56 protein-coding genes (2 of these 56 only partly in view) are annotated in these 55,800 nt (G+C 70.7%); 31 read left to right on the top strand and 25 right to left on the bottom strand.

Annotated elements, in window-relative coordinates:
* Together J2Y46_RS03215 and J2Y46_RS03210 are read right to left on the bottom strand one after the other, a co-directional pair.
* Positions 1-667: the 5' portion of a semialdehyde dehydrogenase gene (locus J2Y46_RS03215; protein WP_310240175.1), read on the bottom strand. Its footprint begins 395 nt before the window's first position; the window shows 667 of its 1,062 coding nt (coding positions 1-667); it begins with the start codon at positions 665-667; the stop codon falls past the left edge of the window.
* Positions 668-758: 91 nt separating this feature from the next.
* Complete coding sequence (locus tag J2Y46_RS03210) at positions 759-2,078, bottom strand: MATE family efflux transporter (protein WP_045299266.1); 1,320 nt, start codon at positions 2,076-2,078, stop codon at positions 759-761.
* A gap of 220 nt (positions 2,079-2,298) precedes the next feature.
* Here J2Y46_RS03210 and J2Y46_RS03205 point away from each other — a divergent pair, with 220 nt between their 5' ends.
* The 3 genes from J2Y46_RS03205 to J2Y46_RS03195 all read left to right on the top strand — a co-directional run bounded on the left by J2Y46_RS03205 (position 2,299) and on the right by J2Y46_RS03195 (position 6,488).
* Positions 2,299-4,263: a M13-type metalloendopeptidase gene (locus J2Y46_RS03205; RefSeq protein WP_310240173.1), complete on the top strand. Its 1,965-nt coding sequence runs from the start codon at positions 2,299-2,301 to the stop codon at positions 4,261-4,263.
* A 64-nt stretch (positions 4,264-4,327) separates the two neighbouring features.
* Entirely contained in the window at positions 4,328-5,239 is a 912-nt protein-coding gene (locus J2Y46_RS03200) for a serine hydrolase (RefSeq protein WP_045299264.1), read from the top strand.
* A gap of 136 nt (positions 5,240-5,375) precedes the next feature.
* Entirely contained in the window at positions 5,376-6,488 is a 1,113-nt protein-coding gene (locus J2Y46_RS03195) for a 5-methyltetrahydropteroyltriglutamate--homocysteine S-methyltransferase (protein ID WP_045299263.1), read from the top strand.
* A gap of 140 nt (positions 6,489-6,628) precedes the next feature.
* Here the strand turns inward: J2Y46_RS03195 and J2Y46_RS03190 are convergent, their stop codons facing one another.
* Genes J2Y46_RS03190 through J2Y46_RS03175 form a run of 4 tightly spaced genes read right to left on the bottom strand, consistent with a single transcriptional unit; the run spans position 6,629 to position 10,171 of the window.
* A complete protein-coding gene (locus J2Y46_RS03190) occupies positions 6,629-7,594 on the bottom strand; it encodes a VOC family protein (protein ID WP_310240170.1) in 966 nt (321 codons plus the stop codon).
* Positions 7,595-7,616: 22 nt separating this feature from the next.
* Positions 7,617-8,696: a 4-oxalomesaconate tautomerase gene (locus J2Y46_RS03185; RefSeq protein WP_310240169.1), complete on the bottom strand. Its 1,080-nt coding sequence runs from the start codon at positions 8,694-8,696 to the stop codon at positions 7,617-7,619.
* Positions 8,683-9,396 carry a 4-carboxy-4-hydroxy-2-oxoadipate aldolase/oxaloacetate decarboxylase gene (locus J2Y46_RS03180; RefSeq protein ID WP_045299257.1) on the bottom strand — a complete coding sequence of 238 codons (714 nt, stop codon included), beginning with the start codon at positions 9,394-9,396 and terminating at the stop codon, positions 8,683-8,685. Before J2Y46_RS03180 ends, J2Y46_RS03185 begins: the two co-directional genes overlap by 14 nt.
* 16 nt (positions 9,397-9,412) lie before the next feature.
* A complete protein-coding gene (locus J2Y46_RS03175; RefSeq protein ID WP_045299255.1) occupies positions 9,413-10,171 on the bottom strand; it encodes a PIG-L deacetylase family protein in 759 nt (252 codons plus the stop codon).
* 149 nt (positions 10,172-10,320) lie between these two features.
* Between J2Y46_RS03175 and J2Y46_RS03170 the strand changes: the two genes are divergently transcribed.
* Positions 10,321-11,739, top strand: a complete 1,419-nt coding sequence (locus J2Y46_RS03170; protein WP_310240168.1) for an aminomethyl transferase family protein — start codon at positions 10,321-10,323, stop codon at positions 11,737-11,739.
* Positions 11,740-11,791: 52 nt separating this feature from the next.
* Positions 11,792-12,655 carry an IclR family transcriptional regulator gene (locus J2Y46_RS03165; RefSeq protein WP_310240167.1) on the top strand — a complete coding sequence of 288 codons (864 nt, stop codon included), beginning with the start codon at positions 11,792-11,794 and terminating at the stop codon, positions 12,653-12,655.
* A gap of 161 nt (positions 12,656-12,816) precedes the next feature.
* Here J2Y46_RS03165 and J2Y46_RS03160 read toward each other — a convergent pair whose 3' ends face one another.
* From J2Y46_RS03160 to J2Y46_RS03150, 3 genes are read right to left on the bottom strand one after another with little or no spacing between them, the layout of a single operon-like run.
* The gene (locus tag J2Y46_RS03160) at positions 12,817-13,596 is read right to left on the bottom strand and encodes an NAD(P)-dependent oxidoreductase (protein ID WP_045299592.1); all 780 of its coding nucleotides are present in this window, start codon (positions 13,594-13,596) and stop codon (positions 12,817-12,819) included.
* Between the two features lie 10 nt (positions 13,597-13,606).
* On the bottom strand, positions 13,607-14,503 hold the full coding sequence (locus J2Y46_RS03155; RefSeq protein WP_310240158.1) for an IclR family transcriptional regulator: 897 nt from the start codon (positions 14,501-14,503) through the stop codon (positions 13,607-13,609).
* A gap of 37 nt (positions 14,504-14,540) precedes the next feature.
* Complete coding sequence (locus tag J2Y46_RS03150; RefSeq protein ID WP_045299250.1) at positions 14,541-15,926, bottom strand: aminomethyltransferase family protein; 1,386 nt, start codon at positions 15,924-15,926, stop codon at positions 14,541-14,543.
* A 261-nt stretch (positions 15,927-16,187) separates the two neighbouring features.
* On the opposite strand from J2Y46_RS03150, the gene J2Y46_RS03145 reads away from it, so the two are divergent.
* Genes J2Y46_RS03145 through J2Y46_RS03125 form a run of 5 tightly spaced genes read left to right on the top strand, consistent with a single transcriptional unit; the run spans position 16,188 to position 20,947 of the window.
* Positions 16,188-16,967 (top strand): ABC transporter ATP-binding protein, encoded by a 780-nt coding sequence (locus J2Y46_RS03145; RefSeq protein WP_310240156.1) that lies wholly within the window; start codon positions 16,188-16,190, stop codon positions 16,965-16,967.
* Complete coding sequence (locus J2Y46_RS03140; RefSeq protein WP_310240155.1) at positions 16,954-17,664, top strand: ABC transporter ATP-binding protein; 711 nt, start codon at positions 16,954-16,956, stop codon at positions 17,662-17,664. Before J2Y46_RS03145 ends, J2Y46_RS03140 begins: the two co-directional genes overlap by 14 nt.
* A gap of 2 nt (positions 17,665-17,666) precedes the next feature.
* Positions 17,667-18,548 (top strand): branched-chain amino acid ABC transporter permease, encoded by an 882-nt coding sequence (locus J2Y46_RS03135; protein WP_045299244.1) that lies wholly within the window; start codon positions 17,667-17,669, stop codon positions 18,546-18,548.
* Positions 18,548-19,657, top strand: a complete 1,110-nt coding sequence (locus J2Y46_RS03130) for a branched-chain amino acid ABC transporter permease (RefSeq protein ID WP_310240154.1) — start codon at positions 18,548-18,550, stop codon at positions 19,655-19,657. The genes J2Y46_RS03135 and J2Y46_RS03130 overlap by 1 nt, the downstream gene beginning before the upstream one ends.
* A gap of 21 nt (positions 19,658-19,678) precedes the next feature.
* Positions 19,679-20,947, top strand: coding sequence for an ABC transporter substrate-binding protein (locus J2Y46_RS03125; protein WP_045299242.1), 1,269 nt, complete (start codon positions 19,679-19,681; stop codon positions 20,945-20,947).
* A gap of 146 nt (positions 20,948-21,093) precedes the next feature.
* On the opposite strand, the gene J2Y46_RS03120 is transcribed toward J2Y46_RS03125, so the two are convergent.
* Complete coding sequence (locus tag J2Y46_RS03120; RefSeq protein ID WP_310240152.1) at positions 21,094-21,753, bottom strand: GntR family transcriptional regulator; 660 nt, start codon at positions 21,751-21,753, stop codon at positions 21,094-21,096.
* A 207-nt stretch (positions 21,754-21,960) separates the two neighbouring features.
* Here J2Y46_RS03120 and J2Y46_RS03115 point away from each other — a divergent pair, with 207 nt between their 5' ends.
* Positions 21,961-23,457, top strand: a complete 1,497-nt coding sequence (locus J2Y46_RS03115) for an aldehyde dehydrogenase family protein (RefSeq protein ID WP_310240150.1) — start codon at positions 21,961-21,963, stop codon at positions 23,455-23,457.
* 145 nt (positions 23,458-23,602) lie between these two features.
* Here the strand turns inward: J2Y46_RS03115 and J2Y46_RS03110 are convergent, their stop codons facing one another.
* The 4 genes from J2Y46_RS03110 to J2Y46_RS03095 all read right to left on the bottom strand — a co-directional run bounded on the left by J2Y46_RS03110 (position 23,603) and on the right by J2Y46_RS03095 (position 27,640).
* Positions 23,603-24,211 carry a PadR family transcriptional regulator gene (locus tag J2Y46_RS03110; protein ID WP_310240148.1) on the bottom strand — a complete coding sequence of 203 codons (609 nt, stop codon included), beginning with the start codon at positions 24,209-24,211 and terminating at the stop codon, positions 23,603-23,605.
* A 259-nt stretch (positions 24,212-24,470) separates the two neighbouring features.
* Entirely contained in the window at positions 24,471-25,877 is a 1,407-nt protein-coding gene (locus J2Y46_RS03105) for an aminomethyl transferase family protein (protein ID WP_310240147.1), read from the bottom strand.
* A gap of 69 nt (positions 25,878-25,946) precedes the next feature.
* Positions 25,947-26,822, bottom strand: coding sequence for a formyltetrahydrofolate deformylase (gene purU, locus J2Y46_RS03100; RefSeq protein WP_310240145.1), 876 nt, complete (start codon positions 26,820-26,822; stop codon positions 25,947-25,949).
* Positions 26,819-27,640, bottom strand: coding sequence for a methylenetetrahydrofolate reductase (locus J2Y46_RS03095; RefSeq protein WP_396653148.1), 822 nt, complete (start codon positions 27,638-27,640; stop codon positions 26,819-26,821). Before J2Y46_RS03095 ends, purU (J2Y46_RS03100) begins: the two co-directional genes overlap by 4 nt.
* 411 nt (positions 27,641-28,051) lie before the next feature.
* Between J2Y46_RS03095 and J2Y46_RS03090 the strand changes: the two genes are divergently transcribed.
* From J2Y46_RS03090 to J2Y46_RS03070, 5 genes are all read left to right on the top strand, one after another.
* Positions 28,052-29,035, top strand: coding sequence for an ABC transporter substrate-binding protein (locus tag J2Y46_RS03090; RefSeq protein ID WP_310240141.1), 984 nt, complete (start codon positions 28,052-28,054; stop codon positions 29,033-29,035).
* Positions 29,036-29,129: 94 nt separating this feature from the next.
* Entirely contained in the window at positions 29,130-29,957 is an 828-nt protein-coding gene (locus J2Y46_RS03085) for an ABC transporter permease (RefSeq protein WP_084695555.1), read from the top strand.
* On the top strand, positions 29,954-30,778 hold the full coding sequence (locus J2Y46_RS03080) for an ABC transporter permease (RefSeq protein ID WP_045298688.1): 825 nt from the start codon (positions 29,954-29,956) through the stop codon (positions 30,776-30,778). The genes J2Y46_RS03085 and J2Y46_RS03080 overlap by 4 nt, the downstream gene beginning before the upstream one ends.
* Positions 30,771-31,592, top strand: a complete 822-nt coding sequence (locus J2Y46_RS03075; RefSeq protein ID WP_045298686.1) for an ABC transporter ATP-binding protein — start codon at positions 30,771-30,773, stop codon at positions 31,590-31,592. Before J2Y46_RS03080 ends, J2Y46_RS03075 begins: the two co-directional genes overlap by 8 nt.
* A gap of 2 nt (positions 31,593-31,594) precedes the next feature.
* Positions 31,595-32,449 carry a PaaX family transcriptional regulator C-terminal domain-containing protein gene (locus J2Y46_RS03070; RefSeq protein WP_310240138.1) on the top strand — a complete coding sequence of 285 codons (855 nt, stop codon included), beginning with the start codon at positions 31,595-31,597 and terminating at the stop codon, positions 32,447-32,449.
* 12 nt (positions 32,450-32,461) lie between these two features.
* On the opposite strand, the gene J2Y46_RS03065 is transcribed toward J2Y46_RS03070, so the two are convergent.
* The 6 genes from J2Y46_RS03065 to J2Y46_RS03040 all read right to left on the bottom strand — a co-directional run bounded on the left by J2Y46_RS03065 (position 32,462) and on the right by J2Y46_RS03040 (position 38,004).
* Positions 32,462-32,923 (bottom strand): DUF3237 domain-containing protein, encoded by a 462-nt coding sequence (locus tag J2Y46_RS03065; protein ID WP_045298683.1) that lies wholly within the window; start codon positions 32,921-32,923, stop codon positions 32,462-32,464.
* Positions 32,920-34,443, bottom strand: a complete 1,524-nt coding sequence (locus J2Y46_RS03060; RefSeq protein WP_045298681.1) for a long-chain fatty acid--CoA ligase — start codon at positions 34,441-34,443, stop codon at positions 32,920-32,922. Before J2Y46_RS03060 ends, J2Y46_RS03065 begins: the two co-directional genes overlap by 4 nt.
* Before the next feature lie 85 nt (positions 34,444-34,528).
* Positions 34,529-34,981, bottom strand: a complete 453-nt coding sequence (locus J2Y46_RS03055) for a MaoC family dehydratase (RefSeq protein WP_045298679.1) — start codon at positions 34,979-34,981, stop codon at positions 34,529-34,531.
* Positions 34,982-35,001: 20 nt separating this feature from the next.
* A complete protein-coding gene (locus J2Y46_RS03050; RefSeq protein WP_045298677.1) occupies positions 35,002-36,192 on the bottom strand; it encodes an acyl-CoA dehydrogenase family protein in 1,191 nt (396 codons plus the stop codon).
* Between the two features lies 1 nt (position 36,193).
* On the bottom strand, positions 36,194-37,078 hold the full coding sequence (locus J2Y46_RS03045) for an amidohydrolase family protein (protein WP_045298675.1): 885 nt from the start codon (positions 37,076-37,078) through the stop codon (positions 36,194-36,196).
* Positions 37,075-38,004: an SDR family NAD(P)-dependent oxidoreductase gene (locus tag J2Y46_RS03040; protein WP_045298673.1), complete on the bottom strand. Its 930-nt coding sequence runs from the start codon at positions 38,002-38,004 to the stop codon at positions 37,075-37,077. The genes J2Y46_RS03045 and J2Y46_RS03040 overlap by 4 nt, the downstream gene beginning before the upstream one ends.
* A 93-nt stretch (positions 38,005-38,097) precedes the next feature.
* Between J2Y46_RS03040 and J2Y46_RS03035 the strand changes: the two genes are divergently transcribed.
* Complete coding sequence (locus J2Y46_RS03035) at positions 38,098-38,562, top strand: MarR family winged helix-turn-helix transcriptional regulator (RefSeq protein ID WP_045298671.1); 465 nt, start codon at positions 38,098-38,100, stop codon at positions 38,560-38,562.
* Between the two features lie 24 nt (positions 38,563-38,586).
* On the opposite strand, the gene J2Y46_RS03030 is transcribed toward J2Y46_RS03035, so the two are convergent.
* The 3 genes from J2Y46_RS03030 to J2Y46_RS03020 all read right to left on the bottom strand — a co-directional run bounded on the left by J2Y46_RS03030 (position 38,587) and on the right by J2Y46_RS03020 (position 42,074).
* On the bottom strand, positions 38,587-39,813 hold the full coding sequence (locus J2Y46_RS03030) for an MFS transporter (RefSeq protein ID WP_310240133.1): 1,227 nt from the start codon (positions 39,811-39,813) through the stop codon (positions 38,587-38,589).
* An 84-nt stretch (positions 39,814-39,897) separates the two neighbouring features.
* A complete protein-coding gene (locus J2Y46_RS03025; protein ID WP_310240131.1) occupies positions 39,898-41,082 on the bottom strand; it encodes a 4-hydroxybenzoate 3-monooxygenase in 1,185 nt (394 codons plus the stop codon).
* 239 nt (positions 41,083-41,321) lie between these two features.
* Complete coding sequence (locus J2Y46_RS03020; RefSeq protein WP_310240129.1) at positions 41,322-42,074, bottom strand: IclR family transcriptional regulator; 753 nt, start codon at positions 42,072-42,074, stop codon at positions 41,322-41,324.
* Positions 42,075-42,151: 77 nt separating this feature from the next.
* On the opposite strand from J2Y46_RS03020, the gene J2Y46_RS03015 reads away from it, so the two are divergent.
* From J2Y46_RS03015 to J2Y46_RS02960, 12 genes are all read left to right on the top strand, one after another.
* On the top strand, positions 42,152-42,910 hold the full coding sequence (locus tag J2Y46_RS03015; protein ID WP_310240127.1) for an IclR family transcriptional regulator: 759 nt from the start codon (positions 42,152-42,154) through the stop codon (positions 42,908-42,910).
* A gap of 72 nt (positions 42,911-42,982) precedes the next feature.
* Complete coding sequence (pcaH, locus tag J2Y46_RS03010) at positions 42,983-43,852, top strand: protocatechuate 3,4-dioxygenase subunit beta (protein WP_045298659.1); 870 nt, start codon at positions 42,983-42,985, stop codon at positions 43,850-43,852.
* A complete protein-coding gene (gene pcaG, locus J2Y46_RS03005; RefSeq protein WP_045298657.1) occupies positions 43,852-44,427 on the top strand; it encodes a protocatechuate 3,4-dioxygenase subunit alpha in 576 nt (191 codons plus the stop codon). Before pcaH ends, pcaG begins: the two co-directional genes overlap by 1 nt.
* Positions 44,417-45,817 carry a lyase family protein gene (locus J2Y46_RS03000; RefSeq protein ID WP_310240123.1) on the top strand — a complete coding sequence of 467 codons (1,401 nt, stop codon included), beginning with the start codon at positions 44,417-44,419 and terminating at the stop codon, positions 45,815-45,817. The genes pcaG and J2Y46_RS03000 overlap by 11 nt, the downstream gene beginning before the upstream one ends.
* The gene (locus J2Y46_RS02995; protein ID WP_310240121.1) at positions 45,814-46,593 is read left to right on the top strand and encodes an alpha/beta fold hydrolase; all 780 of its coding nucleotides are present in this window, start codon (positions 45,814-45,816) and stop codon (positions 46,591-46,593) included. The genes J2Y46_RS03000 and J2Y46_RS02995 overlap by 4 nt, the downstream gene beginning before the upstream one ends.
* Entirely contained in the window at positions 46,590-46,994 is a 405-nt protein-coding gene (pcaC, locus tag J2Y46_RS02990; protein ID WP_211255898.1) for a 4-carboxymuconolactone decarboxylase, read from the top strand. The genes J2Y46_RS02995 and pcaC overlap by 4 nt, the downstream gene beginning before the upstream one ends.
* Positions 46,995-47,092: 98 nt before the next feature.
* Positions 47,093-47,539: a MarR family transcriptional regulator gene (locus tag J2Y46_RS02985; protein WP_310240118.1), complete on the top strand. Its 447-nt coding sequence runs from the start codon at positions 47,093-47,095 to the stop codon at positions 47,537-47,539.
* A gap of 84 nt (positions 47,540-47,623) precedes the next feature.
* A complete protein-coding gene (locus J2Y46_RS02980) occupies positions 47,624-48,988 on the top strand; it encodes an alpha/beta hydrolase (RefSeq protein ID WP_310240117.1) in 1,365 nt (454 codons plus the stop codon).
* A 181-nt stretch (positions 48,989-49,169) separates the two neighbouring features.
* Positions 49,170-49,931, top strand: a complete 762-nt coding sequence (locus tag J2Y46_RS02975) for a 3-oxoacid CoA-transferase subunit A (RefSeq protein ID WP_045298649.1) — start codon at positions 49,170-49,172, stop codon at positions 49,929-49,931.
* Complete coding sequence (locus tag J2Y46_RS02970; protein ID WP_045298647.1) at positions 49,928-50,614, top strand: 3-oxoacid CoA-transferase subunit B; 687 nt, start codon at positions 49,928-49,930, stop codon at positions 50,612-50,614. The genes J2Y46_RS02975 and J2Y46_RS02970 overlap by 4 nt, the downstream gene beginning before the upstream one ends.
* A 1-nt stretch (position 50,615) precedes the next feature.
* On the top strand, positions 50,616-51,788 hold the full coding sequence (locus J2Y46_RS02965) for a thiolase family protein (protein WP_310240113.1): 1,173 nt from the start codon (positions 50,616-50,618) through the stop codon (positions 51,786-51,788).
* A 37-nt stretch (positions 51,789-51,825) separates the two neighbouring features.
* The gene (locus J2Y46_RS02960; RefSeq protein ID WP_310240111.1) at positions 51,826-52,617 is read left to right on the top strand and encodes an IclR family transcriptional regulator C-terminal domain-containing protein; all 792 of its coding nucleotides are present in this window, start codon (positions 51,826-51,828) and stop codon (positions 52,615-52,617) included.
* 27 nt (positions 52,618-52,644) lie between these two features.
* Here the strand turns inward: J2Y46_RS02960 and purU (J2Y46_RS02955) are convergent, their stop codons facing one another.
* A complete protein-coding gene (gene purU, locus J2Y46_RS02955) occupies positions 52,645-53,520 on the bottom strand; it encodes a formyltetrahydrofolate deformylase (protein ID WP_310240110.1) in 876 nt (291 codons plus the stop codon).
* A 98-nt stretch (positions 53,521-53,618) separates the two neighbouring features.
* Between purU (J2Y46_RS02955) and J2Y46_RS02950 the strand changes: the two genes are divergently transcribed.
* On the top strand, positions 53,619-54,623 hold the full coding sequence (locus J2Y46_RS02950; RefSeq protein WP_310240108.1) for a hotdog domain-containing protein: 1,005 nt from the start codon (positions 53,619-53,621) through the stop codon (positions 54,621-54,623).
* Positions 54,624-54,632: 9 nt separating this feature from the next.
* Here J2Y46_RS02950 and J2Y46_RS02945 read toward each other — a convergent pair whose 3' ends face one another.
* Complete coding sequence (locus J2Y46_RS02945; RefSeq protein WP_045298636.1) at positions 54,633-55,007, bottom strand: MerR family transcriptional regulator; 375 nt, start codon at positions 55,005-55,007, stop codon at positions 54,633-54,635.
* Positions 55,008-55,085: 78 nt separating this feature from the next.
* Here J2Y46_RS02945 and J2Y46_RS02940 point away from each other — a divergent pair, with 78 nt between their 5' ends.
* Positions 55,086-55,800, top strand: the 5' portion of a protein-coding gene (locus tag J2Y46_RS02940; protein WP_310240107.1) for an MFS transporter. 497 nt of this gene lie beyond the right edge of the window; only the first 715 of its 1,212 coding nucleotides appear in the window; the start codon lies at positions 55,086-55,088; its stop codon lies beyond the right edge, outside the window.

The following is a 55,800-nucleotide window of genomic DNA, read 5'->3' as shown; positions in this document are numbered from 1 at the left end:
CGGTGAGCAGCACGACCAGGTCGGCGTCGCGCACCGCATCGATCGAGAGCGCGACCGTCACGTCGACGTCGCCGGCGACCGACGCCGCGAGCGCCTCCAGGCGCGGTGCGGTGCGGGCGATCAGCGTCAGGCGTGCCTCCGCGGGGTCGCGGGCGAGCAGCTTCGTGACCGCGGTGCCCACGCTGCCGCTGGCGCCCACGATCGCGATGTGCGCACGTGTGGCGCGCGCCGAGACGTGGGGGAGCAGCATCCGGATCTGGTCCTCGACGATCGCCGCCGTGAACGCGTTGCCGTTCGTCACCCCGATGTCGGAGCGTCCGCGCAGGGTGGCTCCGCCGGCCGTCACCGTCGCCGTGAGTGCGCCGAGCCCCACGACGTCCGCGCCGAGTGCGGCGGCACGGTCGACCGCGCGGCTCACGCGCCGCCGGCCGCCCTCGATGTCGGACAGCAGGTGGCGTGCGCCGAAGGGCACCAGAACGATGTGGCCGACGCGCTCACCGCCGATCTGCACGCCGGCCATCGTGACCGGCGGCAGCGGCAGACGCCGCAGTGCGGCGTCGTAGACGGACTCGGGCACCAGCCCCAGCGGCCGCCACGCGCGCGCGAGGTCTTCGCGCAGGCGCGCACGGGGGTGGACGGTGAATCCGAATGTTCCGGTGCCGGACACGGGAGGCTCCTTCCGGCGGCCGCGGATGGACGCCATGTGACTCAGGAGCGGCCGGCGGCGGGCGTGATACCTCGGTGCGCGGAACCCGTCGTCACGCCTCGACGGACAGCCAGGCCGAGCCGCGCACGCGCCAGCCGAGGGTGGCGAGCCGGGCGAGCATGTAGACGCCGAAGAACGCGACGGCGAGCCACGCGAGCCCGGCCGCCCCGACGGGATGCAGCCACGCGACCAGCGCGAGCGCGGGGACGAAGGGCACGAGGTTCAGCACCCCGACGATCGCGAGGTACTTCGCGTCGCCGGCGCCGATGAGCACGCCGTCGAGCACGAACACCACGCCGCACACCGGCTGTGCGATCGCGAGCACGATGAGCGCGGGCTGGACGAGGGTGGCGATGCCAGCGTCGCCGGTGAAGGCCAGCCCGATGACGCCCGAGAGCGCCCCGATGATCGCGCCGGTGATGACGCCGAACCAGGCGCCCCACGCGACGGTGCGGCCGAGCACGCGGCGTACGAGAGGCGTGTCCTCGGCACCGAGGCCCTTGCCGATGAGCGCCTGCGCGGCGATCGCGAGCGCATCGAGCGCGAAGGCGGCCGTCGAGAAGATCGTGAAGGCGACCTGCCAGCCGGCGAGCTCCACCGTGCCGAGCCCGGTCGCGACGGCCACCGTCGCCAGCAGCGCGAACCGCAGCGACACTGTGCGCAGGAACAGCCAGCCCCCGGATCGCGCCGAGCCCCGCACGCCCTCGCGCTGGGGGCGGATGGATGCCTCGTGCCTCCGCGCGAGCCGTCCGACGACGACCGCGTACGCGGCGACCATGCCCCACTGCGCGACGACGGTGCCGATCGCGGAACCCGCGATGCCCCACCCGAAGCCGTAGATGAAGAGCCCGTTGAGCAGGGCGTTGGCGGCGAAGCCGAGTCCGGCGATCCACAGCGGCGTCACGGTGTCCTGCATTCCGCGCAGGAGGCCGGTCGCGGCGAAGACCACGAGCATCGCGGGAAGGCCCCACATCGAGATGCCGAGGTAGATCTCGGCCTGCTGGGCGACCTCCGGCGTCGCGCCGAACAGGCCGACGAGCAGTGGTGTCGCGACGTAGCCGACGAGCGCGAGCACCGCCCCGAGGCCGAGCGCGAGCCAGATGCCGTCGATGCCGACCGACACCGCACGAGACGGGTCGCCCGCGCCGAACCGGCGCGCGACGGCGGGCGTCGTCGAGTAGGCCAGGAACACCATGAGCCCGACGATCGTCTGCAGCACGGCCGACGCGATGCCGAGCCCGGCGAGCGGCTCGACGCCGAGATGGCCGACGAGCGCCGAGTCGACGATGAGGAACAGCGGCTCGGCGATCAGGGCGCCGAGCGCCGGCACCGCGAGCCGCAGGATGTCGCGGTTCAGGGTGTCGGTCGTCACCCTGCGAGCCTATGAGGCGCCGCCGACGCCGGGGCGCAGCATCCGTCAATCCTCAATTGAGGACGAGAGCCGGGATGCGGGCCGATCCTCGCCGTTGCATCCGCAACTCGGCAACAGCCCTCAACTGAGGAGCGAGCAGGCTTCATCACAATGTCGTCACGAGCGGCGATCCGGCCGCTCCCGAGAGTTGTCCAGGCTTCGGGCGACTACCCTGGAACGCATGACCGATGCCCCCCGCTCCGGTCTCGCGCTCGAGGAACTCAGCGCCGAGATCCGCCCCCAGGACGATCTGTTCCGCCACGTCAACGGCAGCTGGCTCGAGCGGACCGAGATCCCGGAGGACAAGGCGCGGTGGGGCTCGTTCCACCTCATCGCGGAGCAGGCCGAGAAGGACGTGCACGCGATCGTCGAGGAGTCGCAGCAGGCCGAGCCCGGCACCGAGGCGCGCAAGATCGGCGACCTCTACACGAGCTTCATGGACACCGAGCGCATCGAGGCGCAGGGCGCGACCCCTCTCGCCGAGTCGCTGGAGCGGGTCGAGGCGGTCGCCGACATCCCCGGGTTCCTCCGCACGATCGGCGAGTTCGAGCGCGACGGCATCGCCGCCCTCATCCACCTCTACTTCGAGCCCGACCCGGGCAATCCCGAGCGCTACGTGCCGTTCTTCATCCAGGGCGGCCTGTCGCTGCCGGATGAGAGCTACTACCGCCTCGACAACTTCCAGGAGACGCGCATCGCGTTCCGCACCCACGTGCAGCGCATCCTCGAGCTCGCGGGCGTGGCCGATGCCGAGGCATCCGCAGATCGCATCGTCGCGATAGAGACGGAGCTCGCCACCCACCACTGGGACAACGTCTCGAGCCGCGACGCGGTGAAGACCTACAACCTCAAGACGTGGGACGAGGTCCAGGAGCTCGTCGGCGTCGATCTGACCCCGTGGCGCGAGGGCGCGGCCCCCGGCCATGCCGACGCGTTCGCCGAGATCAACGTCTACCAGCCGAGCTTCTTCGAGGGCCTCGGCGTCCTGCTCGTGGAGGACCGACTCGAGGACTGGAAGGCGTGGCTGCGGTTCGCGGTCGTGCACTCGGCCGCCCCGTTCCTGTCGGAGGAGTTCGTCGCCGAGAACTTCGGGTTTTACGGCACGCAGCTCACCGGCGTCCCGGTGAACCGCGAGCGCTGGAAGCGCGGCGTCAGCCTCAGCGAGGCCGCCATGGGCGAGGCCATCGGCCGCGTCTACGTCGAGCGTCACTTCCCGCCCGCCGCCAAGGAGGCGATGGACGAGCTGGTCGCCAACCTCATCGAGGCCTACCGGCAGTCGATCGCGGAGCTCGAGTGGATGAGCCCCGAGACCCGGGAGCGGGCGCTCGCGAAGCTCGACGCGTTCACCCCGAAGATCGGGTACCCGGTGAAGTGGAAGGACTACTCCACCCTCGAGATCGCGAGCGATGACCTCATCGGCAACGTCCGCCGTGCCCACGTGTGGGAGCACGACCGCCAGCTCGCCAAGGTCGGCCAGCCCATCGACCGCGACGAGTGGTTCATGACGCCGCAGACCGTCAACGCGTACTACAACCCGCTGATGAACGAGATCGTGTTCCCGGCGGCGATCCTGCAGTACCCGTTCTTCGACGTCGAGCGCGACGCAGCCGCCAACTACGGCGGCATCGGCGCGGTCATCGGCCACGAGATCGGCCACGGCTTCGACGACCAGGGCAGCCGCTTCGACGGCGACGGGTCGCTGCGCGACTGGTGGACCGACGACGACCGCGCCGCGTTCGAGGAGCGCACCAAGAACCTCATCGCCCAGTACGACGCCCTCGTGCCGCGGGGGCTCGCCGACGAGCACCACGTCAACGGCGCGCTCACCATCGGCGAGAACATCGGCGACCTGGGCGGACTCGGCATCGCGATCAAGGCCTACGCCCTGTCGCTGGGCGATGCCGAAGCCCCGGAGCTCGACGGCTTCACGGGTATCCAGCGACTGCTGCTGAGCTGGGGACAGGTCTGGCAGCAGAAGGGACGGGATGCTGAGACCATCCGTCTGCTCACGATCGACCCGCACTCGCCCAACGAGTTCCGGTGCAACCAGATCGTGCGCAACATCGACGCGTTCTACGATGCGTTCGGTGTGACCGAGTCGGATGCTCTCTGGCTCGACGAGGATCAGCGCGTCACCATCTGGTGACGGCCGGGCCGCGTGCGGCCCGATCGCCCCGCAACAACGTCAAGGGGAGGGAAACTCCGTGGGCATGGAGCCCAGAAAGGATGCCGAGTCGCTGCGGGGGGCGCGACGGAGCACCGGTCGGCGGCTGCCGAAGAGGGCAGCGGCCGGTCGTCGATCGTTCACGTCGACGCTGAAGGCGCTCGACGATCTCGCCGCATCCGGGGCCAAGATCTCGGTGCGCATCACCGACCTCGACCGCGGCACGTCCGTCCTGTCGGGCGACGACTTCGTGACCCTGCCCGTCGCCGGGCTCGGCGTCGTGCCGCTGCTCATCGAGGTCGCGGCCGCGTTCGAGTCGGGGCGCCTCGAGCCGCTCGAGATCATCGACCGCGCGCACATCGAGCCTGTCGGGGTCGGGGGTGTGTGGCAGCATCTCAAGGCGCCCGCCCTTCCTCTCATCGACCTCGCGGTGCTCACCGCATCGACGGGCGACGCGCTTGCGGCGAATGCGCTGCTGAAGCGGGTCGGCCTGCCGGCGGTGCGCGCTCGCATCGAGGATCTCGGGCTCGCCCGATCGGCACTGCTCGACCGCTTCCGCGACGAGCGCGGCCCCGACGACGCACCGCACTTCGCTCTCGGCTCCGCGCGCGAGCTCGCCGAGGTGTTCGCGGCGCTGGTGAACTCGCAGGTCGTCTCGCCGAGCGTGAGCGCCCAGGTGGCGGAGTGGCTGAGCCTCAACCACGACCTGTCGCTCGTCGCATCCGCCACCGGACTCGACCCGTTCTCGCACGAGAACGACGAGCACGGGCTGCTCTTCATCAACAAGACCGGCCGGGATGCCGGCATCCGTGTCGAAGCGGGTGTGCTGGCGGGCCCGCGCGCCGGCGTGTCGTACGCGCTCATCGTGTGCTTCGACGACCTGTCGATCTCGCACCGCCTGCGCGCGCACGAGGCGTTCCGCATCCTCGGCACCGACCTCATGGAGTACGTGTTCTAGACCGGCGTGTCTCGCCGTCGGTGTCCGTCCGCCGAGTGTCGTCTCACGCGGCGCGGTGCGGTCGCGCGGCGGAGGGGGATGACGCCGGGTGACGAGCGAGTACCTATGCCGGGAGGGATCGGCTACGCTCGCGAGGGTGTCAACACCGCCGTTCCGCGCCGACATCGTCGGCAGCTTCCTCCGTCCCGCTGAGCTCGCCGAGGCCCGTCGCCGGTTCGCGTCCGGCCAGATCGACGCCGACGCGCTGCGCGTCGCGGAAGAGACGGCGATCGCCGAGCTCGTCGTGCGTGAGTCCGACGCCGGTCTGAAGCTCGCGACGGACGGCGAGTTCCGCCGCTCGTGGTGGCACTTCGACTTCTTCGGGCTGCTCGACGGTGTGGAGATCGTCGAGCTCGACCACGGCATCCAGTTCCAGGGCGTGCAGACGAAGCCGCGCGGCATCGAGATCTCGGGCAGGATCGGCTTCAGCGACACGCACCCGTTCCTCGACCACTTCCGCTCGCTCAAGAGCCTGCTCGAGCGCACCACCGGCGCGGTGCCGAAGTTCAGCATCCCGGCGCCCACCGTGCTCGACTTCCGTCTCGAGCCCGGTCACCTCTCCGGGTCGGGGTACGACGGCCGCGACGACATCGTCGACGACCTCGTCCAGGCGTACCGCGACGCGGTCGCCGCGTTCTACGACGCCGGTGCCCGCTACCTCCAGTTCGACGACACCGCGTGGGCGTACCTGTGCTCCGAGGTCGAGCTCGAGAAGGCGCGCGAGCGCGGCATCGAGACCGACGGCATCGCCGAGCGTTACGCGGGCATCCTGAATCGCATCCTCGACGGCAAGCCGGACGACCTGGTCGTCACGACGCACGTCTGCCGCGGCAACTTCCGCTCGACGTGGATCTCGTCGGGCGGGTACGAGCCGGTCGCCGAGCAGCTCCTCGGCAACACCGCGTACGACGGCTACTTCCTCGAGTACGACAGCGAGCGCGCCGGCGGCTTCGAGCCGCTGCGGTTCCTTCCGGAGGGCGACAAGAAGGTCGTGCTCGGGCTCATCACGTCCAAGAGCGGCGAGCTGGAGAACGTCGATGCGGTGAAGCACCGCATCGACGAGGCGGCCGTGTTCGCCCCGCTCGAGCAGCTCGCCCTGAGCCCGCAGTGCGGGTTCGCCTCGACCGAGGAGGGCAACGTCCTCACCGAGGACGAGCAGTGGGCCAAGGTGCGCGAGGTCGTCGACATCGCCGCCGACGTCTGGCGCTGATCCGGCCCGTCCCGGCCCGGCCCCGCCTCTGTGGGAGGTTCGGGGCGTAATCCGTCCGTTGGGGCGCAGGTACTCCGCCCCAACGGAGAATCTGCGCCCCAAACCCGGGAAGAACCTCTCGCGACGGTGCGACGGTGGGCTCAGTGCCCGGGTGTCTCGACCACGGGGGTCCCGTGGGTGTGGAAGGTCTCGATCGTCTTCATGCCCCAGGCCTGGCCCTTTCGGCGCTCGGCCTCGGTCCACTCCACGACGGGCTGATCGGGGTCCAGCAGCAGGCGGGCGCCCGCGTTGGCGAACTCGATGCGGTTGCCGCCGGGCTCCCAGACGTAGAGGAAGAACGTCTGGTTGATCGCGTGCTTGTGAGGCCCTGACTCGATGTGGATGCCGTTCTCGAGGAAGATGTCGGCGGCCTTGAGGATGTCTTCCCGCGTGTCGGGTGCGAACGCGATGTGGTGCAGGCGGTTGCCGTGCTTGGTCCAGTCGTCGGAGTAGACGACGTCGTACGATTTCAGTGAGAAGTGGAACCACCACGCCGCGAAGCGGCCGTTGTCGAGCCGGATGCGCTCGGACTCGCGCATGCCGAGGGCGTCCCGCAGGAACGCGCCGTTCGCCTCGACGTCCTTCGCGAGGTAGTTGATGTGGTCGAGTCGGCGGGCGTTGACGCCGCGGCCCGGGAACCGCGAGGCCTGGTTCTTCAGCGCCGGACGGTCGTCGTCGCCCGCCTCGTACCGCTCGGCCTCGTAGAAGATCCCCATCGCGTGACCGTCGGGGTCGGTGAACTCGTACGTCGGCCCGCAGCCCACGTCGCCGTCGGTCCACCCGACGCCGAGCCCGGCCGCCTCGATCGCGGCGACGCGCCGCTCCAGCGCCTGCGGCGACGACGCGCGGAACGACGTGCGACCCACGCCCGCGGCATCCGATGCCGTCAGCTTGATCGTGTACAGCTGATACTCGTCCCACGTGCGCAGGTAGACGGAGTCGCCCTCCTCGGCGACGACCCGCATCGCCAGCAGGTCTTCGAAGAACCAGCGGCTCTCGGCGGGGGTGGGCGTCAGCAGCTCGACGTGGGCGAGGTGGGCCACGTCGAACGACGTGTCGGCGGTCATGGGGCGTCCTCTCTGACGGGAATCACCGGCGCGGTCTCGGAAAGACCGTGCCGTCGAAGAGCTTGCGGGCCGTGCGCAGCGAGAAGGAGGTCGCACGCCAGGTGCCGGCGTCGTCCTGCGTGATGCGCACGCGCGACGGGAAGGTGCCGCTCGGGTGCTCGATGGCGGTCTCCTCCTCGCCGAGGGGGCCCGCGATATCGTGCCCCACAGCGCCGGGGATCCGGAGGGCCGCGGCGACGGATGCTGCCATCAGCACGCCGATCGCCGTGTGCACGCGCGCCGGGATGAAGGCGCGGGTCGAGATCGCTCCGCCCGCCCGCGGCGGTGAGAGCAGGATCACCTTCGGCACCGTCTGCGCCGCGACGTCGCCGAGGCCCATGAGCGGACCCGCGACGAGCCGCAGGTGCTCGATGCGACCCTCGAGGTCGGCATCGGCCTCGAGGGTCGCGGGCGACTCGGAGCCGTCGAGGCCGAGGTCGTCGGCGCGCAGGAGCACGACCGGCATGCCGTTGTCGATGAGGGTCGCCGTGACGCCGTCCAGCTCGTCGGCGGGGTTGCCGGTGGGGAGGAGGGGCTTGTCGTCGCCGCCCCCGACTTCGAGCTCGATGGCGGATGCCGTGCCCGGGACGCCGTCGATGGCGGCGTCGCCGTCGTAGTCGGGGCGACCGTCGGCCGTGGTGAAGACGGCGGTCGCGGTGTCCCCGGTGTTGAGGAGCCGGATGCGCACGGTCGTGCGCGCGCCCGTCGCCGCGACGAGGCCGCGCTCCACGGCGAAGGGGCCGATGCCGGCGAGCAGGTTGCCGCAGGTCTGCGCGTCGGCCACCGTCGCCGTGTCGACGCCGACCTGCAAAAACAGGTAGTCGACGTCGACGTCCTCGGCGCTCGACGGCGACACGACCGCGACCTTGCTGGTGAGCGGGTGCGCGCCGCCGATGCCGTCGCTCTGGCGGGGGTCGGGCGAGCCCATGATCCGCAGCAGCAGGTCGTCGCGCTCGGCCGGGTCGGACGGCAGGTCCGCCGCGAGGAAGTACGCGCCCTTCGACGTGCCCCCTCGCATCAGCATGCAGCGGACGCCGTCGCGCACGAGGTCAGGCGCGCTCATGGTCGCGCGCCTCGTATTCGGCCTGCGTGACGTACTCGATGCCGAGCTCGGCGAGGAGGGGACGCAGTCCCTTGCGGTCGAGGCTGAGCTCGCCGCCGCGGTACGCGGAACGGTCGGCCTCCTCCTTCGCGATGCGCGCGTCGGCCGCGGCGAGGGCGTGGTCCGCGTCCCGCCGGGGGACGCACAGCACGCCGTCGTCGTCCGCGACGATCACGTCGCCGGGGCGAACTGTCACACCCGCGACCACCACCGGCACGTTCACCGAGCCGGGCGTCGCCTTCACGGTCCCCTGCGCGAACACGGCCGCGGACCACACCGGGAAGCCCATCTCGCGCAGTTCCGCGACATCCCTGACTCCCGTCGTCGTGACCAGTCCACGCACCCCGCGCGCCTGCAGGGCCGTGGCGAACAGCTCGCCGAACGCGCCGTCCAGCGACGGCGACGTCGTGGTCACCACGAGCACGTCGCCTTCGGTGCACTGCTCGACGGCCGCGTGGATCATGAGGTTGTCGCCGGGGTGGCTCAGCACCGTGACGGCGGTTCCGGCGATGCGCACGTCGTCCTGGATAGGACGGATGCCGGGACCCGCGAGTCCCGTGCGGCCCATCGCCTCGTGCACCGTCGCGACGCCGTGGGATCCGAGCGCGCGGGCGGTCGCAGCATCCGTCCTCGCGATGTCGGTGACGATGACGGGCTTCATCACGGACGCACCCCGCTCACGACAGCACCGAGGTGACCTGCGGGAAGTGACGCATGTAGGCCTCGCCCATGGTCTCGTGGTGAAGGCCCAGGTTCGGGCCCGCGTTGCGCTTGAGCTGCACGCCGCGGCGGACCGCGAGGTCGGTGTAGTACGACCACATGTGCTTCTGGGCGGGCAGGCACTCCATCGCGGCGCGCTTGCGTCCGAACGCCTCGGTGATGTCGAGGAGCACGTCGGGCGTGAAGTCGCACTGCTCGGGCTGGTGCGGCTCGAAGAAGAAGACCGGAGGGGCGCCGATGATGTCGGCCTTTCCGGGGTAGCTGCCGTCGGAGTTCGCGACGCCGATCGCCTGCGCGAGCACGCGGGCCTCGAGCGCCATGCGCGCCGCCGCCGGGTGGTCGCCGTTGTAGGGGTCGCGCAGGGTGTGCGTGAGCACGACGGTGGGCTGCACCCGCCGGTACAGGTCCACGAGCCGCGAGACGGCGTCCCGCGACTCGACCAGCGGGTAGTCACCGAGGTCGAGGAACTCGATCTCTGCTCCGAGTGCGGATGCTGCGGCCTCGGCCTCGTCGCGCCGGATGCGCTTGATCTCATCCAGCGACTTGCCGTCGAGCCACTGACTGGCCGACTCGCCGCGCTCGCCGTACGACAGGCACGCGACCACTGCTCGCTCCCCTCGGAGGGCTGCGGCGGCGATCGCGCCGCCCGCCCGCCACACGAAGTCGCCGGCGTGGGCGCTGACGACGAGGAGCGTGTCGGCGGCGGTGTCTGTCATGGGGCCAGCGAACCATACCCGTGGCGAAATGGTCAACAAATTGTCTACAATTGTGGCGACCAAATACCTCTGGACGTAGGTATAGCCCCGACGTAGCATCGCGGTCAGGTCACCGGCACGAACCACTGGACGAGGAAGTCGAGACAGGCATGGCGAGCAACCTTCAACAACTGCTGGATGAATACACCGCCGAGCGGGGGAGCGTCGTCGACCTGCTCCGCAACTCTCAGCTGGGCACGTACATCTACCCGGTGGTGCCGGCCGAGTTCACCAACTGGCGGCGCGAGCAGAAGGCGTGGCGCGAGACCGCCGTGCTCTACGACCAGACCCACCACATGGTGAACTTCTTCATGACCGGTCCCGACGCGCTCACGCTGCTCTCCGACACCGGCGTCAACTCCTTCTCGAACTTCCCGGTGAACACGGCGAAGCAGTTCGTGCCGACCTCGTCGACCGGCGGCGTCGTCGGCGATGGCATCCTGTTCCACCTCTCGGAGCACGAGTATGTCTACGTCGGCCGAGCGCCCGGCGCCAACTGGCTGCAGTTCCACGCCGAGACCGGGGACTACGACGTCGAGACGCGCTACGACGACCGTTCGCCGTCGCGCCCCTACGGCGAGGCCGTCACACGCGAGTTCTACCGCTTCCAGATCCAGGGCCCGAACGCGTGGCCCATCATCGAGAAGCTCGCCGGGCACGAGGTCGAGCAGGTGCGGTTCTTCCACATGGGCGAGCTCGAGATCGCGGGGCAGCAGGTGCGCACGCTCCGCCACGGTATGGCGGGAGCCCCGGGCCTCGAAATCTGGGGACCGTACTCAGAGCACGGTCGCATCCGCGACGCCGTGCTCGAGGCGGGCCGCGAGTTCGGCCTCGAGCCGTGCGGCTCGCGCGCGTACTCGTCGAACACGCTCGAGTCCGGCTGGATCCCCTCGCCGCTGCCGGCGATCTACACCGGCGGAGACATCGAGCGCCGCTACCGCGAGTGGCTGCCCGCGAGCAGCTACGAGGCCATCAACGCCCTCGCAGGGTCGTTCGTGTCGCAGAACATCGAGGACTACTACCTCAATCCCTGGGACCTCGGCTACGGCTCGTTCGTGAAGTTCGACCACGACTTCATCGGCCGCGACGCGCTGGAGCGGGTCGACCCCGAGACGCAGCGCAAGAAGGTCACCCTCGCGTGGAACGACGAGGACCTGAGCAAGCTGCTCACGAGCGTGATCGACCGAGAGGGTCCCGGGTACCAGTTCTTCGATCTGCCGAACGCGAACTACGGCTCGTCGAACTATGACGCCGTGATCGACGCCGACGGCGACACGGTCGGCCTGTCCCTGTTCACCGGCGTCACCGCGAACGAGAAGCGGGGCCTGTCGCTTGCGACCGTCGACCGCGATGTGCCGATCGGCGCGGAGGTGCGCGTGGTGTGGGGCGAGCCCGACGGCGGTTCGCGCAAGACCACCGTCGAGCCGCACGAGCAGCTCGCCGTGCGCGCCGTCGTGAGCCCGGTGCCGTACGCCGTGACCGCCCGCCAGGAGTATCACGGCGGGTGGCGCACCGCGGCAGCGGTCTAGCCCGCGACCGGGGGCGGAGGCATCCGTCGCCGAAAGGGAAGGAGGTGCCGACGTGGCACGCGGCTCGGACGGCGAGTCGGTCCTGCACAAGCACCTGCGGGTGCTGCAGGCCTTCGACGTTCTTCGTCCCCTACTGACGCTCACCGAGATCGTCGACGCGACCGGGCTGGCCGTGTCGACCACCCATCGCCTGGTCGCCGAGCTCGAGCGCGAGGGTCTGCTCGAGCGGATGCCGGACCGTTCGTACCGGCTCGGCCTCCGGCTGTGGGAGTTCGCCTCGCGCACGCCCGGCGCCCTCGGTCTGCGGGAGCTGGCGCGGCCGTGGCTCGAAGCCGTGCACTCCTGCGTGCGCCAGCACACTCAGCTCGGCGTGCTCAGCGGACGCGATGTGCTCTTCATCGAGCGGCTCTCGACCCGCGATGCCGTCGTCAACGCCACGGTGATCGGCGGCCGCGTGCCGCTGCCGGTGAGCTCGAGCGGGCTCGTCCTGCTCGCGCATTCGTCTCCCGGCGTCGTGGAGGACGTCATCGCGGCCGGATGGCCGGCGTACACTCCGGCGACGATCCGCGACGCCGAAGCGCTGCGGGCGAGGCTTCGGAGGGTCCGCGCCGACGGGTTCGCGGTCACCGAGGGGCACATCCACCGGGAGTCGCGCGGGATCGCGGTGCCGGTGATGGATCACCACGGCGTGGTCCACGCCGCACTGGGCGTCGTGGTGGCGAGCGACGGCACCCCGCCTCAGCCGGCGATCGAGCTGCTGACCGTGGCGGCCGCGGGTATCGCCCGCGCTCTCACCGAGGCCGGTGGCGCGCCGGGCGGCCACGGCATGCGCACCATGGCGAGCACGTCGCGGCGGTCCCTCGACTACTTCTCGTCGCTCGACGCGCACACCATGCCGTCGGCATCCGTGGGCTGACCCCGCACGCCGAAGGCCCGGGATCGGTGGATTCCGGGCCCTCGCCTGTCATCTCGGCCGGCGCATCACTGCGTCACCCAGGCGTACGAGCTCGCGTCATCGAGGGAGCCGGTGCCGGTGACTCCGGCCGGGCGCGGCCGGACTTGCGGGGTCGCCGGGTTTCAGCCGTGGTCGCGCTCGGCGACCAGCCGCTCGAACCACGCCAGCGTGGCGCGCGTCATGTCGGCGGGCTGCCCCGACGACTCCAGCGCAGCGAGGGCCGCGCGCACCTCGTGCTCGCGGCGCACGGCGTGCGTCGTCGAGCCGTCGACGAGGCGATCGATGAGCGCGGCCCCGTCAGGCCCGAGCTCCTGCGCCATCTGCACGCGGAGCCAGTCCTCGGCTCCTGCGGCGCGGGCGGCGCCGAGTCCCTCGAGCACCAGTGCCGCGAGGCCCTTCATGAACACGCTCCGCAGCAGCCGCAGGCGGGCAGCTTCGCCCGCCTCACCGTCGACGACCTCGACGGGCACCCCGAAGGGGGTGATGCGCTCGGCGAACCCATGGGCGCCGGAGCCGCTCGCGAGCAGCGGCGTGCGGTGACCCGCGCGCATCACCGGCGCGAGCACGGCGACGTCGGCCATGGCGAGACCCCGATCGGCGGCCAGGCGCGCGATGCGCTGCTTGAGCTCTGGCGCGGCGGTGTTGAGGTCGGCGTAGACGGCGCCGTCTACGACGTGCGGAAGAGCATCGCGGGCGACGGATGCCGCGGCATGGCCGGTGACCAGGCTCAGCGCCACGTCCGCCCCGGCGAGGGTGTCGGCCAGGGTCGCGAACTGCGGCACGTCGGGATCGCCGAGATCGTGCGCGGGGTCGAAACCGCGCACGTGGGCGCCGGCGTGGGCCAGGCCGCGCGCGTACCTGCGGCCGGCTTCGCCGAGACCCAGGATCGCGATCGTCGTCATGGCGGCCACCCTAGAGCAGGGCCGCGGGGCCGGGGGCGGGGAGCGCGCCCGCGTCGTGAGGGTCGTTGTCGAGGCTCTCGAGGAACTCGAGGGAGCGGCGCGACCCGCTCACGAGCGACCGGATGCCGTGCGTGCGCTCGTCCACGTCGGGCCGGTAGGCGACCGCGAGATCGCGGGCGATGCCGGTGGCGGCACGGTGCAGCAGCTCGGCGTAGGCGTGCGTCGATGCGCCGTCGTTCGGCACCACGACGCCGATCGCGGCGTACACGCCCCCGCCGGGCCCCGTCACCGGCACGGCGATGCCGCGGGACTCGGGATGGATGTGCCCCTCGGTCACCGCGTACCCCTCCTCGCGCACGCGACGCAGCTGCGCCCGCAGCTCGGCGCCGGCGTGGATGGTGCGGTCGGTGTAGCTGCGGAGGCCCCGCGCGATCACGTCCGCGAGGAGGGAGGCGTCGGCGTGTGCCAGCAGCACGAGCCCGCTCGAGGACGCGTGCAGCGGGATGCGGCCGCCGATGAGCGTCGCATTGACGACGGCATCGCGGGTCGACATCCGGTCGATGAAGAGCACGTCGCGTCCGCTCAGGACCCCCAGCTGAGCGTGCTGCCGCACCCGCTCGTGCACCGCGCCCAGCCACGGTCGCGCGATCTCGCGGAGGCCGACCGCGCCCGGCGTGCGGCTGGCGAACTCCCACAGCCGCACCCCGAGCCGATACGTGCGATCGGGCAGACGCTCCAGCAGCCCCTCCCGCTCCAGCTCGGCGATGAGCCGGTGCGCGCTCGACGGCGGGATGCCCGCCGCCTCGGCGATCTCCGTCAGGGTGAGGAACGGATGCCACGCGTCGAAGCTCTCGAGCACGCGCAGGTGCCGGTGCAGCACCGACTCGCCCGCAGATCCTCGTGCCACGGCATCCTCCTCGATGACGCCCGCGATGCCCGCCGGCTCAGGCGTTCGCGCGATATACCGTCCGGGCGTAGTCGTGGTAGGGCGCAGGGGCGACCGTCGCGCGGATGCGCACCTGGCGGTGGTCGGCGTCGACACCGTCCTTGCGCGAGATCGGGTCCTCGCCCCACACCACCTCGACCTCGTCGCCGTCGCTGAGGCCGGCGTCCAGGGTCGCGAGGGACATGTAGAGCTGGTCGTACGCCACATACCCGGCATCCGTCGAGATCCCCACGCGCTCGCCGTCCTTCAGGATCTCGTCCATCTGGTAGAGCCCGTACCGCGCCTTCGGGAAGTCGAGGTACTTCGCGGGCGTGCCGGGCTCGAGCTGCGAGCGCACGACCGCGGCGACGTCGTCGGCGTTCCAGATCAGCGTGACCTTGCGGCGCCGCTGGTTCTCGGCGTGCTTCTCGAGCGCCTCGCGTCCGTGGAAGTCGTGGTCGAAGCGCACCGAGCGGCCGAGGCCGATGTCGAACGGCGTCATGTAGAAGTCGTGGATGTCGGTCGAGTACAGCGAGCCGCCCACCGAGCCGATGCGGGCCGCCGGCAGCCACTCGCGATACTCGGCGAAGTCGTCGTCGAAGACGGCCGGGAACGGCGTCGGAACCCAGCCCGACTCGAGCGGCGACGACGAGTACGCCTTCGCTCCGACGCGACGGATGCCATGCTCGGCGCCCGCCTCCATGAGGGCGTCGAGGACGATCTCGTGGTCTTCCCAGGGACCGTAGAACTCGAAGCCGGGCTGACCGGCCATGCCGTGGCGCAGCGCCTTGACGGGCCGGCCCGCGATGGTGACGTCGCCGATGTGGAAGAACTTGATCTCGGGCGCCGGCCCGCCGAACACCTTCTCCATCACGAGGTCGGCGTGCGGTCCCTGCAGCTCGTAGCGGTAGAACGTCGGCGGACCTTGGCGCATGTGCGAGTTCGCCTCGAGGCGATACCGCACGTCCTTGCCGAGCGCCTGCGCCTTCTCGATGTTGAAGCGCACCCAGTCGATGAGGATGTGGTGCCCGATGAGCACCAGGCCCTCGGGCCCCTCGGCGTTGTAGAACAGGATGCCGTCGCCGATGAGATAGCCGTCCTGGTTCACCGAGATCAGCTGCTTCGCGACGCCCGGGCGGAACGTCGCGAACGTGTTCGGCGAGATGGAGCTCAGCAGGGCGATCAGGTCGGCGCCGTCGAGGAACAGCTGCGTCATGTGGTGCGACTGGTCCATGAGCGCCACCGACGTGTTCCATGCCCGCTGCTCGTCGCGCCAGTTCGTGAACTCCGGCGCGACCGGGAACGTGAACGCCGGCCAGTTCTGGTTGCGCAGCAGCTCCACAGGGCTGCCGGCGCGATCGATCGCCTGGGCGAGTGACTCTGGCGTCGAGTCGGTCGTGGTCATCGTCGACCCTCCTTCGTTGATGGGGAAGCTGCGGTCAGCGTAGGAGCGACTCCGCCCAGGTTCGTCGAGAAGTTCCGTTGAGCGGAAACGGATGCCGCAGCCGACCGCCCTGCGCGCCAGCATCGGAGTCGCAAGATCACGGTCGCGGAACTTCACACCAAAATCGTTGACAATCTCGCCGTGGATCCGTAGCTTCCCAACCAGGGGAGGACTCGAGTCCCCGACCGACCACGACGACGCGACGATGCGAAAGGTGGAGCCATGGGCGCTCGGCTCGCAGTCCGCGACGTCAGCCTTCAGTTCGGCGGCGTCGAGGTGCTCGAAGACGTGACCTTCACGGTCGAAGCCGGGCAGATCTTCGGTCTCGTCGGGCCCAACGGCGCCGGCAAGACATCGCTGTTCAACTGCGTGAGCGGGCACTACCGGCCGAGCGCCGGCTCGATCACGATCGACGACGACGAGGTGCTCGGCTCGCCGCCCGCCACGCTCGCCCGGCACGGCCTCGCGCGCACCTTCCAGCATCCGGCGCTGCAGCTGCGCGAGACGGTGCTCGAGAACGTGCTGCTCGGCGCCCACTGCCGGCTTCCCGGCGGCGCGGTGGAGTGGTCGCTGCGCCTGCCGCGCACGGTGCGGTCCGAGAAGGCGCTGCGCCGGGAGGCGCTCGACCTCCTCGAGAGCCATGGTCTGGGGTGGGCCGCGAAGACCCGGGCCGACGAGCTCTCCCACGGGCTGCACAAGGGTGTCGAGCTCTGCCGCGCGCTCCTCATGAAGCCGCGGCTGCTCCTCCTCGACGAGCCGGCCGCCGGCCTGCCGCACTCCGAGGTCGAGCAGCTGATCGAGACCGTGCGGCGCGTCCGCGACGACGACATCACGGTCGTGATCGTCGAGCACAACATGGGGCTCATCTCCGCCCTCACCGACCGCGTCGTCGTGCTCGACCACGGGCGAAAGCTCATGGAGGGCTCGGCCGCCGAGGCCCAGTCCGACTCGCGGGTCATCGAGGCCTACCTCGGGAAGGACGCGATCGATGACGCTGCTTGAACTCGCCGACGTCCGAGCGTTCTACGGGCGCGTCCAGGTGCTCGAGGGCGTGTCGCTCACCGTCCCCGAGGGCGGCGCCGTCGGCATCCTCGGAGCCAACGGCGCCGGCAAGACGACGACACTCCGCGCGGTGTCGGGTACCGTGCGCTCGACGGGCACCATCCGCTTCGACGGCAAGGACCTCCGAGGCCTCCGCCCCGACCAGGTCGCCGCGCTGGGCATCGCACACGTGCCCGAGGGGCGAGGCACGCTCTCCGACCTCACGGTGCGCGAGAACCTTCGTGTCGGCGCATACCGCCGCAAGGACGCCAAGGCGATCCGCACCGACGTCGACTACTGCCTCGAGCTCTTCCCGCAGCTCGCGGACCGCATCCGCTCCAACGGGTCCGCGCTGTCGGGAGGAGAGCAGCAGATGCTCGCCATCGCGCGGGCGATCATGGCCCGGCCGCGGCTGCTGCTCCTGGACGAGGCATCCCTCGGTCTCGCTCCCAGCACCGCCAAGGCCGTCTACCAGGCGATCGGGCGGCTGCGCACGGAGTCGGGCATCGCGATGGTCGTGGTGGAGCAGAACGCCAACCTCGCCTTCACCCTCGTCGACAGCGCGACCGTGCTCGAGACGGGGCGCAACGTCCTGACCGGCTCGACCGCGGAGCTCAAGGGCATGGACGAGATCCGCCGCGCGTACCTGGGAGGCTGAGGGTGGGCACGTTCATCCAGCTCGTGATCGACGGACTGTCGACGGGGTCGATCTATGCGGCGCTCGCGCTCGCGATCGTGCTGGTCAACCAGGCCACGGGCCTCATCAACTTCGCGCAGGGCGGCATGGCCGTGCTGTCGGCCTACATCGCATGGGCGCTCAACGGGTTCGGCATCCCGCTCGTGCTGGCGATCCTCATCGCGATCGTCGCGTCGTTCTTCCTCGGTGCACTCATCGAGCGGTACCTCATCCGCCGCTTCGAGCGCGGCGACCCCGACACCGCGGTCGTCGTCACCATCGGCCTGCTCACCCTCATCACGGGCGTGTGCGCGTGGATCTGGACGTACAACAACCGGCTCTTCCCCTCCCTCTTCCCGCTCGAGACGATCAAGGTCGCCGGCGCCGTCATCAGTGTGCGCTCGCTCGGGACGATCCTCGTGATCGTCGCGATCATGATCCTCATGCAGGCGCTGTTCCTCGGCACCAAGCTCGGCCTGGCGCTGCGGGCGGTCGCGATCAATCCGGCCTCCTCGGCGTTCTCGGGCATCAACGTCGGCCGCAGCCTGATGGTCGGCTGGGGGCTCGCCGCCGTGCTGGGCGCCGTCGCCGGCGTCCTCGTCGCCCCGCAGCTGACGCTGACCCCGGGGATGATGGACTCCGCGCTCGTCTATGCGCTCGCGGCCTGCATCCTCGGCGGCCTGACGAGCCCCATCGGCGTCGTCGTCGCGGCATGGCTGATCGGCGTGCTCGAGAACCTCGCGGCCGTCTACATCCCCTTCATCGGACACGACCTCAAGATCGCGGTGCCGTTCATCCTCATCTTCGTCGTGCTCATCGTGCGGCCACAGGGCCTGTTCGGCCGGAAAGCGGTGGTGCGCGTCTGATGGCTTCGACCACGGAGTTCTGGAGTCGCCCCTGGGTGAGGTGGGCGTGGATCGGCCTCGTCGTCGTGCTGCTCGCAGTCGGGCCGCTCATCCTGCCCGAGTTCGCCAACCAGACGATCGCGCGCATCGGCGTCTTCGCCGTCGCGGTGCTCGGACTGAACGTGGTGATGGGCTACACCGGCCAGGTCTCGCTGGGTCAGATCTTCTTCGTCGGTGCGGGCGCCTACGCCACCGCCTTCGGCGTCAACGCGGGCTGGAACATCGCGCTCGTCTTCCTGTTCGCGGGCGTCCTGCCGGCGGTGCTCGGGCTTCTCGTCGCGCTCGCCGCGGCGCGCCTGGGCGGGCTCGCGATCGCGATGGTGACGATCGCGCTCCCCCTGGTGGGCCTCCCGCTCGCCAAGAGGCTGTCGGACTTCACCGGGGGATCGCAGGGCACCTCCGCGCGCTTCTCGGACGCCCCCGAGTGGACAGGCCTGTACGACGACCAGTGGCAGCTGTACATCGTGATCCTCATCGGCGGCATCACATTCCTGCTCACCCGCAACCTCGTGCGCGGCAAATACGGCCGTGCGTTCGCGATCGTGAAGGGCAACGAGGCGGTCGCGGCGTCCATGGGTGTCTCGCCGTACCGCTACAAGGTGCTGGCGTTCACGATCGCCTCGCTCATCGGCGGCGTCAGCGGATTCCTCTACATGGTCGTGATCCAGTACACGTCGCCCGAGACGCTGCACTTCGGCCACTCGATCGAACTGCTCGCGTCGATGGTCATCGGAGGCGCCGGCAGCATCATCGGCTCGCTCCTCGGCGGCGTCTGGTACGTGGTGCTTCCGCAGATCACCAACCTCATCGACCCGAACATCACGGCGATGCTGCAGGGCGCCATCCTCCTCGTCGTGCTCTTCGTCCTCCCTGGCGGCCTCGTCTCGCTGCCGCGGCTGTGGCGGCGCCCCGACCGCGGCTCGGGCTCGCCACGAGGGGCCGCGCCGAACGTGGACGCGAAGCGGACGGATGCCGCGGCATCCGTCGCCGGCGCCTCGGCGGTCGCGGACGCCCTCGGCGGCCCGCCGACGCCCCCATCGACCCCACCACCGTCAACGACACAGTCATAACCCACACAGAGAGGCAGGACCATGAGCACGAACCGCAGGAGGATGCGTGTCGCCTCGGTCGTCGCCGGGATCGGCATCGTCGCCGTCCTCGCCGCCGGCTGCTCGCGCGGCGGCGGAACGCCGAACAGCACCGAAGACGGCGCGGCCGAGGCGAGTCCCGGCATCACCGACAGCTCGATCACGCTCGGCATCACGACGCCGCTGTCGGGACCCACGGCGGGCCCCGGCACGTGCACCGTCGCGGGCATCACCGCCTACTTCGGCGCCAAGAACGCCGACGGGGGGGTGGAGTTCGGCGACGGCAAGACCCGCAAGGTCGAGATCGAAGCGCTCGACGACGAGTACGACCCGCAGAAGGCGAAGGCCAACTACGACCAGCTCAAGAGCAGCGTGTTCGCGATGACTGCCGGCCTCGGCACCCCCACCAACCGCGCGTGGCGCGAAGCGGCGATCGCCGACGAGGTGCCGCAGGCGCTGATCATGACGGGCGATCCGATCTTCAGCGACGCGGAGGAGAGCCCCTGGCAGCTCGGCTTCGTGCCGACCTACCTGAACGAGGGTCAGGCCTTCGGTGAGCTGCTGGCCGGATCGGGTGAAGACCACAAGGTGGCGATCCTGTCGCAGAACGACGACTACGGCGAAGGCTACGTCGAGGGCTTCAAGTCGGGCATCGAGGGCGCCGACAACATCGAGGTCGTGAAGGAGCTCACATATGAGGCCACCGACACATCGGTCGACGCGCAGTTGACCGAACTCGCGGGCTCGGGCGCCGACGTGTTCTTCAACGCGATGTCGATCACCCCGCTGGTGATCTCGTCGCTGCAGAAGACGCAGGAACTCGGCTGGCTGCCCTCGTGGTTCCTGCCGTCGAACACCTCGAGCCCGAGCGCGATCCTCGAGCCGGGTGGCGCGGCCGCGTTCCCCGGTGTCTACACCGTCGCCTTCGCGCAGTCGGCGGCGGCACCCACGTTCGCCGACAGCGAAGAGGGCGCCGCATTCCTGTCGGAGCTCAAGGAGTTCGGGAACTACCCCGACCCGCCGGCCTTCCCGCACTGCGTCTGGTCGTACCAGGTCGGCGCGACGCTGGAGCAGGTCTTCGCGAAGATGACCGAGCCGACGCGCGCCGACTTCATGGAACAGCTGCGCACGATCTCGGGCTACACCGCACCGCTCATGCTCGAGGGCTCGACGGTCGACACGACCGTCGACGGCCAGCCGGCCGTCTCGACCGTGCAGGTGCAGAAGTACAACGGCAAGGGCTACGCCCCGGCCGAATCCTGGGACGAATGACCTGAGCGGGGCGAGGGGGCGGGCGGAGGCATCCGTCCGCCCCTTCGCCGTTGCCGAGAAACCGCGATCGCACCGCGGAACCATGCCCGCGGTGGTGGTTCAGCGCGTTCGTGGCCTCTCGCGTGCGACGGAGCGAGGACGGTGCCTCACTCCATGCCGTGCAGCACCTCGACGATGCCCGACAGGTGGGCGCGGGTGGCGGCTTCGGCGGCGTCGGGGTCCTTCGAGAGGATCGCGTCGATGATCGCGATGTGCTCGGGGGCGGACGTCGCGGCGCGGCCGGGGTGGAAGGCGAGACGGAACTGGTGACGGGCCGACTGAGCGCGCAGGCGCTCGAGCAGCTGGGTCGCGGTGCCGTGGCGGCTGAGGTCTCGGATGCGGCGGTCGAGCTCCTGGTTGAGGCGCGAGTACGCCATCAGGTCGCCGGATCCGATCGCGGCCTCGATGTCGGCGCGCAGCGCCCGCAGCTGGTCGGCGTCGGCGGGGGTGAGGTTCTCGGCCGCCTTGCGGGCGCACAGCGTCTCGAGGCCGACGCGCACCTCGACGATCTCGATCGCCTCGTCGACGGTGATGGCCCGCACGCGCGCACCGCGGTTGGGGAGGCGCTCGACGAGGCCTTCGCCGGCGAGGTTCAGCAGAGCCGTGCGCACGGAGGCCCGCGAAGCGCCGTAGCGCTCGCTGAGATCGGCCTCGATGAGGCGCTGATGCGGCGCGAACTGCGCTTCGAGGATCGCCTCGCGGATCACCTGCGTCAGGTCGGGACGCTCGATCGTCTCGTCGTCGCTCAGCACTGCAGCATCCGTCATCTCGGCCAACCTCCTTCGGCGCCTTCATCCGTGCACTGACACTATCTCGCGTGGCGCCGATCGACGCGAAGAATCTCATACGAAATCCGCGCGAAAATCGTCGACAATCTTGATTCAGGCGCATGGGAGAGGCACGCTGGGAGAGGTGTCGATCCGCGCCGACCCGAGGCGGATCCACGTTGGACAACACGGAGAGGTGGACGTTCCATGGGCGAGACGGCGATGGGGACTGCGGTCCGGACGGGCCTGTTCATCGGAGGTGAGGAGCGCTTCACCGACGACGTGCTGACGATCCCCGACCCCGGCAAGCCGGGCGCGGTCGTGGGTGAGGCCGCGGCCGCGACGGAATCGGATGTGAAGGATGCCGTCGCCGCGGCGAAGAAGGCCTTCCCGGCGTGGGCGGCGCTCACACCGCAGGAGCGCGCCGCCCAGATGGCCGCCGCGATCGCGGGCATCGCCGACGACCGCGACGAGGACGCCGCGATCCTGTCGCAGGAGAACGGCAAGATCCGCATGGAGGCCTGGATCGACGGCCTCGTGTTCGAGATCCGCTGGAACCTCGCGCTCATGCTCGCCGACGAGGTCGACGCCTCCAAGACGCTGCCCCCGATCCCCGGGGCGATCCCGGTCTCGACCGACGTGACGTACCAGCCCCTCGGGGTCGTCACGGTGATCGTGCCGTTCAACTGGCCGATCGCGATCCTCGGCGCCGCCCTGCCGCACGCCCTGCTGGCGGGCAACACCGCGATCGTGAAGCCGCCGCCCTCGGCGCCGCTCGCGACGACCCGTGTCGTGCAGCGCGTGGCCGAGAAGCTGCCGCCCGGCGTGCTCAACGTCGTGACCGGACGCGACCAGGACATGGCCGGCCTCATCCAGAACCCCGACATCGCGAAGGTGTGCTTCACGGGCAGCGTCAACGGCGGCAAGCGGATCATGGAGATGGCGTCGAAGACCCTCACCCGGGTCACGCTCGAGCTCGGCGGCAACGACGCGGCGGTGTTCCTCGACGACGCGATCCTCGACGATGCCCACCTCGACCGGCTGTACGCGGCGATCTACGACACCACCGGTCAGATCTGCATGAACGCCAAGCGCGTGTTCGTGCACCGCTCGCGGGTCGACGAGCTCGTGGCGGGACTCACGGCCCGGCTCGAGGCGGCACGGCTGGGCTACGGGCTCGACGAGGGCACCACGATGGGCCCCCTGCACCAGCCGGCCCAGAAGGCGTTCGTCGACGAGATCATCCAGGAGGCGAAGGATGCCGGCGCCGACGTCCGCGAATTCGGCGAGCTTCCCGGCGGCGACCTGGCCGGCGGCAACTTCGTTCGGCCCGCGATCGTGGTCGACCCTGGTCTCGACCTGCGCGTGGTCACTCAGGAGCAGTTCGGTCCGGTCATCCCGGTGATCCCGTTCGACGACGAGGCCGAGGCCGTGCGCCTCGCCAATGACACGTGGGGCGGCCTGTGCGGCTCGGTGTGGACGGGCTCGCCCGAGGCCGCGCAGCGGGTCGGCTCGCAGCTGGAGTGCGGCTACGTCTGGGTCAACGACCACGGCGCGACGCGCCTCGACCTGCGCGCCCCGTTCGGCGGGATGAAGCAGTCCGGGTTCGGTCGCGAGCAGGGGATCGAGGGCGTCCGCGCCTTCCAGGACACCCGCTCGATCGCGACCCTCGACCCGGAGGTGCTGGCCTCGATGGCCCACTGACCTGATTCGGGTTCGGCTCTGAGCCGTCTTCCGGGTGCGGGGAGCGATTCGTCCCGTTGGGGTGCGCAATCCGCGCCCCAACGGACGGGATGCGCCCCAGGCCCGGGACGGGGCCCCGTGGACGCCGGTCGGGTCCGCGACCGGATCAGGACCCGGTCGCTGAGTTCGTCGCGACGCCGTCGAGGCGGTCGACGAGCTCCAGGCCGCGGCGGGCCCAGGCGATCTCGCCGTGTGCGCGCTCGACGAGGCCTTCGTAGGCGAAGCGCTTGTAGGCGATGGTGCGCTCGCGGTCGGCATCCGCCGTGACTGCGAGGCGCCGGACTAGCATGGGGTTGGCGACCGCGTCGATGCGCTCGAGCTCGCCCTCCCACTGCGCCAGCTCGCCCTCCCACTGGGCGATGTGCCGCTCGAGGAACGCGCGCGATTCCTCCGGCGTCGCGGTCTCGAGATAGGCAGCGCGCAGGTGCGCGGGGTCGCGCACCCTCTGGTAGTCGAGGGGGGAGGCCATCCAGGCGAGGAAAGCCCGGTCGCCGGCATCCGTCACGTGGTACATGCGGCGCGTGCCGCGCTCGCCGCGGGTCTGCTCCTCGCCCTCGATCAGGCCGAGCTCCTCCATCTTGCGCAGCTCAGGGTAGATCTGGGAGTCGGGCGCGTGCCACACGTGACCGACCGACTGGTGGAACTGCTTCTGCAGGTCGTAGCCCGACAGGGGGCCGACGCGCAGGATCGCCAGCAGCGCGTAGCGCAGACTCATCGCATTCTCTCCCTTGTCGCCCTTCTCGCCCTTCTCGCCCGAGGGTAGCGGCCCATCCCCGCGAGAATTCATCTGACGGCCGAGACCATGGGTGAAAACCGCTGTCTCGGCCGTCAGATGGATTCTCGCGGGCGGGGCCGGGGGCCGGGGGCGAGGGGCGGAGCGGGGGGCGAGCGGGGGGGGGGGGGCGAGCGGGGGTGGTGGGGGAAACGGGGGGAGGGGACCGCCCGGCCGGACGGGCCCCTCGCGGCCGGACGGGTCAGGCCGGCTGGTACTGCGTGCGCCAGCCGCCGTGATAGGTCTGGCGGGCGACCGTGGAGTACGGCACGGGCGAGACCACGGCGCGCACCTCGAGCTGCTGGTGCGGCTCGACGGAGGCCTTCGTGGTGCCGCCGTTCGGCTCGCCCCACACGACCGTCACCTCGGCGCCCTCGGGCACGTCGGGGTTCACCGTGGCGAGCGAGAGGGCGCGCTTCTCGTTTGCGCTGTAGCCGGTGAACATCGAGAAGCCGACGACGTTGCCGTCGGCATCCGTCACCGAGTCGTAGTTCGCCGAGCCGTAGTTCGCCAGCGGCAGGTCGAAGAACTTGTAGCTGTCGCCCTCGGTGTCCAAGAGCGAAGCGAAGATCTTCGTGACGTCCTCGGCGTTCCAGGCGAGGGTGACCTTCCGGCGCTGGGTCTCGGGGTCGACCTGTTCGAGGGCGTCGCGGCCGATGAAGTCGTGGTCGAACTTCACGAACGAGCCGTACCCGAGCTCCCACGGGGTCAGGTAGTAGTCCGAGATGTCGTCCGACACGAAGGACCCTGCGAGCGTGCCGGTCGCCTCGTAGCTGTCGACGCCGAGCCACTCGCGGTAGCCGCGCTCGGCCTCGCCCGAGTAGATCGCCGGCAGCGGCGAGGGGATCCAGCCCGATTCCAGCGTGTTCGACGGGTACGCCCGCGAGCCGACCGGGACGAGGCCGAACTCGGCGCCCGCCTCGACGATGATGTCGCGCACGCGGTGGTGGTCCTCGTAGGGGCCCCACACCTCGAGGCCGGGGGCGCCGGCCATGCCGTGGCGAAGGGTGCGGACATTCGCGCCGCCGATCTGCATCTCGGACATGCTGAAGAACTTCAGCTGCTCGAGCGGGCCGCCGTTGAGCTTCTCGATGACGTTCCACGCCGCCGGACCCTGGATCTGGAACCGGTAGTACCGGCGGCTGACCGCGTCGCCGTACGGGCGCGAGGGCGAGCGACGGTCGACGGTGATGTCGAGGTCCGAGTACCCGCCGGTCTCGCCGTGGTACAGCAGCCAGTTCGACGCGGGCGCGCGGCCGACGTAGACGTACTCGTCCTCCGCCTCGTGGAAGAGGATGCCGTCACCGATGACATGGCCCGACGCGGTCGTCGGCACATACTGCTTGGCGCGGTTCACCGGGAAGGTCGCGACGGAGTTGATCGCCGTGTCGGAGATCAGCTTGATCGCGTCGGAGCCCTTGAGGAACACATTGTCCATATGGTGCGACTGGTCGTAGAGCACGGCGGCGTCACGCCACGCGCGCTGTTCCTTGATCCAGTTCTGGAAGTCCGCGGGGACCACCGGGTAGATGTACGAGCCGATCTGCGAGTTGCGCAGCATCTCAACGGCGTTCTGGCCGTCGAGCAGCTCCTGCAGATTCTTCGCCATGGGGAACCTCTCTGTTCATGGGATGGAGTTCAGCGGAGACGGATGCCTCGGCGCGAGGCATCCGTTCGATCATGTGAAGACGATGGTGTGGTTGCCGTGACGGATGACGCGGTCCTCGGCGTGCCACTGGACGGCGCGGGAGAGCACCGCGCGCTCGACGTACGCGCCCCGGGCCTGCAGGTCACCGGCCGTCATGGCGTGGGTGACGCGGGCGACGTCCTGCTCGATGATGGGCCCCTCGTCGAGGTCTTCGGTGACGTAGTGGCTGGTCGCGCCGATGAGCTTGACGCCTCGTTCCTTCGCCTTGCGGTAGGGCGCCGCGCCGATGAAGGCGGGCAGGAACGAGTGGTGGATGTTGATCACCGGCACCCCCACCCCGTCGAGGAACGAGTCGGAGAGGATCTGCATGTAGCGGGCCAGCACGACGAAGTCGACGTTCCCCTTGAGCAGCTCGACGATCTTCGCCTCGGCGGCGGACTTGTCGGGTCCCTGCGAGGGGACGTGGAAGAACGGGATGCCGAAGCTGCGGACATCCTCGGCGGTGTTGGTGTGGTTCGAGATCACCATCGGGATGGTGACGGGCAGCTCGCCGCGGCGGTGGCGCCACAGCAGCTCGAGCAGGCAGTGGTCGCTGGTGGAGGCGAGGATCGCCATGCGCTTGGGGATGGACTGGTCGGTGATCCGCCACTGCAGGCCCAGCGGGCCGAGCGTCTCGTCGAGATCGGCCTCGATGGCAGGCAGGGCGGCCTGCAGGTCGGGCCGGTGGAACACCACCCGCTGGAAGAACTCGCCGCCCTCGGGGTTGTCGGAGTACTGGTCGAGCGTGACGATGTTGCCTTCGTTGCGGGCGACCAGCGCGGTGACGGCCGCCACGATGCCCGAGCGGTCGGGCCCGTGCACGATCAGGCACGCATGGTCGCGCCGCACATCGAGGTGGGTCGTCATCGACGAGCCCCCGAGGACTGCGCCGCGACGAACTCGCGCGCCCAGTTGCTCGTCGCGGCGAGGCCGCCGAACGTGTAGAAGTGCAGCTTCACGTCGCCCGAGCCCGGGTCGTCGGCGAGCAGCGTGGCGAGGTCCGACACGAAGCGGTCGGGTCCGGCCGTGCCCATGAGGTTCGTGAGCGAGAAGCCGTACTTCTTCACGATCATGGCGTTCGCTCCGATGCCGAAGCGGCGGGCGAAGCCGAGCAGTCGCTTGATGCCGGCGGGGCCGGGGGTGCCGATGCGGATCGGCGTGTCGATCCCGCGGGCGCGCACCGCGTCGATCCACGTCATGACAGGATCCGTGTCGAACGCGAACTGCGTCAGGATCACCGCATCCAATCCCTGCTGCGCGAGCGCGAGCGCCTTCTCGTCGAGATGGCTCCACAGCACGTCGTCGGAGATGTCGGGGTGGCCCTCCGGGTAGCCGGCGATCGAGACCTCGCGCACGCCGAACCTCTGGAGCACGCCCGAACGGATCACGGTGAGTGAGTCCGGGTAGGGGCCCTCGGGCTCGGCCGGGTCGCCGCCCACGGCGAAGACGTGCTCGGTGGCGCCGACCTCCTGGAGCCGGCCGAGGAACTCCTCGAGCTCGTCCTGCGAGCGCAGGCGGCGGGCCGAGAGGTGGGGGACCGGCACGAAGCCCATCTCCTTGACCGCCTTGGCGGCCGCGACGCGCATCTCGAGGTCCTCGTTTCCGAGGAACGTCACGTTGATCTTCGTCCCCTGCGGGATCAGCTCGCGCGCCTCCTCGAGTCCGGCGATGTCCTTGCCGGTCATCTCGAGCGAGAAGCCGTTCACGAGCGAGGCGGCTTGCGGGGAGACGGGGATCGAATGAGCCACTGTCGAGGTCCTTTCCTCTGCCGGGATGCGTCGCTGCACCGGCTGGATCCGAGAATACCTATGACCATAGGTAATGGCAATAGGCACGCTGTGCGTGCGCCTCCATCCTGCGGGGCGGCGTGCGTGGCCTCCTGCGCGGCTTCCATTGGCCGGACATCATCGCCTCCGGCTTTCTCGGCATGCGTCGCATTGTTCACGAGTTTCGTGACGGGCGTCACGGAAGCATTGACAATCGATCCGACGTGGCGCACCATGACATGTGTCCGGCACGCCGCGGTGAGGACTCCGACTCTTGGGACGGAACCCGGGCCGCCGGCACAACCCGCATCTGCCACGAGAGGCCCGTCAATGAAGAAGAGTCTTGCCACCATCGGCGTGCTCGCCGCCGCCGCGATCGCGCTGAGCGGCTGCACCGATTCCGCCGCCGGCCCGTCCTCGAGCCCGACCGACGACAGCGCGTCGGGCGAGCTCACCGCCGTCCGCGTCGCCGCGCTCCCCATCGCCGAGACCGGCGCGCTGTGGGCCGCGATCGACGAGGGCATCTTCGAAGACCACGGCCTCGAGGTCGAGGTGGTCCCCGCGCAGGGCGGCGCCAACGCCATCCCGGCGCTCATCAGCGGCGACATCCAGTTCGCCATCGGCCAGCCGTTCGGTCCGATCCGCGCCGACCAGCAGGATCTCGGCGTCGTGATCGTCGGCAACTACGCGAACAGCCTCGCCGACGGCGACGACGTCAACGCCGTCGTCGCGCTCGGCGACTCCGGCATCATGCGCCCCGCCGACCTCGCGGGCAAGAAGGTGTCGGTCAACACGATCGGCGCCGCCGGCGACCTCACGATCCGCAAGGCCGTGGCGGACGACGGCGGCGACCCCTCGACGATCGAGTTCGTCGAGGTCGCCTTCCCCGACGTGCCGGCGCAGCTCGAGGCGGGCACGATGGATGCCGCGTGGGCGCCTGACCCGTTCCGGGGGATGATCCTCGGCGAGGGCGGTGTCTCGGTCGTGCAGCCGTACCAGGCGACCATCCCGGGGCTGTCGGTGCTCACGAACATCACGACGCAGGCGCTCCTCGATGAGGACCCCGACCTCGTCGCAGCGTACTCGGCGGCGATGGCGGAGGCGCTCGAGTGGGCCTCCGGCAACGAGGAGGCCGTGCGTGCCGCGATCGCGACGAACCTCGAGATCCCCGAGGAGGCGGCGGCGGGCATCACCCTCCCGACCTTCACGTGGGACCTCGCCGACGCCGGCATCGAGGACCTCGGCGCGCTGGCCGTCGAGTACGCGTATATCGACGCGGAACCCGACTACGACCGCCTGCTCCAGCAGCAGTAGCCACGCGACGAGAGGGTGACGGATGCCTCGCCCTGAGGCATCCGTCCTCCTCCCGCCCTCTTTGTCCTTCATCCGCATCGTCGATCGGATTCACATGGCCACCGCCGCCGCCGTGCCCGCCCCCGTGAGGCGGAGCCCGCGACAGCTGCGCACGCTGCGAAAGCTCGCGCTCGGCGTCGCCGGCATCCTCGGATTCCTGGTGACGTGGCAACTGCTGCCCACCTTGGGCCTCGTCGACCCGCGCTACTTCCCTACGGCGACGGAGACCCTCGCCCAGCTCGGGCAGGAGATGCGCGACCTGGAGTTCTGGCGCAACGTCGGGCGCACGCTGACGGCCTGGGGCATCGGCCTCGTGATCGCGACGGTGCTCGCCACGGTGCTCGGCACCGTCATCGGGCTCGTGCCGTTCCTGCGTCGCGCGACCCACACCACCGTCGAGTTCCTGCGGCCGATTCCGTCGGTCGCCCTCATTCCGCTCGCGGTGCTGCTGTACGGCTACCAGCTGCAGGCCGCGCTCATCATCATCGTGTTCGCGAGCTTCTGGCAGGTCTTCATCCAGGTCCTCTACGGCGTAGCCGATGTCGACGCCGTCGCCCGCGACACCGCGCGCAGCTTCGGGCTGTCGCGCGGCTCGCGCATCGTGAACCTCGTGCTCCCCACGGCCCTCCCGTATCTCATGACCGGCCTGCGCCTGGCTGCTGCGGTCGCGCTGATCCTCGCGATCACGGCGGAGATGTTCATCGGAAACCCGGGACTCGGTCGTGAGATCGTGTTCGCGCAGTCGGCGGGCAACTGGCCGGTCGTCTATGCGCTCGTGATCGTCACGGGCCTGCTGGGGCTGCTCATCAACCTGGTGTTCCGCGCGATCGAGCGCCGCTCCCTGGCGTGGCATCAATCGGTGCGAGGAGAGGAAGTGTTGTGACCCTCTACACGAGCACCGTCGTCACGCCCCGCCCCCGCTCGCGCGTCTGGGCGAAGATCGGCGAGAACACGGCGTACGCGATCGGTCTGCCGCTCATCCTCGTGGTGATCTGGGGAATCTGGGCGACCGTCGCCCCGGCGCAGTTCTTCCCCTCGCCCGCTGAGCTCCTCGAGGCGTTCGTCGACACGTGGATCGGGCCGGCTTTCGTCACCGACGTGCTGCCCAGCCTCGGTCGTCTCGCCATCGGCATCGTGCTCTCGATCGTGGTCGGCGTCGTCGCAGGCACGCTGATCGGCCTGAACCGCTGGCTGCGGGAGCTGCTCGAGCCGATGCTCGAGTTCTTCCGTGCCGTGCCGCCGCCCGTGCTCCTTCCGATCGCGGTCGTGCTGATGGGACCGACGGACGCCATGAAGATCGTCGTGATCGTGATCGGGTCGGTGTGGCCGATCCTCCTCAACACGATCGAGGGCGTGCGCTCCACCGATTCGGTCATGACCGAGACGGCCCGTTCGTTCGCGCTGACGCGAGGGGAGCGGCTGCGCTATCTGGTGCTGCCCGCGGCGAGCCCTCGCATCATGGCAGGCGTACGCCAATCGCTGTCGATCGCGCTGATCCTCATGGTCATCTCCGAGCTCGGCTACTCGTCGTCGGGTCTCGGCTATCAGATCGTCTTCTTCCAGCGCAATTACCTCATCGCCGAGATGTGGAGCGGCATCCTGCTGCTCGGCCTCATCGGTATCCTGCTCGCGGCGATCTTCGGTCTCGTCGAGCGACGCGTGCTGCGCTGGTATCACGGAATCAAGGAGGTGGAGCGTGCCTGACTCGCTTCGAACAGCACAGACGCTCTTGAACGTCGAGCACCTGCGCAAGGTCTACGAGTCGTCGACCGGGAACGTCGAGGCGATCGGCGACATCGGATTCCGGATGGATGCCGGTGAGTTGGTGTGCATCGTCGGCCCCTCGGGGTGCGGCAAGACGACGCTGCTGAAGTGCATCGCGGGACTGCTCAAGCCGACGTCGGGCGTCGTGGAGCTCGGCGGGCGGCGGGTCACCGCTCCGCCGCCGAACATGGCCTTGGTCTTCCAGGAGTACGGGCGCAGCCTGTACCCGTGGCTGACGGTGCGCGGCAACGTCGAGCTGCCCCTCAAGCACAAGAAGCTGTCGCGCACCGACCGCGATCGTCTCATCGACGATGCGCTCGTCGCGGTGGGCCTCGACCATGCCGCGAAGAGCTATCCGTGGCAGCTGTCCGGGGGCATGCAGCAGCGCGTGGCGATCGCGCGCGCTGTGGCCTACCAGCCCGAGGTGCTCATCATGGACGAGCCGTTCGCCGCCGTCGACGCGCAGACGCGCGCCGACCTCGAGGATCTGGTGCGGGCGCTGCACCGCGAGCGCGGCATGTCGATCCTGTTCGTGACGCACGACATCGACGAGTCGGTGTACCTCGGCGAGCGGGTGATCGTGCTGTCGAAGTCTCCCACGTGGGTGCAGGAGGACCTCGCGATCGACCTCGCGCCCGAGCGCGACCAGATCACGACGCGGGCGCTGCCCCGGTTCACCGAGCTGCGCACGCACGTGTACGAGCAGATTCAGCGCGCGAAGCGCGGCGAGGCCGTCCGACCGGAGGCCGCGTGAGCGTGGCTAACGTACGCGCGACATCGCCGGCGGCGGGAGCGTCGCTCCTCGAGACGTCGGTGCTGACGCGCAAGCCGCGGCAGCTGCTGCTGGCGTTCTTCGGCGAGTTCGTGTGCGACCGCTACTTCGAGCCGTTACGGGCCAGCGTGCTGATCGGCACGCTCGAGAGTGCGGGCGTTGCCGCCTCGGCGGTGCGGACCAACCTCGATCGCATGGTCGAGAGCGGACTCCTCGAGCGCCGGCGTCTCGGGCGTGAGATCGGATTCGAGCTGACATCGCACGGCAGCGAGGTGCTGCGCGAGGCGTCCGGCCGCGTCAACGGCCCGGCTCCGTTCGAGCCGCAGGGCGAGGGCTGGACCCTCGTGACCTTCACCGTTCCCGAGCACCTGCGCGACCTCCGGCACCGGCTGCGCGCGACACTCACCTGGTCGGGGTTCGCAGTGCTGCGCGACGGACTGTGGATCGCGCCCGGTGCGGTGGACTTGGCCGCTGCGCTCGAGGCGATCATCCCGGAGCTGCCCCCGGCATCCGTCAATGCCTTCTCGGCGACGGAGCTCGCCGGCTTCCCGATGGCCGAGACGGTGCGCGTCGCCTGGGACATCGAGGGCATCCGCGCCGCCCACGACGAGTTCATCGAGCACTGGGAGGGGGAGGACGCCGCCGCCGACTTGCCTGCCGTCACGGCGCGGACGCTCCTCGTGGCCGACTGGCTCGCACTGCTGCGCGCCGACCCGCGGCTGCCGCGGCAGTACATGGGCGATGACTGGCCCGCCGACCGCTCCGCCGAGCTCTTCACCCGGCGGCACCGGGAGTTCGCGTTCCCGGCCGTTCGCGATTTCGCGGGACTCGTCGACTGAGACCCGGCCGCGCTAGGTCACGCGGTAGGCCACGTACTGCACGCGGTGCGCCTCGCGGATGTACGAGGCGAGATAGACCGACCGTTCGAACTCGGGATGCGCGGCCGACTCGAGCGTGAGCGCGGCGCGGAAGTAGTAGTCGGCGGGATCGACGTCCTCGCCGCGCAGGAGCGCGTCGAGCACCGCCGGGTCGCCGCTGCGCACACCCCGGGCGCGGATGTAGAGAAGCGACCCGTCGTCGCCGCGCGCGCTGTAGCGCCCGTCGATCTCGACCGATCCATCGGCGCGAACGGTCTGCCAGTCGGCGCCGCCGGAGAGGATCGTGCCGGTGAAGTCGCCGGTGATCGTGCCGCCGACCACCGGGATGACGCGGCGGTGGCCGGCACGCGTCATGCCGTGGTCTTCGAGCGGGCCGAGGTCGGCGACGACCTCGAACGCGCGTTCCAGCGAAGGCACCGGCGGTTCGTGCGTCATCGGCTCTCCCCGTAGCGGGCGCGGAGGTCCGCCTTGCGCACCTTGCCCGAGGCGGTGCGGGGCAGATCCTCGACGACGACGACGTTCTTGGGCAGCTTGTAGCGCGCGAGCAGGCCGTCGAGGTGCGCGCGGACGATCTCGGTGTCGACTTCGGCGCCCTCGCGGAGTGTGACGACGGCCCACGGGACCTCCCCCCAGCGCTCGTCGGGAACGCCGACGACGGCCACGCCCGAGATGCCCTCGATGTCGGCGATGAGGTTCTCGACCTCGGCGGGGTAGATGTTCTCGCCTCCCGAGATGATCATGTCCTTCAGCCGATCTGAGATGTAGAGGTAGCCGTCGGCGTCGAGGTAGCCGAGATCGCCCGAGCGGAACCATCCGTCCGCGGTGAAGGCGGATGCGCTGGCCTCGGGCAGTCCGTGGTACCCGAGGAAGACGTTGGGACCCGCGACCTCGATCTCACCCACGGTTCCCCGCGGCACGACGTCGCCGTGCTCATCGGTGATGCGGACTTCGGTGAAGAAGTGAGGCAGTCCCACGCTGCCCTGCTTCACTCGGGTCATCGCGGGCGAGAGCGATGTCGCGCCGGGGGAGGTCTCGGTCATGCCGTACCCCTGCGAGAACGACAGTCCCCGCTCCTCGTATGCGTTGAGGATGCGGGTGGGCACGGCGGACCCGCCGCAGGTGAGCTTGCGCAGGGTCGAGAGGTCGGTGGACGCCCACGAGGGGTGGTCGGCCATCAGCTGGTAGGTCGTCGGGACGCCGCTGAGCATCGTGATGCCGCGCTCCTGGATGAGCGCCAGCGCGCGGCCCGGCTCGAAGCCCTTCTCGAGCACCAGCGTCGCGCCCTTCAGGAGCACCGGAAGCGCGCCCATGCCGAGTGAGGCGACGTGGAAGAGCGGCGAGATCATGAGCGACACGTCGGTCGAGACCACGTCGTAGTCGACGATGCAGTTGAGCGCGACCCACGTGAGGTTGCCGTGGGTGAGCACGGCGCCCTTCGGCCTGCCGGTGGTGCCCGACGTGTAGACGATGGCGGCCGGGTCGTCGAGGTCGACGTCGGCGACGGTGTGGCCGCCGGGTGCGGTGGCGGTGAGCCGCGCGAGACCGGGGTGCTCGGCAAGGCCCTCGCCCGTGACGATGACGTGAGCGATCCGGCCGGCTTCCACGCCCGGCATCGCCCGCTCGAGGAACTCCGGGTCGAGCACCACGGCCCGCGCCGCGGAGTCGACCAGCAGGTGCTGCACCTCGGGGGCGGCCAGACGGGTGTTGACCGGCACGAACACCGCCCCGAGCTGCGCGGCGCCGAACATCACCTCGAGGAACTGCGGGCTGTTCTCGCCGATGTACGCGACGGCGTCGCCGCGACGGATGCCGCGGTGCCAGAGCACGGCGGCGACGCGGTCGGCGGCGTCCGCCAGCTCTCGGTACGTCAGCTCGTGGTCGCCGAAGACGACGGCGGTCTTGTCGGGGTCCTTCAGGCGCCGTTTCGCGAGCCAGAACCCGATCCCCTTGTGCATCGTTGCGGTGTCCTCTCCCTCGAGGAGTCTGTCGGGTCCTCGAGCCGGTCGAAGGGCGCTTCGACCAGCTCGGCGACCGCGGAGGTCAGGCGTAGAAGCGGTAGAGGCCGCGTGCGACGAGGGCGGGCTTGCCCCCGCCCTCGATCTCGATGGTCTGGTCGACGGCGAACTGGTAGCCGCCGGGGATCTCCGTGACCTCGGCGATGACGGCCCCGCCGCGCACGCGCGCGCCGACCTTCACCGGCGACACGAACCTCACCTTGTCGAGGCCGTAGTTGACCCGCGTGGTCACGCCGGTGACATCGAACAGCTCGGACCAGAACTTCACGGTCAGCGACAGCGACAGGAAGCCGTGCGCGATGGCGCCGCCGAACGGGCCCTCGGCCGCGCGCTCGGGGTCGACGTGGATCCACTGGTGGTCGTCGGTGGCGTCGGCGAAGAGGTTCACGCGCTCCTGCGTGACCTCGAGCCACTCGGTCCAGCCGAGATCGGTCCCGGCGAGTCCTGCGACGCCGGCGTAGTCGACGGTGGTGGTCATGGGTTCTCCTTCGATGGGTTTCAGGTGAAGGCCGAGGCGCCCGTGAGGGCGCGGCCGACGATGAGGGCGTTGATCTCGTGCGTGCCCTCGTACGAGTACACGGCTTCGGCGTCGGCGAAGAAGCGGGCGGCGTCGTGCTCCAGCAGGATGCCGTTGCCGCCGAGCACCTCCCGCCCGAGCGCGACGGTCTCGCGCGCGAGGCGGGCCGTCTGCAGCTTGGCGAGCGCGGAGTTCTCGTCGGCGTACTCGCCGCGGTCCTGCCGCAGCGACAGCTGCACGACCATCGACAGCGAGGCGACGACGTTGCCGAGCATGCGCGCGAGCTTCTCCTGCACGAGCTGGAACCCGCCGACAGGCCGCTCGAACTGGTGCCGCTCGCGCACGTAGCGCACCGCCGCGTCGAGCGCACCCGCCTGGAGTCCGGCGGCGATCCACGCGACGTCCGATCGCATCGCCCGCAGGATCCGCGCCACGTCGCGCCAGCCGTTGACGTTCTGGAGGCGGGACGCGTCGGAGACCCGCACGCCGTCGAGCGTGATCACGGCGTTCTGCATGGGGCGCAGGGCGATCTTGCCGCCGATCGCCTCGAGTCGCACGCCGGCCGCACCGGTGGGCGCCAGGAACGCCTTGACCGCGTGGTCGTCGACGTCGCGGGCGAACACGACGAGCACATCGGATGCCGCGGCCCCGCCGATCCACTTCTTTCGGCCATCGAGCACCCACGCGTCGCCTTCGCGGCGCGCGGTGGTGGCGAGTCCGCCTGCGATGTCGGACCCATGCTCGGGCTCGGTCAGCGCGAAGACGCCCTTCAGGTCGAAGCTGCGCACGCGCGGATCCAGCTCCTCCGCTTGCGCGGGCGACCCGCCGAGCCCGATCGAGGTGCGGAAGAGACCCGACTGCGCGTTGTAGAGCGTCGCCACCGACACGTCGGTGCGTGCCAGCACGTAGTTGCGGAACCCGGAGTACACACTCGACGCCGCCTCCGCGGCATCCACCCCCGCCGGCTGCATGAGGTCGAGTGGGATGAGGGCTTCCAGCACCTCGCGCGGCATGGTCGCGGTCTCCCACGCCTCCGCGAGGAGCGGACGGATGCTGCTCTCCAGCGTCTGCTGCAGACCCCCGAGCGCCGCCCGCGCGGCGGGGCTCAGATGCGCGGCCGCGATCGCGTACGGGTCGAACCCGAATGTCGCATCCGCCTCGAGCGCGGGCATGTCAGCCCGCCAGTCCCAGCAGCCGCGCCGCGTTGTCCTTCAGGATGCCGGGCATGACCTCGGGCTTGAGGGCGGTCTGCTCCGCGTCGCGGAGCCAGCGGTCGGGGGTGAGCAGCGGGAAGTCCGATCCGAACAGCACCCGGCTCCTGAGGTACGAGTTCGCGGCGCGCACGAGCGACTCGGGGAAGTACTTCGGGCTCCAGCCCGACAGGTCGATCCACGTGTTGTGCTTGTGGGTCGCGACGGAGAGGGCCTCGTCCTGCCAGGGCACCGACGGGTGGGCCATGATGATCTGCAGCTCGGGGAAGCGGGCCGCGACCGGGTCGAGCAGCATGGGGTTCGACAAGGCCAACAGCAGGCCGCGCCCGCCGGGCAGGCCCGCGCCGATGCCGGTCTGACCGGTGTGGAAGAGCGCGACGACTCCGGCGTCCTGCAGGGTCTCGTACAGCGGGGAGTGCGCGGGGTCGGACGGATCGAAGCCCTGCACCGTGGGGTGGAACTTGAAGCCCCGCACGCCGTGGTCCTCGATGAGGCGGCGGGCGTCGTCGACGGCAGTCGGCACGAGCGGGTCCACCGAGCCGAAGGGGATGAGCACGTCGTTGTTGCGCGCGGCACCCTCGGCGATGTCGGCGCTGGAGATGGGCGCGTGCCCGAAGTTCGTGCGTGCGTCGACGGTGAAGACGACGGCCGCCATGCGGCGCTCGCGGTAGTAAGCGGCCACGCCGTCGAGGTCGGGGTTCGGCCCGTCGGAGCTGAAGTACTTCGCCGCGGCGTCGCGCAGGTCATCGGGCAGCGACGAGTGCCCGTGGTGGTCGACCTCGATGTGCACGTGCACGTCGATCGCGGTGATCGCGTCGAGGTCGATCGCGGGTTCGTAGCGGGTCACGAGCGCTGCAGCTCCTCGGGCAGCGGCGGGAACTTCTCGCCCACCGACTGGAGGGGGCCCGCCGCGTCGGCGAAACCGGTCGCGAGGTCGTCGTACGACCAGCCGCCGTCGCGGTAGGCGGTGGCGACGGCGTCGGGGTGCGACCACAGCTGAAGGCGGTCGCCGCCGATGCCGATGGCCTGGCCGGTGACGGCGGCCGCGGCATCCGATGCGAGGAAGGCGATGAGACCCGCGACGTCCTCCGACGTGCCGAACCCGAGGTCGTGGCGGAAGAACGCGGGCATCGGCTCGCCCGCAGCGTCGGCCTCGACAGCGGCGGCGAAGTAGGGCACGGTCGCGGTCATCGCCGTTGCGGCGACAGGGATCACGGCGTTCGCGGTGATGCCGGCCCGCTTCAGCTCGAGCGCCCAGGTGCGCACCATGCCGACGATGCCGGCCTTGGCTGCCGCGTAGTTGGTCTGGCCGAAGTTGCCGCGCTGGCCGGTGGGGGAGCCGATGCAGATGATGCGGCCGGCGACTTCGTTCTCGCGCATCCAGCTCGCGGCTTCGCGCACGCAGGTGAACGTGCCGCGCAGGTGCACGTTGATGACGGTGTCGAAGTCGTCGTCGCTCATCTTCCACAGCACGGTGTCACGCAGGACGCCCGCGTTCGTGACGAGGATGTCGAGCCCGCCGAACGTGTCGACAGCGGTGCGGACCAGCTCCTGCGCCGTCGCGGTGGGGCCGACCGGCAGGGCCACGGCGACCGCGCGGCCGCCTTCCGCCTCGATGGTGGCGACCGCCTCGGCGGCGGTGGCCTCGTCGACGTCGTTGACCACGACGGCGGCGCCCTGGCGAGCGAGTTCCTGGGCGTAGGCGAGGCCGAGGCCGCGGCCCGAGCCGGTGACGATGGCGACCTTGCCGTCGAGCGGTGCGTGCGATGACATGCGTGAACTCCTTCGTGTCGGATCCATTGAAGACCCAACTGTTGAGAAAGTCAATCATTCCGTTCATCCATGAATTGGACTACCATCTTGGGCATGCCCCACACCGCTGACCCCATCGCCCCGGAGGGGCTGCGGGCGTCGGTGCTGACCGACGACGTGAGCTTCCTGCTCGCGCGTGCGAACGCCGTCGCGCTCGCCGCGGGCAACGCCGCGCTCGCCGAGCACGGGCTGAAGGCGCGCTCGTACTCGGTGCTGGTGCTGACGTCGGGCGAGGCCAGGCCGTCGCAGCGTGAGCTCGCCGAGTTCCTCCGGCTCGACCCGAGCCAGGTCGTCAGCCTCGTGGACGAGCTTCAGTCGCGCGGCCTCGTCGAACGCAAGCCCGATCCGGCGGACCGGCGCGCCAACGTCGTCGTCGCGACCGACGCCGGGCAGGCACTCGTCGGCCAGGCGCGGGAGTCGGCCCGGGCGGCCGAAGAGCGCGTGCACGCCGACCTGTCGGAATCGGAACGCGCGACGCTCGCCACGCTGCTGCGCGCGGTCGCCTTCCCGTCCGACTGACGGCGACCCGCGGCATCCGTCCGGCTAGCGACGTTCGAGCACGTACCGGTCGCGACCGGCGAACATGCCTACCACCGTGAGTGCGACGAGCACCGCGAGCACGAGCGCGAGGGACGCCGTCCAGCCGCCTGTGACGCTGTGCAGGGCGCCGAAGGCGACGGGGCCGAGCGCGGCGATGACGTAGCCGACCGACTGCGACATCCCCGACAGGGCCGCTGACGTGTCGTGGTCGCGGGCGCGCTGGGCCATGAGCGTGAGTGACATCGCGAGCGTCGCGCCACCCGTCAGTCCGATGAGGGAGCCCCACACCAGCACGCCGTCGGGCGCGATCATGAGGCCCGCGACGCCGACGACCGCGAGCGACGGGATGAGCGCCGGCGCCCAGCGCTCGAGTCCGCCGCGCAGTGCCAGTGGGAGCAGCAAGCACCCGGCGAGAGAGAACAGCTGGTAGACCATGACGTCGACCCCGGCCACGACCTCGGAGCGTCCGATCGACATCGAGAGCGGGGCGAGCCAGGTCACGAACATATAGAACATGGATGCCTGCAGGCCCATGTATCCGGCGACCAGCCAGGCGATCGGGTCGCGCCAGATGCCGGTGCGCCCGCGCGGTGCCGCGGAGCGGTCGTGCGTGCGGGCTGCCCCGCGGTGCGCCCGCCACCACGCGACGATCGCGAAGGGCAGGAGTGCCCCGCCCGTGACGAGCAGCGCGAAGCGCCAGCCCGCCGGATCCCCGCCGACCTCGATGTGCGAGATCGGCACGACCACACCCGACGAGACGGCGCCGAGACCGGCGAGCAGCGCGGTGTAGGCCGCGGTGACGGCGGGGACGTGGCCGGAGAACTCGCGCTTGACCACGGCGGGCATGAGCACGTTGACGATGGCGATCCCGATGCCGATGATCGCCGTGCCGATCCACAGGCTCACCACCGGGCCCGGGATCGAGCGCACGAGCGTGCCGACGAGCAGCACCAGCAGTGAACAGAGGAGAACCCGCGGCTGGCCGAAGCGGCGGCTCAGGTCGTGCGCGAGCGGAGAGAACAGCGCCCACGCGACGAGCGGCACCGCGGCGAGCAGGCCCAGCGCCGAGACCGACATGCCGGTGTCAGCGCCGATCTGGTCGAGCAGCGGCCCGAGGCCCGTGATCGCCGGCCGCATGTTCGCCGCGACCAGGCACACGGCCGCGAGGAGCATCAGGGCCGAGGCGGTGCGCGGCGGCTCGGGTGGTGCGGTCCGGGGCGGTGAGGCCATAGGCACCGGACTATAGCCGAGGCCGGGGCCGCAGCATCCGTTCATTCCCGTTCAGCGGCAATGCCGCGGGCGCGCAGTTCCCCGTCAGGCGAGGCCCTCGAGCGGCCAGCCGGTGTACGCCTCGGCGAGGAAGCGGCGACCGGCTTCGGATTCGACGACCGAGCGCAGCTCGCCGAGTTGGCGCAGGCGGTCGAAATCCGACGCGTCGGGTGCGACGTGGAGCATGTTGGTCATCCACCATGAGAAGTGCTGGGCCTTCCAGATTCGGTGCAGCGCCTTCTCGGGGAACGCCTCGATGAGGCGGTCGTCGTTGTCGAGGAGGAGGGCGCGCAGCGCTCGTTCGAGAACGAGCACATCGGCGACGGCGAGGTTCATGCCCTTCGCGCCGGTCGGCGGAACGGTGTGCGCGGCGTCGCCGATCAGTGCGACGCGGCCGTTCAGCAGCTCGTGGGCGACGAAGCTGCGGAACCGCAGCACGTCGCGCTGGAAGATCGGGCCCTCCTTGAGCGTCGTTCCGGGCACCCGCTTCTGCAGCTCCTCCCACAGCTGCTCCTCGCTGAGGGCGTTCGGGTCGGCGTTCGGGTCGCACTGGAAGTACATGCGCTGCACCGTGGCGCTGCGCTGGCTGATGAGCGCGAACCCGTCGGGCGAGTTGCTGTAGATGAGCTCCTCGGCGCTCGGCGGCGCCTCGCACAGGATCCCGAACCACGCGAACGGGTACTCGCGGAAGTAGCCGCCGGTCGACGAACCCGTGACCGCCTCGCGCGCGACGCTGCGCGAGCCGTCGGCGCCGACGACGAACTCGGCCTCGATCTCGAGGGGCGCGCCGTCGGCGTCGGTCGCGATGACGCGGGGGCGATCGGATGCCGCGTCCTCGATCCGCACGGCGGTCACGCCGAAGCGGAGCTCCTGGCCCTTGGCGAGGCGCACCGCGATGAGGTCCTTGAGGGCCTCGTGCTGCGGGTACAGCCAGACGCCGCGGCCGACGAGGTCGGCGAAGTCGATGCGGTGGCCGGCGCCGGCGAAGCGCAGCTCGATGCCGTCGTGGCGGTTGCCGACGGTGCGGACGCGGCTGGACGCGCCCGACGAGTCCAGCACCTCGACGGTGCCCTGCTCGAGGATCCCGGCGCGGATCGTGGTCTCGATCTCTTCGCGCGAGCGCTGGTCGATGACGACCGACTCGATGCCGGCGATGCCCAGCAGGTGCGACAGCAGGAGCCCGGCCGGGCCGGCGCCGATGATGGCGACGCGGGTGCGGATCGTGGACATGGACGTCTCCTTCGACGTTCGGGAACGGATGCCTCGCCCCAGTGTGAGCCCGCCGTGCGCGGCGTGGTCGAGATTCCCGTTGATCGGGCACACCGCCGCGGCGGTCATCCCCGCATCGGCTCGTCCCATGCCGGATGACGTTCCTGCGCGGAAACGCTCCTGGGGATAAGGACCCCGACCCTTGTCCTTATCCGCAGGAGCCCGCGAACGGGCATGAGCGGATGCGGCACCACCGGCGCTCAGCGGCGGTCGGCCCGCAGGTCGGCCTCGATCCCGGCCGCCGCCTCCCGCAGCGCCTGGATCGCCGACTCAGGGTCCGTCTCGCGGGGAAGCACGACCGACAGCGCCGCGACCACTTCGCCGGCGTCGCGGATCGGCACGGCCACGCCCGTTGACACGGCCTCTATCGAGCCGGGCGCCACCACCACCCCGGCACGGCGCACCTCGGCGAGCAGGCGGCGCAGGCGCGCGGCATCCGTCACCGTCTCGGGAGCGAGGGGGCGCAGCGAACCGGCGAGCACCCGCTCGCGCAGGGCGGACGGGGCATGGGCGAGCAGGACGAGGCCCGACGACGAGGCGTGCAGCGGAAGGCGCCCGGCGATCCGGGTGATGTTGGCGCCCGCATCGGGGTGGGAGAGGCGCTCGAGGAAGAGTGCCTCGTCCTGCTCGAGCACGGCGAGCTGGGTGTGCTCGCGGATGCGCGCCTGCACCTGCTCCATGTGGGGCAGTGCGGCCTGGCGGAGTCGCAGTGCCGTCGAGCCGCGGAGGGCCAGCTCCCACAGGCGCATGCCGAGGTGCACGCGGCGGTCCTCGTCGCGTTCGAGGAGGCCTGCGTCGACGAGCTCGTCGACGATCCGGTGCGCGGTCGACGAGGGCAGTCCCGCGCGGCGGCCGATGTCGGCCGCGGACTGCATCGAACGCTCGGCGGTGAACGTCTCGAGCACCCGCACGATGCGCTCGGTCATCGAGTCGCCGGAGGGCGAGTTGGCCATGCGCCCACTCTGCCATTGCGGCGAGGCTCGACGCTGTCCCGCAGCGTGGGGCGGGTAACGTCGCACGAGGAGGATCCATGGCGGAGGGCGAAGGCGTGCTCGAGCGCACGCTGCGCGTGCTCGGCTGCTTCACCGACGACGAGCCGGCGGTCACCGCGACGACGCTCGCGGCGCGCACCGGGCTCGCGTCATCCACGCTGCACCGCCTGCTCGCGACCCTCGTCGCCGAAGGCCTCCTCACGCGCGGGCCGGGCCACACCTATGCCGTCGGTCCGCGGCTCTGGGAGCTCGGCGAGCTCTCGCCCCTGTCGCTGCGCCTGCGCGAGACGGCGCTGCCCCATATGGTGCGGCTGTACGAGGCGACCGGCGAGAACGTGCACCTCGCGGTGCTCGACGGAGCGACGCCCGCGACGACGACCGCCCTGTACGTCGGGCGCCTCACCGGACGCCAGTCGATCCCGACGCTGAGTCGCATGGGCGGGCGCGGGCCGCTGCACACGACGGGCGTCGGCAAGGCGCTGCTCGCGACGCGCGACGAGGCCTGGCTGCGGCAGTACTTCGACGCTCCGCTCGAACGGGAGACCGTGAACTCGATCACGTCCGAGCAGGAGCTCCGCGCCGATATCGCACGCACGAGGGCGCTCGGGTATGCGACGACGCGCGAGGAGATGACCCTCGGCAACGTCTCCGTCGCTGCCGCGCTGCCGCGCGTCGAGGGCCTGCCGCCGGTCGCGCTCGGGCTCGTCGTGCACCTCGCGCGTGCCGACGAACGGCGCCTGGGGCCGCTCGTCGTGCAGGCCGTGAAGGACCTCCACCACGACCTCCGTTCCCACTGAGTGGGATTCCGCGGCGTCGAGTTCACGCGGGAGTGCGACCCTGGGACGACCCGAGTCGTCGAAGGAGACCTCATGACACAGGCCCAGCCCGATACCCAGGGCGAGGAGGCGTTCTCGTCGTCGGTGGTGCTCGAGCAGACGGCGGCGGCCCCCGAGTCGCTGCTGGCCTCGCCCGACCAGCTCACCCAGCGCGAGATCACGCAGGAGATCGTCGACTACCACGCCGCCGCCGCACGGCGGGAGGCGGCGGGGGAGCGGCTCAACATGAGCCTGCACGACTTCCCGCCGTACCGGTCCAGCCTGCTGCGCCACCCGACCAAGAACCCGAAGCTCGTCGACCCCGAGACGATCGAGCTGTGGTCGCCGGCCTTCGGCCAGCGCGACGTCGCGGCCATCGAGTCCGACCTGACGCTGCAGCACATCGGCGAGCCGCAGGGCGAGCGCATGACCGTCGAGGGCCGTGTGCTCGACTCGTGGGGGCGTCCCGTCGCCAATCAGCTCGTCGAGATCTGGCAGGCCAACGCCGCGGGCCGTTACATCCACCAGCGGGATCAGCATCCCGCCCCGCTCGACCCGAACTTCACCGGCGCGGGCCGCATCGTCACCGACGACGACGGGTTCTACAAGTTCACGACGATCAAGCCCGGCGCCTACCCGTGGAAGAACCACGTCAACGCGTGGCGGCCGGCGCACATCCACTTCTCGATCTTCGGCTCGGGCTTCACGCAGCGCCTCGTGACGCAGATGTACTTCCCGGGCGACCCGCTGTTCCCGCTCGACCCGATCTACAACACCATCTGGCGTCAGAAGGACCGCGACCGCCTGATCGGCCAGTACGACCACGACCTGTCGGTGCCCGAGTTCTCAATGGGCTACCGCTTCGACATCGTCGTCGACGGCCCCGACGCGACCTGGTTCGAGCCCGAAGAAGGAGAGCACTGATGGCCCGCTCCGCCCGCGATCTCGGCCCGAAGACCCACGAGGCCACCGGCGGGCAGACCGTCGGTCCGTTCTTCGCCTTCGGTCTGGACTACGAGAAGAAGCACCAGGTGGTGTTCCCGCACAGCCCGGGCTCGGTCGTGCTCGGCGGCACGGTGTTCGACGGCGCCGGCAACCCGATCCCCGATGCGGTCATCGAGATCTGGAGCGCCGACGAGAACGGCCGGATCCCGCGCGCCCACGGCGCCTTCCACCGCGACGACCACTCGTTCACGGGCTTCGGCCGGGCGGCGACGACCGACGTCGGCCGCTACGAGTTCTGGACCCGCAACCCGGGCCCGATCGACGGCGGCGCGCCGTTCTACTCGGTCATCGTGTTCGCGCGCGGCCTTCCCGACAAGCTCGTCACGCGGATCTACCTGCCCGAGCCCGAGGAGCTCCTCGCCGCCGACCCGCTGCTGTCCTCGCTCGAGGAGGACGAGCGCGCTACGCTCATCGCGACGCGCCTGCCGGACGGCAACCTGCACCACGACATCCACCTGCAGGGCGAGAAGGAGACCGTGTTCCTTGCCTTCTGACCGTGACCGGCCCCCGCTCGATGAGGGCCTGCTCTCGCCCGTGACCGTCGGTCACGACGAGACGGTGACGGATGCCGCGTACCTCGACGCCCTCGTGACGGCCGAGGTCGCGCTGGCGCGGGCCTACCGCGAGGTCGGCCTCGCGCCCGATGAGGCGGTCGACGAGATCGAGACGGAGTTCGGCTGGCAGGGCGCGCTCCGCGGTTGCCGCGACCACGGTGTCGACGGCACGGCGCTGGCCGCCTCGGCCGTCGCCGGCGGCAACCCGGTGATCCCGCTCGTCGTGCGCCTCAGGGAGCGCGTCGGAGCCGACGCGCGGGTCTGGGTGCACCGCGGCGCGACCAGCCAGGACATCGTCGACACCGCGGCGATGGTGGTCGCCCGGGCGGCGACGAGCCGGATCGTCGCGGCGCTCGTGCACGCCGAGGTGTCGCTGCGCTCGCTCGCCCGTTCGCGTCGCGACGAGGTCGCGGCGGCGCGCACGCTGACGCAGCACGCCGTGCCGACGACCGTCGGCCTGCGCGCGGCCGGGTGGCTGCGCGCTGTCGAGCGTGCGAAGGAGCGCGTCGAAGAAGCGCAGCATCGGCTGCCGGCACAGCTCGGCGGCGCCGCGGGAACGCTGGCGTCCTTCACCGAGATCGCCGGGCCGGAGGCCGCCGCCGCGCTTCCCGCCGCCTTCGCGCACGAGCTCGGACTCGCCGCACCCGACGCCCCGTGGCACACGAGCCGCTGGCCGCTCACCGAGCTGGGCGACGCCCTGGTGCAGGCGATCGACGCCGTCGGCAAGATCGCCACCGACGTCGCCACCCTCAGCCGTACCGAGGTCGGCGAGCTCGCGGAGGGCGCCGGCGGCGGATCCTCGGCGATGCCGCAGAAGCGCAACCCCGCGGCATCCGTCCTCATCCGCTCGGCCGCGCTGCGCGCCCCCCAGCTCGGGGCGACGCTGCACCTCGCGTCGGCCCTCGCCGCCGACGAGCGCCCCGACGGCGCGTGGCATGCGGAGTGGCCGACGCTGCGGGAGCTGCTGCGCCTCGCACTCGGCGCGACCGCGCACGCCGCGTCGCTCGTGGCCGGCCTGCACGTCGACACCGCCGCCGTCGCCCGCAACCTCGAGGCCACCAGGGGGCTCATCGTCTCGGAGCGCCTCTCGATCGTGCTCGGACCCGCACTGGGTGCGGCGCGCGTGTCGGAGCTCGTGACCGAGGCCGCCGCGGGAGGCGACCTGGCAGGTCTCCTTGCGGCGTCGCCCGACGTCGCCGCCATCGCGCGCGAGCGCGACACGACTCCCGAGGCTTTCGTCGCCGACCTTCTCGACCCCGCCCGCTACACCGGAATCGCCGGCCGCCTCGTCGACGAGGCCGCCGCACGCACCGCAGAGGAGGACGCGTGACCGTCCCCGCCATCTCCCTCACCGACCCCGTCGGCCCCTCACACGCGCCGCTGCTCCTGCTCGGGCCGTCGCTCGGCACGTCGACGCTGCTGTGGGACCGCGTGGTCCCGGCGCTCGCCGAGCACTACCGCGTCGCCCTGTGGGATCTGCCCGGCCACGGCGCCGCGCCCGCGTCGACCGACCGGTTCTCGATCGCCGAGCTCGCCGACGCGGTCGCGACCGCCGTCGACGGGCCCTTCCTCTACGCCGGGGTCTCGCTCGGAGGCGCCGTCGGGCTCGAGCTGCTGCTGCGCCACGGTGACCGCATCGCCGCCGCGGCGATCCTGTGCTCGGGCGCGAAGATCGGCACGCCGGAGGGCTGGCACGAGCGGGCGGCCCAGGTGCGCGCGCAGAGCACCTCGAGCCTCATCATCGGTTCGGCGCAGCGCTGGTTCGCGCCGGGCTCGATCGAGCGCGATCCCGATCTCACCGGGCGGCTCCTCCACGTGCTGCAGAACACCCACGACGAGAGCTACGCCCGCTGCTGCGAGGCGCTCGCCGTCTTCGACGCGCGCGACCGGCTGGGCGAGATCGCCACGCCGGTGCTCGCGGTGTGGGGCGATCACGACGCGGTCACGCCCGAGGCATCCGCTCGCGAGATCGCCGCAGGTGTGCAGCACGGCGAGGCGATCGGGATCCCGGATGCCTCGCACCTGGCGCCCGCGGACTCCCCGGCGCAAACCGCCGCGGTGCTGCGGGAGTTCTTCGACACGGTCGCCGCGGAGCGTGCCGCGTGAGCCGCCCGGACGGCGAGGGCCTCACCGACGAGGAGCGGTACGACCAGGGCATGGTCGTGCGCCGCGAGGTGCTGTCGGACGCCCACGTCGACCGCGCGATCGCGGGCACCACTGAGCTGACCGCCGACTTCCAGGACTTCATCACCCGCGTCGCGTGGGGCGACATCTGGTCGCGCCCCGGCCTCGACCGCCGGTCGCGGTCGGTCGCGGTGCTCACGGCGCTCATCGCGCTCGGGCACCACGAGGAGCTCGCGATGCACCTGCGCGCGGCGCTGCGCAACGGCCTCACCGTCGACGAGATCAAGGAAGTGATCCTCCAGGCGGGCCTGTACTGCGGCGTTCCCGCCGCCAACACCGCGTTCCGCATCGCGAAGGACGTGTTCGCCGAGGCCTCCTCTTAGGTGGCGCAACACGCGCGATGTCGCGGGGGATGCCGCGACTTGGCGTAGGGGGCGGCGCAACCCCGTAGTCTTCATCGCATGACGGACCCGGGGACCGCATGACGGCCGAGCACGCGCCGCGCATCCTCTACCAGGTGAAGCAGGTCGAATTGGCCGTCCGCGGGCGGCTCGACGCCGTGGTCCGCCCGCACGGCATCACCGTCACCCAGTACACCGCGCTCACGGTGCTGGAGCAGCATCCGGAGATGAGTTCCGCGCAGCTCGCACGGCATGCGTTCGTGTCGGCGCAGGCGATGGAGGGGATCGTCCGCGCGCTCGAGGGGGCCGGGCTCATCGAACGGGCGCGCGACCCGCAGAACCGACGTCGCATGACGATCTCGCTCACTCCGGCCGGCGTGACGCTGCTGACGGCGTGCCGAGACGATGTGGATCGCATCGAGGGCGAAGCCTTCGCGAGCCTGTCCGCGCAGCAGCGGGGTCAGCTCGGCCGCTGGCTGCAGGAGGCGCGAAAAGCATTGGAGCAGCCCGCGGCACCTGTTGACTGATCATCAGGAAAGTTGATAATTGGTCCCAGCGCCGTCGATGACGACGGCGCCACTGTCGACGACGACAACGGAAGGACCATCCCCATGTCCCCACGCGTTCGCATTCGCACACTGGCGGTCGCCGCGGCCACCGGTGCGGCACTCTCGATCGGTCTCGTCGCGCCACCCGCGATGGCCGACGCAGGCGCCGACTATTCCGGCTCGCTCGCGAACGGCACGACCTGGCTCGCGTCCGTGCCCTCGGACTGGAACGGCACCGTCCTGCTGTACAGCCACGGCTACCGGCCCTCGTTCGTGCCGGGGAATCCGGCATCCGTCGCCCCGAACGACGGCACCAAGGCGCTCCTGCTCGAACGCGGCTACGCGCTCGTCGGGTCGTCGTACGCCTCGAGCGGCTGGGCGGTCCCCACCGCCGTCGACGACCAGCTGCAGTCGCTCGACGCCATGCTCGATCAGACCGGACTCGAGCCTGAGCACATCCTCGCCTACGGCACGTCGATGGGGGGCCTGGTCACCGGGCGCCTCGCCGAGTCGGCCGGCGACGTCATCGAGGGGGCGATGCCGACGTGCGGGCTGATGGAGGGCGCTGTCGACCTGAACAACTACCAGCTCGACGGATCCCACGCGATCGCGCAGCTCCTTGCCGGTCAGGACCTCCAGATCGAGGGGTACGCGACGCTGAACGAGGCCTTCGCGACGTCGGCCGCTCTGAGCGCCGCCGTGCAGGCGGGTCAGCAGACGGCCGAAGGCCGGGCGCGCGTCGCGCTCGCTGCCGCCCTCTTCCATCTGTCGGACGGCGTGCTCGAAGCGGAGGCGACGAAGGACCCCGCTGTTCGGCAGGAGTCGCTCTACACCCAGCTGCTCGGAACGATCGGGTTCGTGACTCCGGGTCGCTTCGACATCGAGTCGACGGCGGGCGGGAACGCGACCTGGAATCTCGGGGTCGACTACGGCAAGCTCTTCGCGCAGTCGGAGGATCGCGGCCTCGTCGCCGAGCTCTACCGCGAGGCGGGCCTCGACCTCAAGGCCGACCTTGCGACACTGACGCAGACCGCCGACATCGCGGCCGACCCGGGCTCGGTCGAGACGCTGCGTGCGTCGTCGGGCCTCACCGGCGACCTGCAGATGCCCGTCGTCACGCTGCACACCCTCGACGACGTGCTGGCGCCCGTCCAGGTCGAGCAGGAGTACGCCGAGGACGTCCGCAGCGCGCACGACGCGAGCCTGCTGCGCCAGTTCTTCGTGGATCACGTCGGCCACTGCAACTTCACCGCGGCCGAGATCGCCGCGGGCATCGAGGTGCTCCAGCAGCGGGTCGAGACCGGCCACTGGTCGGGGAGCTCGGCGACGGTCATGAACCGACTGGCAGCCTCGCTCGACGACAGCGGCTCGGCGTTCGTGGCCACCCAGCCCGGCGAGTTCCTGGGCGACCGCGAGGGGCGGCGCTGACGTCCACCGGCGCGCACGCAGCGGGGCGACATCCGAACGGATGCCGCCCCGCGGCGTGTTCCCGGCGCGCCGCGTTCGCGCGTCCTCCGCGGCCGGGTCTTCCCTGTTCGGAGTCGGCCGCGTAGACTGATCCGTAATGCGAACAGTCGTTCGCACAGCGAACACTCCAGCGAGGTGCCGAATGATCGACAAGACCGTGGCGACCGTCGAGGAGGCCGTGTCCGGCATCCGTGACGGAGCGACCATCATGATCGGCGGCTTCGGCCGGGCCGGACAGCCCGTCGAACTCATCGACGCCCTCATCGCCCAGGGGGCGTCGGGCCTCACGATCATCAACAACAACGCCGGCAACGGGGATGTCGGGCTCGCGGCGCTGCTCGCCAAGAAGCGGGTGCGCAAGATCCTCTGCTCGTTCCCGCGCCAGCACGACTCGTGGGTGTTCGACGGCCTCTACCGCGCGGGCGAGATCGAGCTCGAGCTCGTGCCCCAGGGCAACCTCGCCGAGCGCATCCGCGCGGCGGGCGCGGGCATCGGCGCGTTCTTCTCGCCCACGGGCGTCGGCACCCAGCTCGCCGAGGGCAAGGAGATCCGCGAGATCGACGGCCGCTCCTACGCGCTCGAGTACCCGATCACGGCCGACTACGCCCTGGTGAGCGCGTACCGCGCGGACCGGTGGGGGAACCTCGTGTACCGCGAGACCGCGCGCAACTTCGGGCCGATCATGGCGTCGGCGGCGACCACCACGATCGTGCAGGTCGACGAGCTCGTGCCCCTCGGCTCGCTCGACCCCGAGACGGTCGTGACCCCCGGCATCTTCGTCGACCGCGTCGTCGCCGTGGGCGAGCGCGGGTGGCTCGACGCCGGCGCCTTCGTCGGGGGAGTGGACATCGAGGGTCGCCCGCTCGCCGGCGCGGCAGCATCCGGAACGGAGGTCGACCAGTGACCGAGACGACAGCGCAGGCGACGCGCATCACCCGCGAGCAGCTGGCGGCGCGCATCGCGCAGGACATCCCCGAGGGCTCCTACGTCAACCTGGGGATCGGCGCGCCCACGCTCGTCGCCGACTACCTGCCGCTGGACCAGGAGATCATCCTGCACACCGAGAACGGCATGCTGGGCATGGGCCCGTCGCCCGAGCGCGGCGAGATCGACCCCGACCTCATCAACGCCGGCAAGCAGCCCGTCACGGCGCTGGCCGGTGCCGCGTACTTCCACCACGCCGACTCGTTCGGCATGATGCGCGGCGGGCACCTGGACGTGTGCGTACTCGGCGCGTTCCAGGTGTCGCAGCGCGGCGACCTCGCCAACTGGTCGACCGGGGCGCCCGGCGCGATCCCGGCGGTCGGCGGTGCGATGGACCTCGCCATCGGCGCGAAGAACGTGTATGTCATGACCGACCTCCTCACCAAGACCGGTGGGTCGAAGCTCGTCGAGGCGTGCACGTACCCGCTCACCGGCGTCGGCTGCGTCACGCGGGTCTACACCGACCACGCCGTCTTCGACGTCACGCCCGACGGCTTCGCGGTGCGCGAGGCCTTCGGTGACAACACCGTCGAGCTCCTCGCCGAGCTCACGGGCCTGGAACTCGTGGATGCCTCGACCCGCGGCATCCGGGAAGGTGAATGACATGACCACCTACGTCTACGACGCCGTCCGCACGCCGTTCGGCCGCGCCGGCGGCGCGCTGTCGGGCGTGCGCCCCGACGACCTCGCGGCCGTCGTCATGAAGGCGACCATCGAGCGCACCGGCCTCGATCCCGCCCGCATCGACGACGTGATCTTCGGCGACGCGAACCAGGCAGGGGAGGACAACCGCAACGTCGCACGCATGGGAGCGCTGCTCGCCGGGTTCCCGACCACGGTGACCGGCGTCACGGTCAATCGGCTCTGCGCGTCGTCTGTCGAGGCGGTCATCCAGGGCTCGCGTGCGATCGACGCGGGCGACGTCGACGTCGTGCTCGCCGGCGGCGTCGAGTCGATGAGCCGTGCCCCGTACGTCGTCGAGAAGTCGCCGCGGCCGTGGCCCAGCGTCGGCAACCAGACGCTGTGGAACACGGCGATCGGGTGGCGCATGACCAACCCGAAGCTGCCGAAGCACTGGACGATCTCGAACGGCGAGTCGGCCGAGCTGATCGCCCGCGAGTGGGGGATCTCGCGCGGCGCGCAGGACGAGTTCGCCGTGCGGTCGCACCGGCTGGCAGCCGAGGCGTGGGCCGCGGGCGTCTACGACGCCGAGATCGTCCAGGTGCCGGGCGCCGAGCTCGCCCGCGACGAGGGCATCCGCGACGACACGTCGGTCGAGAAGCTCGCCGGCCTCAAGGCGCTGTTCGCCGCGGACGGCGAGGGCAGCGTCACGGCCGGCAACTCGTCGCCCATCAACGACGGCGCGTCCGCGGTCCTGCTCGGCCGAGAGGGCGTGCTGTCGACGGAGCCGCTCGCCCGCATCACCGGCCGCGCGTCCCATGGCGTCGACCCCGACCAGTTCCCGATCGCGCCGATCGAGGCCGCGAACAAGGCGCTCGCGCGTGCGGGCCGGACGTGGGCCGACGTGGACTTCGTCGAGCTCAACGAGGCGTTCGCGTCGCAGTCGCTGGCGTGCCTGGCGGGCTGGCCCGATCTCGACCCCGAGAAGCTCAACATCCACGGCGGCGCGCTCGCGATCGGACACCCGCTCGGCGCCTCGGGCGGACGCATCATCGGCCACGCCGCGCACGAGCTCGCCCGCCGTGGGGGCGGGGTCGCGGTCGCGGCGATCTGCATCGGCGTGGGGCAGGGCCTCGCCGTCGTGCTCGAGCGCTGAACCGGGCGAGCGCCCCGCAGATGGGTAGGGTGAGCCGGTGACCGACGAAGCGGCCCGCACCAACGACACCATCCAGTCCCTGGTCCGCGGGCTCGCGGTCATCCGCGCCTTCGATGCGGAGCACCCCGAGCTGACGCTGAGCGAGGTGGCGCGCCGTGCCGCGATCACGCGCGCGGCCGCGGGGCGGTTCCTGCGCACCCTCGAGGAGCTCGGCTACGTCCGTGGTTCGGCGGGATCGGGAGTCGGCCGCACGTTCGCGCTCACCCCGCGAGTCCTCGAGCTCGGGTTCAGCTACCTCTCCGCCCTGTCGATCCCCGAGATCGTGCAGCCGCACCTCGAGCGGCTGTCGCGTGAGGTCGACGAGAGCGTCTCGGCCGCCGTGCTCGACGGGGGCGACATCGTCTACATCGCGCGCGTCCCGACGCGGCGCATCATGAGCGTGCGCATCACGATCGGCACGCGGTTCCCCGCCTTCGCGACGTCGATGGGCCGCGCGCTGCTGGCGGGTCTGCCGGATGCCGCGGTCGACGCGGTGCTCGCAGCATCCGTCCTCCCGTCCCTCACCGAGCGCACCGTGACCGACACCGTCGAGCTGCGCGCGGAGCTCGACCGCGTGCGGGCACAGGGCTGGTCCCTCGTCGACGGCGAGCTGGAGCCGGGCCTGCGTTCGGTCGCCGTGCCGCTGCACGATCGCCGCGGCGACGTCGTGGCCGCGGTCAACGTCTCGACCAGCGCCACCCGCGACACCGTGGAGCACGTCCTCGAGCGGCACCTGCCGGTGCTCCAGGAGGCCGCCGCCGCGATCGACGCCGAACTGCGACTGGTGTGACGGATGCTGCGGGCTGCGGCAGCCGTCTCAGAAGACGATCGTGTGGTTGCCGTGGCGGATGACGCGGTCCTCGGCGTGCCAGAGCACGGCCCGGGAGAGCACCTGGCGCTCGACGTCGGCGCCCCTGCGGGCGAGCTCTGCGGCGGAGTCGGCGTGCGTCACCCGGACGGTGTCCTGCTCGATGATCGGGCCTTCGTCGAGGTCGTCCGTGACGTAGTGGGAGGTCGCGCCGATGAGCTTGACGCCCCGCTCCTTGGCCTTCTTGTACGGCTCGGCCCCGATGAAGGCGGGCAGGAACGAGTGGTGGATGTTGATCACCGGCACCCCGAGCTCCTTGAGGAAGTCTCCCGACAGGATCTGCATGTAGCGGGCCAGCACCACGAAATCCACGTTCCCGCGCAGCAGCTCGAGGATCTTCGCCTCGGAGGCCGACTTGTCGGGGCCGGGGACGCCCGGCACGTGGAAGAACGGCACGCCGAACGAGCGGACGTCCTCCGCGGAGGCGGTGTGGTTCGAGATCACCATCGGCACGGTCACCGGCAGGTCGCCGCGGCGATGCCGCCACAGCAGGTCGAGGAGGCAGTGGTCCTGCTTCGACGACAGGATCGCCATGCGCTTGGGCACGGACTGGTCGGTGAGCGACCACTCCAGGTCGAAGCCGGCGAGGGTCTGGGCGATCTCGGCCTCGATGTGCGGCCGGGCGGCCGCGAAGCCCGGCCGGTGGAACACGACCCGCTGGAAGTACGCACCGCCCTCGGGGTTGTCGGAGTACTGGTCGAACGCGACGATGTTGCCGCCGATGCGCGTGATCATCGCCGAGACCGCGGCCACGATTCCCGGCTGGTCGCTGCCGTGGACGATGAGGCAGGCGTGGTCGGGATTCAGGTGCAGGGAGGCGGCCATTGTTCGATTCTGCCCTGTGCGAAGGAACGCCGCTTCTTGAGGCCGTTCCGCGCGACATGCGGGGGACAGACGGATGCCGCGGCCCGTACCCTGACGGCATGAGCGCCACCTCCGGGGCACGGGCAGCGGCCCGCGACGACCGCATCACGATGCGGTTCATGGCGGTCCCGGCCGACACCGCCGCGGGAGGCCGCTCGGTCGCGGCGGGCAGCGTCATGGAGTGGATCGACAAGGCCGGGTACGCCTGCGCGGTCGGCTGGGCGGGCGCCTACTGCGTCACCGCCTATGTCGGGAACGTCCGCCATCGGCGGCCCATCGCGCCCGGCAGCCTCATCGAGGTGCAGGCCCGCATCGTCTACACCGGGCGCACGAGCATGCACGTGGTGGTCACCGTCTCGTCGACCGACGTGAACGAGCGCCTCTACACGCCGGCGACGACGTGCATCCTCGTCTTCGTCGCGAAGGGCGCCGACGGCCGGCCCACCGAGGTGCCGGCGTGGAAGCCGGTGAGCCGGTCCGACCACAAGCTCGCCGAGGGGGCGCTGGAGAGGATCGAGTCCCGCGCCGAGATCAAGCGCCTCATGCTCGAGGAGGACTACACGGATGCCTCGACCGCCCCGCGCACCACGCTCAGGTTCCTCGCCCCGCCCGGGGTCGTGAACTTCGGGGGCAAGGCGCACGGAGGCACGGTCATGCGCTGGATCGACGAGGCCGGCTACGCCGTCGCCGCGGCATGGGCGCAGGACGGCGAGGACGCGAGTGCGGCGATCGGCGTCTACTCCGGCGGCATCCACTTCCTCGCGCCGGTCGTGATCGGGCATCTCGTCGACGTCGACGCGCGCATCGTCTACACGAGCCGGCACAGCATGCACGTGAGCACACGGGTGTGGACCGCCGACCCGCGTACGCCCGAGGACCGCACGCTCACCACGCAGTGCCTCAGCGTGTTCGTCGTGCCCGGCGCCGACGGCGTCGCCCAGCCGGTCCCGCAGTGGACGCCAGAGCTCTCCGAGGACGAGCGCCTCCAGGAGCACGTGCGCGAGATCATGGCGCTGCGCGAGGAGATCGTGCCGATCGCCGCCTCCCTCACCCTCGAGCCGTAGCCCGAGGAGCTAGGCCGCGCCGACCAGATCGCCGTTGCGGGTGAGCGTGAGATACCGCGCGACCGCATCGCGGCTCTTGGTGAGGCATGCGAGGCGGTCGTCGAGCGCCGACAGCTCGGTCGCGAGCATCTCGGCGAGTTCGCGCGAGCATGTCGGCTGCGCCAGCGCGCACTGCCGCTCGACGTCGAGAACGACCTTGGCGAGGCGCGTCGAGAGCCCCGCCTGAACGAGGCCGCGGGCGCGCGTGGCGCGCTCCACGTCGGCCTCGTCGTACGCCCGGTAGCCGTTCGCCGAGCGCTCGGACGCCAGCAGCCCCTGCTCCTCGTAGTACCGCAGCATTCGTGCGGGGATGCCGGTGCGCTGCGACAGTTCGCCGATCTTCATGCCGCGATGCCCTCCGTGTCGATTCGTGTCGCGCGAAAGCTTGACATTGACATTGGTGTCAAAGTTTAGCCTCGCTGCATGACCTCGTCCACGGCATCCGTCACCCTCCCCGGAACCTCCGTCTCGCGCTTCCCGCTGGGCGCGCTGCTGCTGCTCTCGCTGGGGGTCTTCGTCACCGTCACCGCCGAGTCGCTGCCGGCCGGGCTCATGCCCGAGATGGCCCGCGACTTCGGAGTCGACCCCCTGCGCATCGGACTGCTCGTCTCGGTGTGGGCGGTCGTGGTGATCGCCACGAGCATCCCGCTCACGCGGGCGACACGGCGGATCGACCGCCGCATCGTGGTCGCCGTCTCGCTCGCGGTGTTCGCCCTGGCGAACGTCGCGACGGCCTTCGCGCCGACGTACGAGTTCGCGTTCGCGACGCGGGCGGTCGCCGCGGTGGCGCACGGCGTGTTCTGGGCGATCGTGATCGTGTACGCGTCGTCCCTGCTGTCGGGTGCGCAGCTCGGCCGCGGGCTCGCTCTCGTCACCGGCGGCGGCACGGCGGCGACGGTGCTCGGACTTCCCGTCGCGACGGCGCTCGCGCAGCTGACGAGCTGGCGGGTCTCCTTCGCGGTGATGGGCATCGGGATGCTGCTGCTCGCCGCCGTCGTCTTCCGCCGGCTGCCGCGGTCGGTGGTCGAGCCCGTGCCTGCGGCCGAGCGTGCGCCGCTGCGCCACGATCGGTCACTCCCGCCGCTGGTCGCGTTCGGGATCGCGGGGCTCTTGATCGGCCTCGCGCAGTTCCTCTCGT

Source organism: Microbacterium sp. BE35 (assembly GCF_031457705.1).
Lineage (GTDB): Bacteria > Actinomycetota > Actinomycetes > Actinomycetales > Microbacteriaceae > Microbacterium > Microbacterium trichothecenolyticum.
The sequence above is the reverse complement of the archived record's forward strand: the minus strand, read 5'-3'. Positions and strand labels throughout refer to the sequence as shown.

Coding starts and splice junctions, on each gene's coding strand:
- J2Y46_RS03115 (WP_310240150.1), top strand. CDS start 21,961: ATGGGCGAGACGGCGATGGGGACTGCGGTCCGGACGGGCCTGTTCATC.
- J2Y46_RS03185 (WP_310240169.1), bottom strand. CDS start 8,696: ATGAGCGCGCCTGACCTCGTGCGCGACGGCGTCCGCTGCATGCTGATG.
- J2Y46_RS02975 (WP_045298649.1), top strand. CDS start 49,170: ATGATCGACAAGACCGTGGCGACCGTCGAGGAGGCCGTGTCCGGCATC.
- J2Y46_RS03120 (WP_310240152.1), bottom strand. CDS start 21,753: ATGACGGATGCTGCAGTGCTGAGCGACGACGAGACGATCGAGCGTCCC.
- J2Y46_RS03025 (WP_310240131.1), bottom strand. CDS start 41,082: ATGTCCACGATCCGCACCCGCGTCGCCATCATCGGCGCCGGCCCGGCC.
- J2Y46_RS03190 (WP_310240170.1), bottom strand. CDS start 7,594: ATGACCGCCGACACGTCGTTCGACGTGGCCCACCTCGCCCACGTCGAG.
- J2Y46_RS03200 (WP_045299264.1), top strand. CDS start 4,328: ATGGAGCCCAGAAAGGATGCCGAGTCGCTGCGGGGGGCGCGACGGAGC.
- J2Y46_RS03020 (WP_310240129.1), bottom strand. CDS start 42,074: ATGGCCAACTCGCCCTCCGGCGACTCGATGACCGAGCGCATCGTGCGG.
- J2Y46_RS03090 (WP_310240141.1), top strand. CDS start 28,052: ATGAAGAAGAGTCTTGCCACCATCGGCGTGCTCGCCGCCGCCGCGATC.
- J2Y46_RS03015 (WP_310240127.1), top strand. CDS start 42,152: ATGGCGGAGGGCGAAGGCGTGCTCGAGCGCACGCTGCGCGTGCTCGGC.
- J2Y46_RS03130 (WP_310240154.1), top strand. CDS start 18,548: ATGGCTTCGACCACGGAGTTCTGGAGTCGCCCCTGGGTGAGGTGGGCG.
- J2Y46_RS03110 (WP_310240148.1), bottom strand. CDS start 24,211: ATGAGTCTGCGCTACGCGCTGCTGGCGATCCTGCGCGTCGGCCCCCTG.
- J2Y46_RS03140 (WP_310240155.1), top strand. CDS start 16,954: ATGACGCTGCTTGAACTCGCCGACGTCCGAGCGTTCTACGGGCGCGTC.
- J2Y46_RS03145 (WP_310240156.1), top strand. CDS start 16,188: ATGGGCGCTCGGCTCGCAGTCCGCGACGTCAGCCTTCAGTTCGGCGGC.
- J2Y46_RS03105 (WP_310240147.1), bottom strand. CDS start 25,877: ATGGCGAAGAATCTGCAGGAGCTGCTCGACGGCCAGAACGCCGTTGAG.
- J2Y46_RS02965 (WP_310240113.1), top strand. CDS start 50,616: ATGACCACCTACGTCTACGACGCCGTCCGCACGCCGTTCGGCCGCGCC.
- J2Y46_RS03055 (WP_045298679.1), bottom strand. CDS start 34,981: ATGACCACCACCGTCGACTACGCCGGCGTCGCAGGACTCGCCGGGACC.
- J2Y46_RS03050 (WP_045298677.1), bottom strand. CDS start 36,192: ATGCCCGCGCTCGAGGCGGATGCGACATTCGGGTTCGACCCGTACGCG.
- purU (WP_310240110.1), bottom strand. CDS start 53,520: ATGGCCGCCTCCCTGCACCTGAATCCCGACCACGCCTGCCTCATCGTC.
- pcaH (WP_045298659.1), top strand. CDS start 42,983: ATGACACAGGCCCAGCCCGATACCCAGGGCGAGGAGGCGTTCTCGTCG.
- J2Y46_RS03175 (WP_045299255.1), bottom strand. CDS start 10,171: ATGACAGACACCGCCGCCGACACGCTCCTCGTCGTCAGCGCCCACGCC.
- J2Y46_RS03180 (WP_045299257.1), bottom strand. CDS start 9,396: ATGAAGCCCGTCATCGTCACCGACATCGCGAGGACGGATGCTGCGACC.
- purU (WP_310240145.1), bottom strand. CDS start 26,822: ATGACGACCCACCTCGATGTGCGGCGCGACCATGCGTGCCTGATCGTG.
- J2Y46_RS03060 (WP_045298681.1), bottom strand. CDS start 34,443: ATGCACAAGGGGATCGGGTTCTGGCTCGCGAAACGGCGCCTGAAGGAC.
- J2Y46_RS02985 (WP_310240118.1), top strand. CDS start 47,093: ATGACGGCCGAGCACGCGCCGCGCATCCTCTACCAGGTGAAGCAGGTC.
- J2Y46_RS03125 (WP_045299242.1), top strand. CDS start 19,679: ATGAGCACGAACCGCAGGAGGATGCGTGTCGCCTCGGTCGTCGCCGGG.
- J2Y46_RS03170 (WP_310240168.1), top strand. CDS start 10,321: ATGGCGAGCAACCTTCAACAACTGCTGGATGAATACACCGCCGAGCGG.
- J2Y46_RS03085 (WP_084695555.1), top strand. CDS start 29,130: ATGGCCACCGCCGCCGCCGTGCCCGCCCCCGTGAGGCGGAGCCCGCGA.
- J2Y46_RS02950 (WP_310240108.1), top strand. CDS start 53,619: ATGAGCGCCACCTCCGGGGCACGGGCAGCGGCCCGCGACGACCGCATC.
- J2Y46_RS02945 (WP_045298636.1), bottom strand. CDS start 55,007: ATGAAGATCGGCGAACTGTCGCAGCGCACCGGCATCCCCGCACGAATG.
- J2Y46_RS03205 (WP_310240173.1), top strand. CDS start 2,299: ATGACCGATGCCCCCCGCTCCGGTCTCGCGCTCGAGGAACTCAGCGCC.
- J2Y46_RS03095 (WP_396653148.1), bottom strand. CDS start 27,640: ATGACCGGCAAGGACATCGCCGGACTCGAGGAGGCGCGCGAGCTGATC.
- J2Y46_RS03150 (WP_045299250.1), bottom strand. CDS start 15,926: ATGACCACGACCGACTCGACGCCAGAGTCACTCGCCCAGGCGATCGAT.
- J2Y46_RS03035 (WP_045298671.1), top strand. CDS start 38,098: ATGCCCCACACCGCTGACCCCATCGCCCCGGAGGGGCTGCGGGCGTCG.
- pcaG (WP_045298657.1), top strand. CDS start 43,852: ATGGCCCGCTCCGCCCGCGATCTCGGCCCGAAGACCCACGAGGCCACC.
- J2Y46_RS03065 (WP_045298683.1), bottom strand. CDS start 32,923: ATGACGCACGAACCGCCGGTGCCTTCGCTGGAACGCGCGTTCGAGGTC.
- J2Y46_RS03160 (WP_045299592.1), bottom strand. CDS start 13,596: ATGACGACGATCGCGATCCTGGGTCTCGGCGAAGCCGGCCGCAGGTAC.
- J2Y46_RS03040 (WP_045298673.1), bottom strand. CDS start 38,004: ATGTCATCGCACGCACCGCTCGACGGCAAGGTCGCCATCGTCACCGGC.
- J2Y46_RS02980 (WP_310240117.1), top strand. CDS start 47,624: ATGTCCCCACGCGTTCGCATTCGCACACTGGCGGTCGCCGCGGCCACC.
- J2Y46_RS03030 (WP_310240133.1), bottom strand. CDS start 39,813: ATGGCCTCACCGCCCCGGACCGCACCACCCGAGCCGCCGCGCACCGCC.